Annotated in this window: 43 protein-coding genes and 1 tRNA gene; 11 read left to right on the top strand and 33 right to left on the bottom strand. The window is 35.6% G+C overall.

All coding sequences use genetic code 11. From position 1 onward, the window contains the following. Nucleotides 1-387: 387 nt before the first annotated feature. The 4 genes from E0F91_RS18020 to E0F91_RS15275 form a co-directional block, all read right to left on the bottom strand. Nucleotides 388-1,971, bottom strand: a complete 1,584-nt coding sequence (locus E0F91_RS18020; RefSeq protein ID WP_243698917.1) for a M56 family metallopeptidase — start codon at nt 1,969-1,971, stop codon at nt 388-390. After that, complete coding sequence (locus E0F91_RS15285) at nt 1,968-2,342, bottom strand: BlaI/MecI/CopY family transcriptional regulator (RefSeq protein ID WP_132067310.1); 375 nt, start codon at nt 2,340-2,342, stop codon at nt 1,968-1,970. Before E0F91_RS15285 ends, E0F91_RS18020 begins: the two co-directional genes overlap by 4 nt. A 9-nt stretch (nt 2,343-2,351) precedes the next feature. Continuing rightward, nucleotides 2,352-2,654: a hypothetical protein gene (locus E0F91_RS15280; protein ID WP_132067309.1), complete on the bottom strand. Its 303-nt coding sequence runs from the start codon at nt 2,652-2,654 to the stop codon at nt 2,352-2,354. A 676-nt stretch (nt 2,655-3,330) separates the two neighbouring features. Further along, a complete protein-coding gene (locus E0F91_RS15275; RefSeq protein ID WP_132067308.1) occupies nt 3,331-4,719 on the bottom strand; it encodes a dipeptidase in 1,389 nt (462 codons plus the stop codon). A gap of 108 nt (nt 4,720-4,827) precedes the next feature. On the opposite strand from E0F91_RS15275, the gene E0F91_RS15270 reads away from it, so the two are divergent. Continuing rightward, a tRNA-Leu gene (locus E0F91_RS15270) sits at nt 4,828-4,909 on the top strand. A gap of 536 nt (nt 4,910-5,445) precedes the next feature. Here E0F91_RS15270 and E0F91_RS15265 read toward each other — a convergent pair. Then, nucleotides 5,446-7,164 carry a tetratricopeptide repeat-containing sensor histidine kinase gene (locus E0F91_RS15265; RefSeq protein ID WP_132067307.1) on the bottom strand — a complete coding sequence of 573 codons (1,719 nt, stop codon included), beginning with the start codon at nt 7,162-7,164 and terminating at the stop codon, nt 5,446-5,448. A 46-nt stretch (nt 7,165-7,210) separates the two neighbouring features. Then, on the bottom strand, nt 7,211-7,417 hold the full coding sequence (locus E0F91_RS15260) for a hypothetical protein (RefSeq protein WP_132067306.1): 207 nt from the start codon (nt 7,415-7,417) through the stop codon (nt 7,211-7,213). Between the two features lie 345 nt (nt 7,418-7,762). On the opposite strand from E0F91_RS15260, the gene E0F91_RS15255 reads away from it, so the two are divergent. Continuing rightward, complete coding sequence (locus tag E0F91_RS15255; protein ID WP_132067305.1) at nt 7,763-8,641, top strand: hypothetical protein; 879 nt, start codon at nt 7,763-7,765, stop codon at nt 8,639-8,641. 190 nt (nt 8,642-8,831) lie between these two features. Then, complete coding sequence (locus tag E0F91_RS17795; protein ID WP_165930145.1) at nt 8,832-8,978, top strand: hypothetical protein; 147 nt, start codon at nt 8,832-8,834, stop codon at nt 8,976-8,978. Between the two features lie 137 nt (nt 8,979-9,115). Here E0F91_RS17795 and E0F91_RS15250 read toward each other — a convergent pair whose 3' ends face one another. Next, complete coding sequence (locus tag E0F91_RS15250) at nt 9,116-10,879, bottom strand: DUF885 domain-containing protein (protein ID WP_132067304.1); 1,764 nt, start codon at nt 10,877-10,879, stop codon at nt 9,116-9,118. A 364-nt stretch (nt 10,880-11,243) separates the two neighbouring features. Between E0F91_RS15250 and E0F91_RS15245 the strand changes: the two genes are divergently transcribed. Beyond that, nucleotides 11,244-13,391 (top strand): M3 family metallopeptidase, encoded by a 2,148-nt coding sequence (locus E0F91_RS15245; protein WP_132067303.1) that lies wholly within the window; start codon nt 11,244-11,246, stop codon nt 13,389-13,391. A gap of 81 nt (nt 13,392-13,472) precedes the next feature. On the opposite strand, the gene E0F91_RS15240 is transcribed toward E0F91_RS15245, so the two are convergent. The 6 genes from E0F91_RS15240 to E0F91_RS15215 all read right to left on the bottom strand — a co-directional run bounded on the left by E0F91_RS15240 (nt 13,473) and on the right by E0F91_RS15215 (nt 18,543). Further along, complete coding sequence (locus tag E0F91_RS15240; protein ID WP_132067302.1) at nt 13,473-13,835, bottom strand: nuclear transport factor 2 family protein; 363 nt, start codon at nt 13,833-13,835, stop codon at nt 13,473-13,475. An 83-nt stretch (nt 13,836-13,918) separates the two neighbouring features. After that, nucleotides 13,919-14,827: a pseudouridine synthase gene (locus tag E0F91_RS15235; protein ID WP_132067301.1), complete on the bottom strand. Its 909-nt coding sequence runs from the start codon at nt 14,825-14,827 to the stop codon at nt 13,919-13,921. Between the two features lie 339 nt (nt 14,828-15,166). Then, the gene (locus E0F91_RS15230) at nt 15,167-16,120 is read right to left on the bottom strand and encodes a geranylgeranylglycerol-phosphate geranylgeranyltransferase (RefSeq protein WP_132067300.1); all 954 of its coding nucleotides are present in this window, start codon (nt 16,118-16,120) and stop codon (nt 15,167-15,169) included. Nucleotides 16,121-16,206: 86 nt separating this feature from the next. Then, nucleotides 16,207-17,145 (bottom strand): mevalonate kinase family protein, encoded by a 939-nt coding sequence (locus tag E0F91_RS15225; protein ID WP_132067299.1) that lies wholly within the window; start codon nt 17,143-17,145, stop codon nt 16,207-16,209. A gap of 57 nt (nt 17,146-17,202) precedes the next feature. Beyond that, nucleotides 17,203-17,397, bottom strand: coding sequence for a hypothetical protein (locus E0F91_RS15220; protein WP_132067298.1), 195 nt, complete (start codon nt 17,395-17,397; stop codon nt 17,203-17,205). A gap of 42 nt (nt 17,398-17,439) precedes the next feature. Then, nucleotides 17,440-18,543 (bottom strand): diphosphomevalonate decarboxylase, encoded by a 1,104-nt coding sequence (locus E0F91_RS15215; protein WP_132067297.1) that lies wholly within the window; start codon nt 18,541-18,543, stop codon nt 17,440-17,442. 264 nt (nt 18,544-18,807) lie between these two features. On the opposite strand from E0F91_RS15215, the gene E0F91_RS15210 reads away from it, so the two are divergent. After that, nucleotides 18,808-19,284, top strand: coding sequence for a TspO/MBR family protein (locus tag E0F91_RS15210; protein ID WP_132067296.1), 477 nt, complete (start codon nt 18,808-18,810; stop codon nt 19,282-19,284). A gap of 53 nt (nt 19,285-19,337) precedes the next feature. Here the strand turns inward: E0F91_RS15210 and E0F91_RS15205 are convergent, their stop codons facing one another. From E0F91_RS15205 to E0F91_RS15150, 12 genes are all read right to left on the bottom strand, one after another. Beyond that, entirely contained in the window at nt 19,338-20,078 is a 741-nt protein-coding gene (locus E0F91_RS15205) for a hypothetical protein (protein ID WP_132067295.1), read from the bottom strand. Nucleotides 20,079-20,161: 83 nt separating this feature from the next. Next, nucleotides 20,162-21,382 carry a BaiN/RdsA family NAD(P)/FAD-dependent oxidoreductase gene (locus tag E0F91_RS15200; protein ID WP_132067294.1) on the bottom strand — a complete coding sequence of 407 codons (1,221 nt, stop codon included), beginning with the start codon at nt 21,380-21,382 and terminating at the stop codon, nt 20,162-20,164. Between the two features lie 331 nt (nt 21,383-21,713). Continuing rightward, nucleotides 21,714-22,121: a GxxExxY protein gene (locus E0F91_RS15195; RefSeq protein WP_132067293.1), complete on the bottom strand. Its 408-nt coding sequence runs from the start codon at nt 22,119-22,121 to the stop codon at nt 21,714-21,716. Nucleotides 22,122-22,210: 89 nt separating this feature from the next. After that, a complete protein-coding gene (locus tag E0F91_RS15190; RefSeq protein WP_132067292.1) occupies nt 22,211-22,888 on the bottom strand; it encodes a glycerophosphodiester phosphodiesterase in 678 nt (225 codons plus the stop codon). A gap of 116 nt (nt 22,889-23,004) precedes the next feature. Further along, nucleotides 23,005-24,519, bottom strand: a complete 1,515-nt coding sequence (locus E0F91_RS15185; protein WP_132067291.1) for a flotillin family protein — start codon at nt 24,517-24,519, stop codon at nt 23,005-23,007. Between the two features lie 13 nt (nt 24,520-24,532). Next, nucleotides 24,533-25,090, bottom strand: coding sequence for an NfeD family protein (locus E0F91_RS15180; protein ID WP_132067290.1), 558 nt, complete (start codon nt 25,088-25,090; stop codon nt 24,533-24,535). A gap of 194 nt (nt 25,091-25,284) precedes the next feature. Beyond that, nucleotides 25,285-26,943 (bottom strand): alpha-amylase family glycosyl hydrolase, encoded by a 1,659-nt coding sequence (locus E0F91_RS15175; protein WP_132067289.1) that lies wholly within the window; start codon nt 26,941-26,943, stop codon nt 25,285-25,287. A gap of 107 nt (nt 26,944-27,050) precedes the next feature. Continuing rightward, nucleotides 27,051-28,856, bottom strand: a complete 1,806-nt coding sequence (locus E0F91_RS15170; protein WP_243698916.1) for a glycoside hydrolase family 13 protein — start codon at nt 28,854-28,856, stop codon at nt 27,051-27,053. A 399-nt stretch (nt 28,857-29,255) separates the two neighbouring features. Further along, nucleotides 29,256-31,559, bottom strand: coding sequence for a glycoside hydrolase family 65 protein (locus E0F91_RS15165; protein ID WP_132067287.1), 2,304 nt, complete (start codon nt 31,557-31,559; stop codon nt 29,256-29,258). Nucleotides 31,560-31,653: 94 nt separating this feature from the next. Continuing rightward, nucleotides 31,654-32,310 carry a beta-phosphoglucomutase gene (pgmB, locus tag E0F91_RS15160; protein ID WP_132067286.1) on the bottom strand — a complete coding sequence of 219 codons (657 nt, stop codon included), beginning with the start codon at nt 32,308-32,310 and terminating at the stop codon, nt 31,654-31,656. Between the two features lie 2 nt (nt 32,311-32,312). After that, entirely contained in the window at nt 32,313-33,674 is a 1,362-nt protein-coding gene (locus E0F91_RS15155) for an MFS transporter (protein ID WP_132067285.1), read from the bottom strand. 246 nt (nt 33,675-33,920) lie between these two features. Next, nucleotides 33,921-34,943, bottom strand: coding sequence for a LacI family DNA-binding transcriptional regulator (locus tag E0F91_RS15150; RefSeq protein ID WP_073352793.1), 1,023 nt, complete (start codon nt 34,941-34,943; stop codon nt 33,921-33,923). Between the two features lie 234 nt (nt 34,944-35,177). On the opposite strand from E0F91_RS15150, the gene E0F91_RS15145 reads away from it, so the two are divergent. The 4 genes from E0F91_RS15145 to E0F91_RS15130 all read left to right on the top strand — a co-directional run bounded on the left by E0F91_RS15145 (nt 35,178) and on the right by E0F91_RS15130 (nt 43,831). After that, nucleotides 35,178-38,117, top strand: a complete 2,940-nt coding sequence (locus tag E0F91_RS15145) for a SusC/RagA family TonB-linked outer membrane protein (RefSeq protein ID WP_132067284.1) — start codon at nt 35,178-35,180, stop codon at nt 38,115-38,117. Between the two features lie 17 nt (nt 38,118-38,134). Continuing rightward, nucleotides 38,135-39,733 carry a RagB/SusD family nutrient uptake outer membrane protein gene (locus tag E0F91_RS15140; RefSeq protein ID WP_132067283.1) on the top strand — a complete coding sequence of 533 codons (1,599 nt, stop codon included), beginning with the start codon at nt 38,135-38,137 and terminating at the stop codon, nt 39,731-39,733. A gap of 24 nt (nt 39,734-39,757) precedes the next feature. Next, nucleotides 39,758-40,870, top strand: a complete 1,113-nt coding sequence (locus E0F91_RS15135; RefSeq protein ID WP_132067282.1) for a SusE domain-containing protein — start codon at nt 39,758-39,760, stop codon at nt 40,868-40,870. Nucleotides 40,871-40,942: 72 nt separating this feature from the next. Next, nucleotides 40,943-43,831: an alpha-amylase family glycosyl hydrolase gene (locus E0F91_RS15130; RefSeq protein WP_132067281.1), complete on the top strand. Its 2,889-nt coding sequence runs from the start codon at nt 40,943-40,945 to the stop codon at nt 43,829-43,831. 111 nt (nt 43,832-43,942) lie between these two features. Here E0F91_RS15130 and acs read toward each other — a convergent pair whose 3' ends face one another. The 8 genes from acs to E0F91_RS15085 form a co-directional block, all read right to left on the bottom strand. Beyond that, nucleotides 43,943-45,850 (bottom strand): acetate--CoA ligase, encoded by a 1,908-nt coding sequence (gene acs / locus E0F91_RS15125; RefSeq protein WP_132067280.1) that lies wholly within the window; start codon nt 45,848-45,850, stop codon nt 43,943-43,945. 14 nt (nt 45,851-45,864) lie between these two features. Beyond that, nucleotides 45,865-47,763: an acetate--CoA ligase gene (locus E0F91_RS15120; RefSeq protein ID WP_132067279.1), complete on the bottom strand. Its 1,899-nt coding sequence runs from the start codon at nt 47,761-47,763 to the stop codon at nt 45,865-45,867. A 17-nt stretch (nt 47,764-47,780) separates the two neighbouring features. Beyond that, nucleotides 47,781-48,143: a response regulator transcription factor gene (locus tag E0F91_RS15115; protein ID WP_073352786.1), complete on the bottom strand. Its 363-nt coding sequence runs from the start codon at nt 48,141-48,143 to the stop codon at nt 47,781-47,783. A gap of 4 nt (nt 48,144-48,147) precedes the next feature. Further along, complete coding sequence (locus E0F91_RS15110) at nt 48,148-50,853, bottom strand: sensor histidine kinase (protein WP_132067278.1); 2,706 nt, start codon at nt 50,851-50,853, stop codon at nt 48,148-48,150. Nucleotides 50,854-51,180: 327 nt separating this feature from the next. Then, the gene (locus tag E0F91_RS15100) at nt 51,181-51,408 is read right to left on the bottom strand and encodes a DUF6814 family protein (RefSeq protein ID WP_132067277.1); all 228 of its coding nucleotides are present in this window, start codon (nt 51,406-51,408) and stop codon (nt 51,181-51,183) included. Nucleotides 51,409-51,418: 10 nt separating this feature from the next. After that, nucleotides 51,419-52,954: an MFS transporter gene (locus tag E0F91_RS15095; RefSeq protein WP_132067276.1), complete on the bottom strand. Its 1,536-nt coding sequence runs from the start codon at nt 52,952-52,954 to the stop codon at nt 51,419-51,421. Between the two features lie 20 nt (nt 52,955-52,974). Next, a complete protein-coding gene (locus E0F91_RS15090) occupies nt 52,975-54,354 on the bottom strand; it encodes a porin (protein WP_132067275.1) in 1,380 nt (459 codons plus the stop codon). 101 nt (nt 54,355-54,455) lie between these two features. Then, a complete protein-coding gene (locus tag E0F91_RS15085) occupies nt 54,456-54,875 on the bottom strand; it encodes an IS1/IS1595 family N-terminal zinc-binding domain-containing protein (protein WP_132067274.1) in 420 nt (139 codons plus the stop codon). A 597-nt stretch (nt 54,876-55,472) separates the two neighbouring features. Between E0F91_RS15085 and E0F91_RS15080 the strand changes: the two genes are divergently transcribed. Both E0F91_RS15080 and E0F91_RS15075 read left to right on the top strand, forming a co-directional pair. Continuing rightward, the gene (locus E0F91_RS15080; protein ID WP_207919050.1) at nt 55,473-55,823 is read left to right on the top strand and encodes a lipid-binding SYLF domain-containing protein; all 351 of its coding nucleotides are present in this window, start codon (nt 55,473-55,475) and stop codon (nt 55,821-55,823) included. Continuing rightward, nucleotides 55,807-56,172: an ISAon1 family transposase N-terminal region protein gene (locus E0F91_RS15075; protein WP_132067273.1), complete on the top strand. Its 366-nt coding sequence runs from the start codon at nt 55,807-55,809 to the stop codon at nt 56,170-56,172. The genes E0F91_RS15080 and E0F91_RS15075 overlap by 17 nt, the downstream gene beginning before the upstream one ends. The last annotated feature ends 113 nt before the right edge of the window (nt 56,173-56,285 follow it).

The raw sequence follows: 56,285 nt of genomic DNA, 5'->3' as shown, positions 1-56,285 counted from the left end.
AATAAATAGTTTTTCATAACTTTGAATTTAGGATAAACAAAAATGTTGAACTTCTTTAGAGCCTTTATTAGACCTTGATGTCTATCATTCTATTTGAAGCAATTCAACGGGATTCAAGGAGAAGACAGAGGACTAATGCGCTAAATAAGTCACAAACTTGGCGGATTTGATAGTTCACCTCTGTTTTCCTTTGAATAAATTTAATGTTTTTTTGTCAAATACAAAGTAAAGGCAGTTTTGTAAACTGTGCCCACAATAATGAGCAAACAATACAAATAGTACAGCAAATGTCTACAAATTATAAACCCGAGTCCTTGCTAGGGTAGCTGCGAAACTTTAAATTAACAAATCCGCTCCTTTACACTAAGAAGCGGATTTTGTTGTTTTTTAAGACTTGCCAGATTGTATCGTTATTGGTAAACTGTATAACACTCTCACAGGGACACCGTCCATTTTACCGGGTATCCATTTTGGACATATGTTTAAAACACGTACGGCCTCGTCACCAGTTCCATAGCCAATATCGCGAATGTTTTTTACGTTGCTAATACTGCCGTCTTTTTCAACTATAAAAGTGATGTAAACCTTCCCTTTTAAATTAGGTTGTTCTGGAGTTTTAAAATTATTGCCGACAAATTTGTAAAATTCAGTAATTCCTCCCGGAAAATCTGGTTTTTCTGTTACTCCAGCTGTATTGTAAATATCCCCTAATTCATCGCTGGTGATCAATTTTGAAGCTTCGGCCTGATAGTCTTTTTCTAAAACAGTAATTGTTTCATTATTTATTTTTAAGCCTTGGCTGTTTACTCTGGATCCTGACCTGTTGTAGTATTCTCTTTCTTTACCTTTTGTCACATAAAAATGGACGTCATTGTTGATAAAAATATAACCGTCATTTACAGGATTACCTTTACTGTCTACAGATCCTTTATCATTAAAATAAAGACTACCAATTTTGGTATACTCTTCATTCTTAATTTTCACAACCTCCAGTTTTTTTCTTTTTATGGTGTCGCTTTGTTTTTCTGATTTTTCAATTTGTTGCAATGCACTTTTGGCAGTGGCAATCTTTTCATTTAAAATTGGTTGCTGAACAAGGATAGGATCGTTCTTTTCTCTTGCTACTGTTTTAATGCAAAAGGCCATTAAAAGTACCGATAGTACAGGAATAATTGTCATTTTTTTGACAAGTGAAAGCTTTTTTGATGTGGTTTTTGTCATCATGAGTAATCGTTTTTTAGTTATTGAATAATTCAAATTACTGGCCAAGTAAAAAGTTTGGTTCTCGTTTGCTTTCGATAGTAATAAAGATTGATAGAACGGAACATTGTTATAGGAGGTCACTACTTTCTCGTCAGCAAGAAATTCGTGGTTGAGTTGTATGGCTTTTTTATAAAAAATAAAAATGGGGTTGAACCAGAATACTGTTTTCAATAGCTCGATGAATAAAATATCCAGCGTGTGCTTTTGCGTTACATGTGTGAGTTCGTGCAGGTAGAGTTCGGCTTCTATCTCGCGGTTGTTGTATTCGGTTTCGTTGATAAAAATGGTATTCAAGAACGTGTGCGGTAGCGTTTTTTCGGGAACCAAAATCAATTTAGCGTTCTTATAAACGATTGGCGAATTCGACTTCATTTTTGTCGAAATCTGAACCACATTGCTAGTAAAACGAAAAACTAAAATTGAAGTAATAAGCGCGTATAAACTCCATAACCCTATGGCTAGATAGTTGGTTTCTGCCACAGCAATAACATTTCCTTGCATAATTTGAATGTTTCCTACGGCTGCTATTGGTTTTGTTACTTCCTGAATGACTTCAATAGTAATGAACGGAATCACCAATGAAAAAGCCAGGCTAAACAACAAGTAAAACCGATTGAAACGGTGCATTTTTTCTTTTTCAAGAAACAAAAAATACACTGCTAGCAAAGCCACTAAGCTGATGGTTGATTTAATTAGAAAGTCGGTCATTTTTTCTTTTTTAGAATTTCACTGTCTATTATTTTCTTGAGTTCTTCCAGTTCGGTTTGAGACAAATTGGTTTCTTTGGTAAAGAAAGAAGCAAATTGTGATGCCGAATTGTTGAAAAAATTACTGATCAATCCGTTGACGTGTTTGGAGAAATAATCGGTTTTTTTGACCAACGGATAATATTCACGGGAGTTCCCAAATTCGGTGTAAGCCACAAATTGCTTGTCGATCATTCGTTTCAATAAAGTGGCTACGGTTGTGGTAGCCGGTTTTGGCTCGGGGTACGCTTCCAATAAATCTTTCATGAAGGCTTTTTCTAGTTGCCAAAGATGCTCCATGAGTTGTTCTTCGGCGTTCGTTAGTTGTTGCATGGTTATTTTTTATTTGGTGTAAATTTCTTGAACAGGTATTCCTTTTTCATAGATTTTGGTTCCCAGTAAAACCCCTTCAGAGTCATAAAATGTCCATTCTCCTGTGGGCAGCCATTCTATTTTTGAATTTACAATGGCTTTATTGGAAACTCCTATTTGTTGAATTTTTCCAGTATTGTGATACTTGATAATGTGGCAACTGTTTCTTTTATACTTTTCTTTTGTAGTTAATCTATCGCTGATGAACTCTTTCCAAGTTCCAATCTTATCTCCTTTTTTGTATCTTCCTTTTTTGCTGGATTCGATTGTCATGAATTTTTCTGTTTGAATCCATTTGCCGGTTTTTAATCCGTTTTTGGTTTGATTAATTTTACAGCTTGTTAGGCTTATACATATTAAAAGGACGATAATTTTATATTGATTTTGGACTTTCATTTCTACAGATTAAAACATTGCTCTACAAATGTAGAATAAAAAATGAAATAAACAAGTTTTTCGGTAAAAAATAGTTGTTGGTCAGTTGAATAACTGCTAATTGCGTGGTTTTGATGGTGGTGGCAGGTTAGCCATAGATTCACAGATTTCTTATTTGATTCAATAATTGGTGCATTAGTGGCGTAAAAGTGAACACCGCAAATTCGCAAATTTTTTATTTGAGTACTTGGTGTAGTCGTGGTGTAAAAATTTGCCACAGATTCACAGAATTTTCATGGCATTGAATGGCTTGATTTGTGGTGAGAAAAATAACCGCAGATTCGCAGCTTTTCTTAAATTATTGGGCTAGGAAAATTATCGAGGGCTTGCGTTAGGGATTGCAGTGGAAATCCTTTTTGTCCGCCTTTTCGGCGGGTAAAAAGATTGTAACGGAAAGCCCGCCCTTGTTGCTTGGAGGGTTGTGAATCTTGGTAGGGCTTGCTGCAACAAGGGAACGCCCCAAAAAAAAATCCGCACATTGCTGTACGGATATAGGTATTTAGTGTGGGTGAAACTATTTAGAAAGTTCTACGAAATATTTGTAAAACAACGGAATGGTTTCAATTCCTTTGAGGTAATTAAAGATCCCGAAATGTTCGTTTGGTGAGTGAATGGCATCGCTGTCCAGACCAAATCCCATCAAAATAGTTTTGCTTTTCAGTTCTTTTTCGAATAACGCAACAATAGGAATACTTCCTCCTGAACGCACCGGAATTGCGGGAACGCCAAAAGTTTCAGTATACGCCATGTTTGCGGCTTTGTAGCCAATGCTGTCTATTGGGGTTACGTAACCTTGTCCGCCATGATGTGGTTTTACAAGTACAGTTACGCCAGCAGGAGCGATGCTGGTGAAGTGTTTGGTAAACAATTCGGTGATTTGTTCCCAATCTTGATTTGGAACCAAACGCATCGAAATTTTGGCGAAAGCTTTGCTCGCAATCACTGTTTTAGCACCTTCGCCAGTGTAGCCACCCCAAATTCCGTTGACGTCTAGTGTAGGACGAATGGAGTTGCGTTCGTTAGTGACATAGCCTTTTTCGCCATAAACGTCATTTAAGTCCAATGCTTTTTTATAATTGTCTAGATTGAAAGGCGCTTTGGCCATTTCGGCTCTTTCTTCCAAGGATAATTCTTCGACATTATCATAGAAACCAGGAATAGTAATGTGGTTGTTTTCATCATGAAGCGAGGCAATCATTTTGGCCAACACATTGATTGGATTCGCAACGGCTCCACCATACAATCCAGAATGTAAGTCGCGGTTTGGTCCCGTAACTTCTACTTCTACATAGCTTAGTCCACGCAATCCTGTTGTAATTGACGGTTGCTGATTAGAAATCATTCCAGTATCAGAAATTAAAATCACATCATTTTTTAGTTTTTCTTGGTTGCGTTCAACAAACCAGCTCAAACTTTTGGAACCAATTTCCTCTTCGCCTTCAATCATGAATTTCACGTTACACGGCAAAGTATTGGATTGAACCATATATTCCAATGCTTTAACGTGCATGTACATTTGGCCTTTGTCATCACAAGCACCACGGGCAAAAATAGCGCCTTCGGGATGAATTTCGGTTTTCTTGATTACCGGTTCAAAAGGTGGAGAAGTCCATAATTCGACTGGATCTGGTGGTTGTACATCATAATGTCCGTAGACCAAAACGGTAGGCAAGTTGGGATCAATAATTTTCTCGCCATATACGATTGGATAACCAGGAGTGTCGCAAATTTCGACAAAATCACAGCCCGCTTTCTCTAAACTGGCCTTTACGGCATCAGCAGTTTCAAAAACATCATGTGAGTAAGCAGTGTCGGCACTTACGGATGGGATTTTTAATAATTCGATTAACTCATTGATAAAGCGATCTTTGTGTTCTTGAACGTATGCTTTAATATTTTCCATTAGTTGAATTTTGTTTATATTCCAAAAGTACAAAAAAGAGTATGAATATTTTTTGTCTAAATTGTTTTGAAAATTGGAAGTTAAGTGTATCTTTGCACCCACAATTGCGCGGATATGGTGAAATTGGTAGACATGCCAGACTTAGGATCTGGTGCCGCAAGGCGTGTAGGTTCGAGTCCTATTATCCGCACAAATATTAAGACTTAAATAGCTGATTATCAGTTTTTTAAGTCTTTTTTGTTTTGTGTGTTTTCCCAAAAAACAACACTCTTTCCTAAACCTGTGCTTTAGAAAACCTATTTATACTTAAATTATCTTATAAGGGAGAACTATTTGGTTTTATGATTTCAGGCTAATAAAGTTAGATTTCAAAGGACGGGTTTTCAGAACCGACACAACTTTCGATAAAATTAATAGACTTTGTCGTCTGCCGACTTCAATACACAAGTTAAGGAAATTGAACAGGATATGAAGAATAAACGCAGTAAATTAAAAGAAGAATAAAAGAATTTGCAAACGGCAAAAGGTAAATTTGTCAGCTTTTTAAAATCGCAGTTGAAAAGGAGTACCTCGATATGTGCTTTTTTAATTTTTAACAAAGATTCATTACAATATTTTACATATTGAATGTCGGGAACATCGAGTTCTTGGAGTATTTAAGCCGCATCCACATCATTAAAAGCGATTTTATCAGCACTTTAAACTTTTGTGAACCTATTTTTTAAATTATTTAGGAAGTAAAATTTTAGCTTTGAAACCTTTATTGATTTGAGAATCGAACATAAGGGTTCCTTTTACTGCCTGAATGCGGTTTTCTGCATTTTGAAGTCCATTTTTTAAAATTAGTTTTTCCGTGAAGCCCACCCCATTATCTGAATAGTCAATTATCACATTATTCTGATCGCTATCAAACCCAATGATCACAAAATTGGCTTGGCTGTATTTTTTCATATTGACCATGAGCTCTTGCAATACCCTTTGTATTGCGATCTTTTTTTCGTTTTCGATTTTTGACCAATCTATTGAATTTCCATTTTTTATAATAACTTCAACATTGTCATTTTTATAATTACTAAGCATTTGTTTTAGATTGTGTTCAAAACGTTCTCCTGTTTCTATAGTACTATTCTCCTTAGAGAAATCTCGTGTTCTAATGTATATTTTATCAAGATTGTCTAATAGCGTTTCTTTTTTTATTGGGTTTAATAAATCTTGCGTTTCGGCAAAAGTCATCGCATAAAAAACATCATTAGCGAGTTCATCATGGAGTTGTTTTGAAATTCGAGTTTCAGTATTGTAACTTGCTACTAATAGCTCTCGTTTACTCTTATTTCTAAAATAGTGGATAAGAAAACCGATTCCGCCAAGTAGTACAACTAATCCAAAACTGAGCAAGTACTTTTGGTTTTTTTGCGTTTCAAGTTGCAAAAGGGTTTCTGTTCTTTGCTCCTTATATTTTATATTTTTTAAAGTCGCTTCTCTGGAATCATATTTAATTTTTGCAAATTGATTAGTAGCATTGTTGCGTACCTTTTTGATGCTATCATTAAGATTTATGAACAGAGTAGCATAATTATTTACTCCTTTTTCTAAATTGTATGACATTAAGAGTTCTAATGCCTCCAATCGTTCATCGATACTTTGATATTTTGTGGCTACCTTATAAGCCTGTAATGCATTCTCCTTCGATTTTTGATTATCTCGATCTTTATAAAAATCAGCTAAATGCAAATAGCTTTCAATGCTTCCATAAGAATCGTTAATTTTTTTTCTAATTGCTAATCCCTGATTCATTAGAGCCAGTCCTTTTGGTATAGCATTGTCTTTATAATAAGCAAATCCCAGATTGTCAATAATTCTGGCTTTTTTATACGGTAAGGTATCTAAAACATTCGATTTTAAAATTGGCTTTAAAAGAGCAATAGCTTTTCCATACTTTTTTTGCTCCATATAAACAGTAGCGATGTTATTAAAAGCCGTCACTCTGGATATGGAATCGTTTGCTGTTTTTAAAATTGAAGTAAAATAGATGATGGCGTCATCGTAATTCATCAGTTCTTGTGCTGCAATCCCAAATAAATTATTTGAGGCCATTCGGTATTGCAACTCATTATTTATATAGGGTAAAGCCTCAGTCAACGTTTCTTCACTGCTATAATAATCTCCTGAAGTCTGTTGGATGTGAGCCATTGCAATAAGATTATAGGCAATATAAGTATCACTGCCTTCCTCTTTAAATAATACTGTAGATTTTAAATAATAATAGAAAGCACTATCTAATTTATTATTTCCATAAAAGGAATCAGCTAATGTTGAGAATTTTTGGGCTTGTATTTTTTTTGGGCTTACTTGTTTTGTAGAACTAACAGAAACTGTATTTAAAGGCTTTTGACAAGAAAAAATTAAAAGTAAAAACAGTAAAATAAAAATCGGGGAACGCACCATATAAAGTAACTTTCCCCGAAATTAGTATTTAATTAGTAATAGGGACTTATAATTTTGGGTTTTTTGGAGGTGTTATGATAATTATGTCATTACCCGGTCCATTATCACTAGCATTGGTTGAATTGGAATTAGCTAAAGAAATTGTATTATTTTCTTTTGATTGTGGCGTTGAACCCTCAATTGCTTCAGTATCACAGGACACCATTGTTAAACCCGATACTACAACGATAGCTACAAAAAATATTTTTTTCATGATTGTAATTGTTAAAAATTGGACATAGGTTTGGCTGTTCGATAGCTGTAATCGAATAATTAGTAGTGGCCAAACCAGTAAAATGAGAACAGTTTGTTTTGGTTTCGGGAAGTAAAGTGAGCTAGTACAGAACCGTTTAATTATACTTCCCGGAATAAAAATTCTGTTCGGTATAGCGTCACTTTTATAGAAGTAGTTTTGTACATTTGTTCGTATCGCGAAATAGAACAACAACTAATTCTGAGGCAAAGTACTGATGCTTCTGAAGTAAAATTGATACGGAATTCCTATGATTCCCAGTATGACGAAGGATTCCTGATAATTCCTAAAAATTCCTTTAAGCTTATGGTGAAAAATACTTTAGAAGATTATAAAGCAGCTATTCAATTGAAGTATGAGAGAGAAAAAAGGGGAAGTCATTCGAGTTTTTTGCTAAATCCTTCTCGCGCTAAATTGAGGAAATTGTGTGGCGAGATATTTAAAAATGAGGCAAACGCTGACGATTTAAAAAGCTTTTCTGCTTTTTTTCAATTTGATTTTCTTCCAAATTGCTCCAATAAATTAAAAGAGCAAACAGATAGATTCAGGCCAATTGAAACCTTTTTTAAGGGAGAAACGGATTTAACTGATATTGAAGCGGTGAATATTGCAGCAATATTGGTCGATTTTAATCCAAGACCGTATCTTAAATTTTCAAAAACAGAATCGTTAAAAAAAGAGAGTAGTCTTGCTGACAGTAATGAAAATAGTGTTGTGCACCGAGTTACCGTTGAAGATAAAAGGGCAATAATTGACAACCGTGGGGATGAGAGCATAATTCAATCATCGTTTTTGGTGAAAAAGCAAATGCGATTTTTACACACGCCGAAAATTATTCCAGCGATGTTTCTGATTTTAGTCTTAGTTGGTTTCGGGTATTGGTATTTTTCAAAAAAACCGTGTATGCAATGGCAAAAAGACCATTATGAAGTGGTGGAGTGTGAAACTGAAGAAGTCGGGATTGTAAACCTCTATTCCAAACTACCGATAAATCAAAATATGTTAGGTTTTAAAAAAATTGAGGTGTCGGATACAACAACTTTTTTTAAGCATAATAAACCTGTTTTATGGTATTGTAAAAATGGAGATCGTCTTGATTTTTTTAATGGTCCAGGTTTTCATCCTGAAAATGATAAAACGTTAAAACCGATTACCCAATATATGATAGATAAGTATGTCAAGTAAGCCTTGACTGCTGAAACATTCAAACGGTCTCTCTACGGTCGTTATTTTTATCCGACGGAACGAAATTGCTATTTTTTTTATAGCATATCTTTAGCAAAGTAGAATTAGTGGTATTGCAAGTTGGTATTAGGTTTAAAAGTGTTAAAAATCAGCTTTTAAATAAGGTCTCTTTCTTTACTTTATATTAAATATGAAAAATCCCTTTGAAATTATAGTAGAGAAACTAAACAGTATTGAAGAATTTTTCGAAGAAATTCACCAAGATAAACCGATAGCTTCTGGTAATGAACTAATGGATGTAATGGTATATCCAATAAGAGGGGAAATACAGGATTGAGAAAGTGGCTTGAACTTTTTGGATACCTTAACGAAATTATTAAGATCTTTGATCCGCACAAAAAAAATGCCCCAATAAGTATCTAACTTTTTGGGGCATACTCAATGGAGAAGCTTTTTTATACCTACTTTTAATAATTATTTATTCTCAATCCAAGCATTAATTTTCTTTTCTAATAATGCCAATGGCATTACGCCAGACTCTAATACTTTTTCGTGAAATTTCTTAATATCAAATGTAATACCCATCTTAGTTTCCGCTTTTTTGCGCAGCTCCATAATCTTCAACTGGCCAATCTTATACGATAAAGCTTGTCCTGGAATCGCCATGTAGCGTTCGATTTCTGGAATAATACTCGCTTCACTTTCGGCTTCGTTTGCTAACGAATATTTAATGGCTTGCTCTCTGGTCCACCCTTTGGAGTGTAATCCTGTATCTACTACTAAGCGAACTGCTCGGTGCATTTCATTGCCCAACATCCCAAAATACTGGTACGGATCTTGATACAAACCCAATTCTTTTCCTAAACTTTCCGTGTACAAAGCCCAACCTTCGCCATACGCGCCAAACCAATTGAATTTTCTAAAATCAGGAAGACTCTCATTTTCTTGTTGCAAAGAAATTTGGAAATGATGTCCCGGAATTGCTTCATGCAAAAACAAATCTTCATCACCATACATATTATAATTGGCTACATCGGGAATTGGAACATAGAAAATACCGGGACGCGTGCCGTCAGCCGTTCCTTGGTTGTATTCCGCACTAGCCGTTTGCTCTCTAAAAGCTTCGGTGCGTCTGATTTCAAATTTCGTTTTAGGTTGTAAGGCGAATAATTTATCTACATTCGGTTTGATACGGGTGTAAATGCTTTGAAAATTTGCAATAACTTCCTCTGGTTTGGTAAAGGGTTTTAGTTCTTTTTTGTTTCGAACTTCCTCAAAGAATTCCAATAATGTGCCTTTGAAACCGACTTGCGTTTTTACCTTTTCCATTTCGGCAGTCAATCGAGCCACTTCTTTTAGTCCTAATTCATGAATGGCTTCTGGAGTCATATCAGTAGTAGTCCATTGTTTTACGTAAGCGGCATATAACTCTTTTCCAAAAGGCAAACTTCCAATTCCGCTGGTTGCTCTGGAAGCAGGAAGATATTCTTTATTCAAAAAATCAGCCATCTTCTTATACTGCGGAATCAGTTTGGTATTGATTGTCGCTGTATATTTTGCCGTTAAATCTTCTTTGATACTTTCAGGAAACGAAGCTGGCATTAATTTTATAGCCGAGTAGAATAGATTGTCTTCAATATTTGGCGTAGCCATTTCGGCAAATTGTGGAATCAATTTTACCGTTAGTGATTTTGGTAAAACAACTCCTTTGTCTAATCCTTTTTTCATATACACCATCGCTGAATCTATCCAAACAGCGTATTTATCCATTCTTTTTAAAAAGTTTTTATAATCCTCTTCAGTTTTAAAAGGTTGTGCGCTGGTTCCTCCCGCAAACTGTCCCATAGTGAGGTGTGTACCCCAAAATTGATGAACGGGAAGCAAATTGGTAGGTTGTTTTAATAAATCTTTACCAATTTCAACTTCCCATTTGATGATTTCGTAACTGTTTTTTTCTTCCTCGGATAAATTTTCTCTATCAATTTTATTTAAAGCAGTTTGGTATTTGTCAAAAAAAGCTTCTTGCGAGTTTCTAAAACTGTCCGTCATCTCAAATTGCAGCTGATCGTTGTATTGGTTTTGACCACTTTGCGTTGCTCCCAAAGGATCTAAAGCATTTTTGTCGTCAAAATAGTTTTTTGTTAAACTGGTAAAATCTTCTTTTTTATCTTCGGATTTGCAATTAACTAGCAGCAAAGAACCTGTTATTGCAAAGAAAAGAGTGGTTATTTTTCTCATAATGAATGTTTGATTATAGATTTAGCTAATTTATTCTTTTTTTTAATTTCCTATACTAAGTAGTTGGACTTATTTATTGCCGTACTATAAAAGGAGTGAAATACTATTTAACATAAAAAGTCATGTAAGTATTAAATCTTAAATGACCTTATTATTGCTAAAGTTATCATTCTTACACAAATGAAACTTCAATGACTTATATGGTAAAAAAAAATACGTCATTGCTTTATTGTTATTACTTAGATTAGGTAGAGGTTTAGTAAAGTACTATTTCTTTTTTCACAAAATTTAGTTAAGGCGCCGCTGTAGTTCTTGGTTTGAATAGATTTCGGCTAAATTTACGATTCTAATTAATTAAACTCAAATGAGAAAAAAATCCTTTTTCATTTTGTTAGTCATTGGGAATATGCTAACAATTGAAGCACAAGAGAAAAAAGAAAACACCACTATGAATCCATTTTTTCAAGCTTATGACACGCCGTTTAATGTGCCGCCTTTCGACAAAATTAAAAACGAACATTTTAAACCCGCCATTTTAGAAGGAATCAGTAAACATCAAGTGGAGATTAATGCTATTGCAAATAATACGGAGCCTGCCACTTTTGAAAATACGATTCTTGCCATGGAAAACGCAGGGGAATTATTATCGAATGTAAACACGGTTTTTTCTAATCTGAATTCGGCTAATACCAATAAAGAAATTCAGAATATTGCCAAAGAAACGGCGCCAAATCTTTCTGCACACCGAGATAATATTTACTTAAACGAGAAATTATTCGCAAAAGTGAAAACGCTTTGGGACAAAAAAGAAACATTAGGCTTAAATTTAGAACAAGCTAAAATTTTAGATAATGCGTACAAAGATTTCGTTCGAAGTGGTGCTAATTTATCCAATGCGGATAAAGAAATATTGCGTAAAATAAACGGAGATCTTTCGCTGACTAGTTTAAAATACGGACAAAATATTTTGGCGGAGACCAATTCCTACGAGTTGGTTATTGATAATAAAAAAGACTTGGCCGGATTGCCACAGGGATTAATCGATGCTGCCGCTGTTGATGCTAAAGCAAAAGGCAAAGAGGGAAAATGGGTTTTTACCCTTTCTAATTCTAGCGTGATGCCGTTTTTGCAATACAGTTCCAACCGAGAATTGCGTAAGCAAATTTGGAATGCCTACCAAACCAGAGGCAACCACGACGATGCTTTTGATAATAAGAAGAATGCAGTAGATTTAGCGAATCTTCGTGGGCAAAAAGCGAGATTGTTAGGATTTAAATCGCATTCCAATTATGTGTTGGAGGAATCGATGGCTAAAACACCGGAAAATGTAAACAAGCTGTTGAATGATTTGTGGAAACCAGCTTTGGAAATTGCCAAAACAGAAGCCGCCGATATTCAGAAAATGATGGCTAAAGAAGGAATAAAAGGCGCTGTTCAACCCTACGACTGGAGATATTATACAGAGAAAATCAGAAAAGAACGTTTTGATCTTGACGAAGAAGAATTGAAACCGTATTTCAGTTTAGATAATGTTAGAAAAGGTGTTTTTCAGGTAACCGAAAAATTGTACGGAATACAATTCAAAGCGTTGACTAATGTTCCAAAATACCACGAAGACGCAACCGTTTGGGAGGTTTTAGAAAAAGACGGTACGCATCTGGGTGTTTTGTACATGGATTTTCATCCTCGTGAATCGAAACGTGGCGGTGCATGGATGACCTCCTACAGAAGTCAGAAAACGGTGGATGGAAAACGTGTTGCTCCGGTAGTTTCTATCGTTTGTAATTTTACAAAACCTTCAGCAAATGCTCCGGCACTTTTGACTTTTGATGAAGTGACGACTTTCTTCCATGAATTCGGACATTCCTTACACGGATTATTATCGAATGTAACGTACAAAAGTTTAGCAGGAACAAGTGTTCCAAGAGATTTCGTGGAACTTCCTTCCCAAATTATGGAAAACTGGGCGGCTGAACCCGAGGTTTTAAAAATGTATGCAAAGCATTATAAAACAGGCGAAGTGATTCCAGAAGCACTAGTAAATAAATTGAAAAAAGCAGGAACTTTTGATCAAGGTTTTGCCACAACGGAATACCTTGCGGCTTCTTTATTGGATTTAGAATACCATTCTCAAACCAAAGACATTACTGTTGATGCAAACGCTTTCGAAAAAGCAGCAATGACAAAAATTGGTTTGATTTCCTCTATTATTCCAAGGTATAGAAGCACGTATTTCAGCCATATATTCTCTGGAGGATATTCTTCTGGATATTACAGTTACATTTGGTCAGGAGTTTTAGATACCGATGCTTTTGAAGCGTTTAAAACGACTACTTTGTTTAATCCAGAAAAAGCCAAATTATTCCGTGAGAATGTTTTGGAAAAAGGAGGAACCGAAGATCCGATGGTGTTGTACAAACGTTTCCGTGGTGCTGAACCTAGTATTGAGCCGCTGTTGAGAAAACGTGGTCTGGACAAAAAAGAAGAACCCGTTAAAAAAATAAAAGGATAATTATAATTTTCTTCTAAAGCAAAAACCCTACGACATAAATAAATTGTCGTAGGGTTTTTTGTTTCTAATCAAAATCGGTTTTTATCCGTGATACACTCGGGAAGCAATTATTTTGTCTTCTCTAATGTCCAATACTTCCGCTACCAATAAATCTTCTTCACCAATAACTGTTCTGATGTATTCCATGAAAACGCGGTCGCCATTGGCAGTAAGCGATTTTACTTTGTAATTCAAGCTTGGTAAACGCTCAAAAGCATCTTTCCACCATTCTCGCAAGGCTTCTTTACCGGTAACAAAGCCGTTACTTTCCGGTTTGTACATTTTTAGTTTTGGACTAAAATGAACAGCATCTTCGTCATATAAAGACAATAATTTTTCTAATTCTTTATTATTGAAAGTTTCAAACCATTTAAAAGCAATTGATTGTAATTTTTCTGGTGTCATACTTATTTAGGATTGAATTTTTAATTAAAAAAATCCCATTTCGCTATGCGAAAGGGATTTCATTGTATAATTTCAAAGAAATATTAAACGTTCTTCAAATTGATAATTTCTTGTTCAGTAAGCAATCTCCAGTTTCCTCTTGGCAAATTCTTTTTGGTCAATCCAGCAAACGAAACGCGGTCAATACGCAATACATCATAACTGAAATGTTCAAAGATATTACGAACCACTTTTACATTGGATGATCTTAACTGCAATCCAATTTCACTTTTCGCTTCACCTTCAATGTAGCTTACATCTTCCACAAAAACGCGGTGTCCGTCAAGCGTCAAACCTTTATTTATTTTTTCTAAATCCTCAAACTTCAAGTTTTTGTCTAGTGAAACTTGGTAAATTTTAGATGATTTTTGACTTGGTAACGTAAATTTACGAATCATGTCCGTATCATTTGTGAACAATAACAAACCAGTTGTATTCTTGTCCATTCTCCCAACTGCACCAATTTTTGCAGTAGTAGAACCTTTTACCAATTCTAAAACATTACGATATTCCTGACCTTCGTCCATCGCAGTGGTAAAGTTTTTAGGTTTGTTCAGTAAGATGTATACTTTTTTCTCCGGTGTCAAAGTAGACCCGTCAAAATTCACAACATCACCTGGTTTTACCATGTATCCCATTTCGGTAACAGGAATTCCGTTTACTTTTACAGTACCGGATTGAATGTAAATATCCGCATCACGACGCGAGCACGCACCTGAATTAGCAATGTATTTATTCAAACGAATTTCGTCTTTTACTTTCGGTCTCTTTGGTGCTTGATTTGGTTTTTTCTCTACTTTATCAGCAGCGATATCGGCAACTTTAGTAGTAACTTTAACTTTTTTCGGCCCTTGAGCGCGCTTCTGCATGGCAGGTTTTGGCTTATTTGAACTGGGTCTTGAGCTAGCTGCTCTTGGACCACTTTTCTTATTATTGCCTTCCTTGTTATTCATAATATTCCAATAATTTGTGCAAAGATACTATTTATATACTTGACAATCAATAACCACCAATTATAAAAACGCTAACTGTCTAGTTAATAAGCCAATTAATATATTTTAGCGTGATTTTTTGGAGCTATTTAGCTGCGCTGAATCTTCGATGTCCCGCTTTCCACTCTATCTTTTTCTTTTTAAAGGAAAAAGAAAAAGGATGCCGTTGCAAATGAAATTCACTGAACTCCGATGTGAATAAAGACTAGGTTAAGTAATCGGGGCTAAGATAGTCGGGTAATATAGGCGCATTTCGAGAATGTTTTTTTTATCCTTTTTATAATTTGGAAAAAGGCAACATTAAACCATCAACAATCTTTTTCCATGCCATAAAACACTTGGATTAATCAAGACAATGCAAAATACTCCGGCAACAATAAGGAATTTCAATACGTTGTGAAGTAGCAAAAACTGTGGTTTCGCATTGGATTTCCACAAGTAAAGCAAGAAGAAAATTAAGATAATCAGACAAGAATAAAAATAAATATCCATATAGCCCACATCATAAATATCAATCAATGCATAAACGGGTAAAACAGTCAGAATGGTCAATACCGTGATGGTTATTTTTGATATTTCCTCACCATAAACTATTGGAATCGTTTTATAATCATTGACTAAGTCTCCTTTCAGGTTTTCTAGATCTTTGATCATTTCCCGAATCAGTAAAAGTAAAAACAAGAAGGACGCATGTGCGAAAATCAATCCAAGTTGCTGTTTGTAATTTTCAATTTCTTCAAATGGAATCCGAGTGTAAAAATACAGTAGTATCGCAAAAAAAGGTAAAACCGCCAGTAAAGCAGCCATTAGGTTTCCTATTATTGGGTATTTTTTTATTTTATGGGAATAAAACCAAATGAAAAAGATATACGCTGAAAAGAATAAAAATACGCGCCAAGAAACAAACAACGCCATTAAGGCAACAATAAAATTCAACGTAAAATAGACGTTTAGTTTTGTTTTTTGACTCACCAATCGATCCAACATTGATTTGTTTGGACGATTGATTAAATCCTTTTGGCTGTCATAAAAGTTATTGATGATATAACCGGAAGCAATCGTAAGTGAAGAGGCAAAAACCAGAATGAATAGATTGAAATCTAGTAAAACATCCAGCGCTCTTTTTTCTGGAGCCAGAATAAATACTGCCGAAAGGTATTGCGCTAAAATAATTACTGGTATGTTATAGCCTCTTACAACAGAGAACAAACTTGCAATTTTCATTAAAAGAAGTTTGTTTTGCCTGCTTAACATTTTGATTTATTTAAGAATGTGCCTCCAATTAGTAAGGAGGCCATTAGGTTTGCGTCTCCTTATTTTTTGGGTTTGGGAGAGAATATTTAAAACTGGTATACTACTTCTAATTTATAATCTTTCAGCGATGCTTTGGCTTTTTCTAAATCTTCGGTAAAACCTAAAATGTAGCCACCGCCACCAGAACCGCAAAGTTTTAAATAATAATCATTGCTGTCAATGCCTTGTTGCCAAATTCCGTGGAATTGTTCTGGAATCATTGGTTTGAAGTTATTCAAAACCACTTTCGATAATTTTTTAGTATTCATGAACAATGATTTCATGTCTCCACCAAGGAAATTTTCTACGCAAGCATCCGTATATTTTACAAATTGATTTTTCAACATCGCTCTAAAACCTTTGTCTTTCAAGCTTTCCATAAAAATATTGACCATAGGAGCGGTTTCGCCTACAATACCTGAATCTAACAAAAATACAGCGCCTTTTCCGTCAAAACTTTGTGTTGGAATTCCGGTCGCTTCAATATTGTCTTTGGAGTTAATCAAAATTGGAATACTCAAATAACTGTTTAAAGGGTCTAAACCAGAGCTTTTCCCGTGGAAAAAACTCTCCATTTGAGAAAATATATTTTTTAACTGCAATAATTTTTCACGGGTTAAGTTCTCTAAAACCGTGATTTTATTTTGTGCATATTTATCATAAATCGCAGCTACCAATGCGCCACTACTACCTACACCATATCCTTGAGGAATGCTGGAATCAAAATACATTCCACTCTCAACATCGTCTTTTAAAAGTGCTAAATCAAAAGTGACTAATTTAGGTTGTTCGTTTTGCAACGTTTCTAAATACGTTACAAATCGTTTCAAGTGACCATTAGATTTGATCGCTTCATCAGATGGGTTTTCCTCTTTTTTTAGCGCACCATTATAAAAATTATAAGGAATTGAAAGCCCTTTTGAGTCACGAATAATTCCGTATTCTCCAAAGAGTAATATTTTTGAGTAAAACAAAGGTCCTTTCATATAGTGTTGTAAATTAACAATTTGGGGTTGGTAATTAGGTATTTTTAGTATGTAATTTTATAAATCAACTTGATCTCCGCGATTGGCTTCTAGAATGCCTAAATCAATTTCTTCTTGTTGTTCAGGAGATAAATCACTCCAAACGTCTTTTTTTTGTGCTTTGAAAATATTTTTTATGGCCTCGATTACAGCAATGTCATGTGTTTCTAACACCAATTTAATCAGTTCTAATTTCTCCGATTGAATATCCATACCTCAGCTCTTTAAAAAAAATAAAGATAGCTAAAAAATACTTTAAATCAACACAGCACCATTTCCAATTTTGTCACAAATGTACTGACCATTTTGGCAATAGCCAACTAATTCGTTCTGAATAAATTGTAAAACTTTTTCGCTAACGTTTTCGGGATATAAAACGTGTACATTAGCACCAGCATCTAGGGTGAAACAAACCGGTATTTTAGTTTCGTTTCTGAATTTCCAAATCGCATTTATGATCTCTAAAGTGTTTGGTTTCATCAAGATAAAATACGGCATCGAGGTCATCATCATGGCATGCAATGTCAAGGCTTCACTCTCCACAATTTTGATGAATTCATCCAGATTTCCACTTTCGAAAATTGCAATCAGTTGGTTTAAGTTTTCATGCGCTTGTGCAAATCGCCTTTCGGCAAAAGGGTGGTTGTGCATCAAATCATGGCCAAGGGTGCTCGAAACTTGTTTTTCGCCTTTGTCAACCAGTAAAATAGTGTCTTGAAAATTTGTAAAATTAGCATGAATCGCACGCGGAAATTCCACTCCAAATAAATCAGAACTTTCAGAGATATTTGCATGATTGCCCCAAACCACGACTTGTCCTTTTACACTACGGCAAGCACTTCCAGAACCTAAACGCGCTAACAAAGATGCTTTTTGGTAGAAATAATCCTCGGTCATTTCCGGGTTTAATGCCTTTTCTAAACTCATCAAATTCATAGCCAAAGCAGCCATTCCAGAGGCAGAAGATGCAATTCCCGAACTGTGTGGAAAGGTATTTTCGGTATCAATCGTAAAATGATAGTCTTTTAAAAACGGCAAATAGATTTCGATGCGCTCCAGAAATTTTTGAATTTTCGGTTTGAAATCCTCTTTTGGTTGGCCTTCAAAAAGCAAATCAAAAGAGAAATTATTAGCCGTTACATTGAGCGCAGTCGAAATGTTTTTTTTGGCGAAAGCCAATTTGGTAATCGTTTTACAATTATTCAGTGTAAAACTCACCGATGGATTTGCTGGAATCTGATTGTCTTTTTTGCCCCAGTATTTGACAAGGGCAATATTACTGGGTGCGCTCCATTGAAAAAAACCACTTTCAACCGAATGCGTATATTTTGATGGAATAAAATCGTTTGCTGAAATCATGAATGATAAAATTTACGCAAAGATACTTTTTTTTTGGAACCGCTGATTCGCAGATTTTTTTTAAATGATTGGTAATGGTATTCGTTTTTTTTATTCGTTCCTTTAATTGTAGGTCTGGCTGAATGTGATTCTAGCTTGTATTTTTTTAAAATTATACTTGCTGTTTAAAGCTGCGATACTACGGCCGTGTAACGAACCTTTATGTTGTTTACTTGAAATGTGAATAAGATTTCATTAGATTTGTAAATTGTAAAACACATCAAAATGAATAAAATCACCCGAATATTAGCTGTTGTTGTAACGTGTCTTGTTATTGGTTATTTCTCAGGAAACGTAACTCGCTCTGCGATCACTACTTGGTATCCTACGTTGATTAAACCAGGTTTTAATCCGCCCAATTGGGTTTTTGCACCGGTTTGGAGTATGCTTTATGTGATGATGGGTGTTGCGGCAGGTTTGGTTTGGAACCGAATAGAAGCAGAGCGTGAACTGGTAAAAAAAGCATTGATTTTCTTCGCAATTCAATTGGCTTTAAATGCTTTGTGGTCCTATTTATTCTTCGGATTACGAAATCCGATGTTAGCCGGTTTAGAGATTATTGTTTTGTGGTTGATGATTTTTGAAACCTACATTCAGTTTGCCAAAATTAATAAAATTGCGGGTTATTTGTTTATTCCGTATTTGGCTTGGGTAAGTTTTGCTGCGGTTTTGAATGGTAGTATTTGGTGGTTGAATAGGTAATTGCTAGGCTTTATTTCAGTTAGGAGTCTTTTTATGTTAATTCGGCACAAAGTTTAATCGGGTTTGTATTGTAAAATTTTTGTACTCATAAATTCCATTAACATCAGTTCATTTCTTTCGCTAGCTATAAGATCAGCTTTTGGGTCTTTGGCACAAAAAGCCAAAAAATCATCAATTTGTGCTGGCTTTAGCTGTAAGGTTTCGGTAAAAAAATCAGCTTTACATCTCGTTTTTGCAGCGTCAGTAAAAGCTAAAAGTGGGCCTTTGTCAGCAGCTACCTCTTTCTCTTTTTTAAATAGTTTAAAAATCATTCCTCCAATACGCATTAAATCCATGCCGTTCTCAATGGTACCAGTGTAAACGCCGGGATTTTTTAGGGAATTTGCATTTTTTTCAAGAGCGTATTGATCCAGTTTTGCTTGTTCCCATTTCGCATCTTTACTTAATTTGATTGATGGACTGTTTTGCACGACTACTTCTTTTAGTTCCTCTACTTTAGAGGATAATGTGACTGTAAGAGCACCTTGATTTAAGACTGCTACTGAAATTTTTATTTCTTTTATTTCATGATTTTTTGCGACAAAAACCAAAATATCATTAATTTCAATATTAATTGTAAAATTCCCATCAGTATCAGATAAGACAACGGTTTTGGAGGTTGCATTGATTACTTCAACTTTAGTCGCGGCGGTTTTATCAAAGTGTACTTGTCCTTGAATGCGTTCGCTTGCTTGTGCAAAACCACTTTGATAAAGTATAAAAGTACAAATAGAAACGAGTAGTTTTGTTTTCATAAAGATCTGATATTATAGTAGTAAAGTTATCAGAATCTTCTTAAATAAAACTTACTGAAGTTTTAAACTCTTGTTAATTAAATTTATATAGCATTCGCCACAATAAACCCGCTTGTCCACGCATTTTGAAAATTAAATCCACCGGTAATGGCATCAATATTGACGATTTCACCAGCAAAATAAAGATTCTCATGGAGTTTGCTCTCCATAGTTTTGAAGTTAATTTCTTTTAAATCGATACCGCCAGCTGTTACAAATTCTTCTTTAAAGGTACTTTTTCCGTTGACTTGAAAAGTTCCATTCGTTAATTGATTCGCTAGATTTTGCAATTGTATCTTGGACAAATCGGCCCATTTCGTTTCCGCTTCAATTCCTGAAGCGAGGACTAAACTTTCCCATAATCTGTTGGTGATTTCAAATGGTGATTTTTTTGATACTGACTTTTTTGCGTGTTCTTGCTTTAATTCTTTTAGCTTTTTCTCTACATCTTCTTGGTCTGCGTCATTCAACCAATTTACGAAAATGGTAAATTGATAATTTTTATCATGCAAGATTCGGGCGCCCCAAGCGGAGAGTTTCAAAATTGCGGGTCCACTCATTCCCCAATGCGTGATCAATAAAGGTCCTGTGGAAGTAAGTTTGGTATCTTTTACTTTTACGGTTGCTAAAGCGGCAACACCAGGTAATTCTTTTATTCTAGAATCTTTGATATTAAACGTGAATAGGGAAGGGACTGGAGTAATTACTGCATGCCCAAAAGACTGCAGCATTTCCCAGATTTTAGGATTGCTTCCGGTAGCTAGAATCAGTTTTTCGGCAAGATAATTTTCAGTTTGGGTTTCTATTTTCCAAAATTTTTCTCCAGAGACTTCTGGATTGAAAATGGATTGTACGCTTTGTCCTGTAAGTACTGCAATTCCTAGTTTTTGTGTCGCTTTTAGAAAACAATCAATAATGGTTTGCGATGAGTTGGAGACCGGAAACATGCGTCCGTCTGCTTCAATTTTGAGTTCGACACCATGTTTTTCGAACCATTCAATGGTATCGCCAGAGCAAAATTGATGAAATGGACCACGCAATTCTTTCTCGCCACGCGGATAAAATTTTACCAATTCATTGGGTTCAAAACAAGCGTGCGTTACGTTGCAGCGTCCACCGCCTGAGATGCGCACTTTCTGGAGTACCTCTGCACCGCGTTCTAAAATCGCCACTTTTAGTTTTGGATTTTTCTCCACGATGTTAATGGCTGTAAAAAAGCCCGCTGCACCACCGCCTACTATTATTATGTCGAAATTTTGATTCATTTATTATCTATTGCTAGAGTTAGGTCGTTAAGTTTTTATGCAAATGTAGTTCCCTTAATTGTTTTATTATTTTTTTTGAACCATTAAGAGAGTAAAGCTAATTAAGTTTTTAGTGTTACTGTAATTTTCTTAATGATCTCAAATTTCCTTAATTGTTGCATCATTTCTTTTTAACAATTAAGAGATTTAAGTTATTGTTACTGTAAATTTCTTAATGACCTTAATTTCCTTAATTGTTTAATTATTTTTTTTAACAATTAAGAGAGTTAAGAGAGTTAAGAGATTTAAGTTGTTGTTACTGTAAATTTCTTAATCATTCAGCACTTTTAAGTTATTCATCAGATAGTCGTAAAAAATACTCGTTAATTAAAGGCTTACACGATTTTGAAATGTTAATAGTATTGAAATTGATTAGTAATCCTTGTGGCATGCCTAATAATTTCATGTAGGTGAGTAGTTTTGCTTCGTCAATTGGATGAAATTTCTCCACAGTTTTTAACTCAACAATAATTGATTCATTTACCAGCAAGTCCAAACGTAATGGATGTGCGAGTTCTAAATCGTAGTAATCTATTTCAACATTTAATTGTTGTTTTACATTATACCCGTTTTTTTCTAATTCATATTTTAAGCATTCTTCATAAATTTTTTCTAGTAGACCGGGTCCTAGTTTTTTATGAACTTTTATTGCGTAACCAATAATTTCATAAGATAATTGTGTAATCTCTTTTTTTGTCATGAATTGAAACTTTTACCTAGTTACTTAATTGACTTAATTTTCTTAATGGTAGAGAAAAAAACATTTTGTCAAAAATACAATATTCTAGTTCATATTCTATTGGGAAAATCAGTGATGATTCCGTTTACGTTGAAGGTTTTTATTTTTTGAATGTCTTCTAATTCATTAATTGTCCAAGGGAAAACATCGAATCCTTTTACTTGGATTTGTGCCGTATTTACTTTGGTCAATAGATGAAAATTCGGGTGAATGGATCTTGCTCGAATAAATTTGGCGAAAGCCAAAGCCAAGTCTAAATCCGTCTCTGTTAAAACTCCAATAGGGATTTTATCATTTAAAAACGCCACTTGTTGGAGTGCATTCCAATCAAAACTAGATATTAAAAAACGGTCGTATTTCCAACCTTTTTTTGCAACATAAGTTTCAATCAGTGTGACCACTTTCTCTGCTGCTTCATGACTTTTGAGTTCAATATTGATAAAACAGTCTTGGTTTGCCAAATCAAAAACCTCCTTCAGTGTTGGAATTTCGTATTTCTCGTCTATTCGAAAAGCTTTTAATTCGCATAAAGATAATGCATTTACGAACCCTTTTCCATTGGTCGTTCGGTCAATAGTTTCGTCGTGAATAACGATTGTTTCGCCATCAGCACTCAAATGCACGTCGAGTTCAATGCCGTCTACTTGCATATCTAATGCTTTTTGGAACGAAACCAACGTGTTCTCTGGTTCATATCCTTTTGCGCCACGATGTCCAATTTTGAGCATTTTCAGTTATTTTTTTCAAAGGTAGTTAAAATAAAAAAGCACGAACTCTAGGGACGTGCTTTCAATATTAGTAGTACAAATTTGTGAACTGCTTCATAAATTTGTGGTTTTTAAAATTATTTCAGTTCATCAGTTGAGGTGTTTGGTTCTAAATCTTCAGTTTTATCTTCCCCTTTTAAATAGGAGGGTAAATTTAATCCTGCCATATTAAACAGATCATTCAGTGGAGGAACGGTTTTCATCATCCCAGAAACAAAGTTTGCGGTTGAGCCAGCCCCGTTGTCACCATTATTTCCAGAATCCCAAACCGTGATTTTATCAATTTTGATGTTTTTTACTGCTTCAACTTGGGTTTTAACTAACTCTGGTAATTTTTCAATTAACAACAATTGGAAGGCTTTTGTTGGGTCTCCACCTGCGGCACTTACTACTGCACGGTATCCTTCGGCCTGTTTAGTTAAGATTTCATATAAACCCTTCGCTTCTGCTTCCATTTTTGCAAAGATAGCGTCTGCTTCCCCTTTTGCTAATTCTCTTATTTTTTCTGCTTCTGCTTGAGCATCAATAATTGCTTTTTCTTTAGCTATTTGCGCAGGAATAACTACATTGGCATTTTGAGTGGAACGTTCTCTTTCAGCACGAGCCTGCTCTGCTTTTTGTTCAGCCACATAAGACTCCTCTAATGCTCTTGCACTTTGTACTTTTTCTGAGGCTAAAGCAGTTCTCAATGCTTCCGCTTCACGTTCACGTCGCGTAGCTTCGGACTGTGCAATAGCAATTCTCGCTTCATTCTCCCCTTGGATAGCAACAGCATTGGCTTCAGAGGTTTTTACACGCGTATCTCTTTGCGCCTCTGCTTTACCAATACTTTCGTCTTTAAAAGCGGCAGCTATACTAACTTCCCTGTCTTTATTTGTAATGGCAATTTTTACATCGCGATCTCTATGGGTTTCAGCAATTTGAACATCTTTTTCACGGTCAGCCATTGCCTTTCCTGTTTCTCCAATTTTTTCTTGTTGAGCAACGGAAATTTTTGCTTCATTGATCGCTTTCGCAGCCGCTTCTTTTCCTAAAGCTTCAATATATCCGGATTCATCTTTGATATCCGTCACGTTAACGTTAATTAATTTTAAACCAATTTTCTTTAATTCGGAATCAACATTTTTTGAAATGTTATCCAAGAATTTATCTCTATCGGAGTTTATTTCTTCAATTGTCATTGTTGCAATGACTAAACGAAGTTGACCAAATAAAATATCTTTTGCTAACTCTTGAATTTGCTCTGGCTGTAAGCCTAATAAACGTTCAGCAGCTGTATTCATGCTTTCTGTTTCTGTTGAAATAGCTATGGTAAAACGACAAGGAACATCGACACGAATATTTTGGCGCGATAGCGCATTTGTTAAATTCGCATCAATAGAAAGTGGTTTTAAATCTAGGTACTGGAAATCTTGAACAACAGGCCAAATGAAAGCACCGCCACCATGCACACATTTTGCAGATGTTCCACCTGTGCGGCCATAGATAACAAGGATTTTATCCGAAGGACATCTTTTATATCGAGAAATAAGGGTTAAGAAGGTTACAAAAACAACAAATACGGCAACAACAATAATAATAATTTCAGTCATGGTTTATTTTAATTTAATTTTTTTCTACAATCAATAGGTTGTTTTCGATAGCTACGACTTTTACAGAACTATTTGAAGGAATATTTTCCGGTGAAAAAGTCATGGCATCTAATTCATGAAAAGTGCCATTTACACTAATAAGGACCTTGCCTTTGCCTGATTTTGATTCGGGGATGGTTAAGTAGACCTGTGCGGTTTTGTTGAGTGTATATTCTATTTTAAAGCTATTGTTCTCAGACAATTTTAAAATTTGTTTTATTACGAAAAAGAAAAGGGCAACAAAAAAGAAACCTACTAAAACAGAGACAATAATCAAAAGTGTTTTGTTTTGCATGCTATTATAAAATGAAATCCCGGTCCAACTAAATCCTAATAAAAAGTTGATTAAGTTCCGTAAAGTAAAAATTTCAAAAGGTAATTCTCCGTCTCCGGTATCAGAATCAACATCGGTTTCTCCATCGCTTAAACCAATAAAGGTCATAATGGTTTGGAGTCCAAAGAATAAACTTACTGGTAACGCTATGTACCAAAAAGCTTTGAGTAGCGGTTCGTAATTTTCTAAAAAATTCATAGTGATGATTTGGTTGTCTAAAGTAGATGATATTTTTTACAAAAAGTTACAAATGGGAGATAATATTTAATGGAATCGAATTTCTCTTAAAAACTAAAGGCACAGATCGCATTGAATCGGTGCCTTTAGACCTAGCTTATACTTTCCGAAAAGTCCTAAATTAAATTTTTTTAAGTTCTGTAATTTGCTGTTATTTAGTTTTTTAATTCTAATAATACGATATCAAATTCAGAATCGATTGTCACTTTTCCATTCGAAACTGTAGCTTCTTTTCCAGAGTAGGCGTCTTTTAATACTGTGCCGTTTGAATAAATAGAACCTACTGAAAGTTCTTTGGTACCAATCGCTAAATCCAATCCGATCACCACTGCATCTGAATAATTTTCTTTAGAAAAAGTTCTGGAAAAAGCATACGGTTGATCTGAAATTTGTTGGTGTATTCCTGCTCCAACAGATGGATGATTTTTTCTGAATTGACCCAATTTTTGCCAATGCGACAACGTTTTTTGAGTTTCAGGATTGGTTTTGATAGCTTCCCAATTCATAAACGAACGCAAAGTTGCATCACCTTGTGTGCCTTCGATAACCAAGGAACGAGCGCTTTCGTCACCGTAATATACTTGAGAAAGTCCTGGACTCAGTAATAATTTTGTTCCGCTTTCTATAGTTTTGGTTCGATTTCCATCAAATGGTCCGCCGTCATCATGCGAGGATAAATAGTTTAAAACACTGTATCCTTTCAATTCATTTTGAAGCTTGTCAGAATATTTAGAGAATATAAATTCATAGTTTTTTTGAGCGTCCCATTTAAATTCGAAATTGATCATGTTGTCGAAACCATTTTTAAAATAGTTAATTTTTTTGTCTCCAAAATCAAAATCTTGTCCGCCGCTGATGCCATAATTGTATACTTCTCCAATGGTGTAAAATGCATTATTATCTAGCACTTTTGTTGGATTGTTTTTCTTCCAAGTTTCAAAAGCGTAATCGCATTGGGTTTTAAATTCTGCCCAAACCGTTTCATCCGTATGTTTTACAGTGTCGCCTCTGTAGCCGTCAATTCCGTAATCCGCTATATAATCCGTCAACCATTTGATGATGTAATATTTTGGTGCTCTTGGATATCCGGTACGAGCAAAAAACGCGTCCAATTCTTTGATTTCTTGTTCGTAACGTCCTTCTTTTTTCCATTTTTCGATTAAAAAAGGTGGTAAAGCCACTGCTTGATTGCTCTCGGTTTTTACATCCGGAAGATTAGCAACAAGTGTACAAGCGGTTGTCCCATCAAACGATTTGTAATCACAATTGGGTCCCGTTCGTACCCAATCATTTGGCCAAACCGTATCTTCAGCAGTTACGGGTCCAGTATGATTGATGACGCCATCAAGAATGATTCGGATTCCGTGTGCGTGTGCTTTTTGAACTAAGGCAGCTAAATCTTCTTTGGTTCCAAAGTTAGGATCTAAGTTTGTCCAATCTCTGGCCCAATAGCCATGAAAGCCATAACTCAATCCCGTTCCTTCATCTACGGCATCGTGAATTTGTTCTACTATTGGTGTAAACCAAATGGCATTGATTCCTAATTTATCAAAATAACCTTCGTCAATTTTTTGAGAAATCCCTTTGATATCCCCACCTTCAAAACCACGCAATTTTCCCGTAGTTTTGTTTCTGTTGAAGTTCATGTCATTTGAAGTATCGCCGTTGTTAAAACGGTCCGTCATCAGGAAATAAACATTCGCTCCTTCCCAAACGAAAGGGGTTTTCTTACGCTCAGCAAGAGTTTGTGTGCTGGAGCAACTGCTTAAAATTAACATGGTAAATAGTAAAAGTGGGATTGAATATTTTTTCATTTTTGTAGTGTTATAGATTTTTTTTGAACCATATAAGTTATGTAAGGTCATTTAAGTTTAAAGTTTAGATCTGCTGTTTTTTTCTTAAATGACTTATATGGTTTAAATTATTTCAACTCTAAAATCAAAACCGATTTAGGTTCTATTATTATTTCGTTGGTAATGTCAAAGGTTAATTCAGAAATCACATCTTTTCCTGTTTTAAAGTTAGTGCTGTTTTCTTTGAAACGGTCTGTTTTTATCGTTTTGGTTTCATTACTGTTGTTTAGTAATACCATGATGGTTTCATCCGAATTGTATCTAAAATAAACGTAGACATTGTTCTCCGGAATGTAATGTGTCATTTTTCCGGTATGAATTGCCGCTTTTGTTTTTCTCCAGTTGAATAATTTGGAAGTAAAATCAAAATACTCACTTTGTCCCGGAGTTCTTCCTTCTTTAACAAAAGCATTGTTTGGATCGCCTTCCCAACCGCCTGGAAAATCTTGACGGATATCCGCATCACCTTTATTTTTGTCGCCGGCCATTCCTATTTCGCTACCATAATACAATTGTGGAATCCCGCGAACCGTTGCCAAAACGGTCATTGCCATTTTGTATTTTCTAATGTCGTTTCCGTAGGTTTGATTGATGCGATTGGTGTCGTGATTTTCGACAAAAATCAACATATTGTTAGTGTTAGGATACAAGAAATCATTTGAAAAATTGTCGTACAATTTCATGATGCCCTTCTCCCATGATCCTTCATCTTCGCTGAAAACTTTCGTTGCTGCTTCATATAAAGTAAAATCCATTACACTTGGTAAGTACGAATTATAATTTTGAATAGCGGCAATTTTGCTGTCTTTTTGCCAATAGGCCATTTGCGCTTGACTTTGCATCCAAACTTCTCCTACAATATTAAAATTGGGGTATTCATCGGTGATGGATTTGGTCCAAGTTGCAATTCCTTTTGGATCAGAATAATTGTAAGTGTCTACTCTAAAACCATCCAAATCGGCGTATTCAATCCACCAAATCGCATTTTGAATCAGGTATTTTAAAGTCAACGGATTTTTCAAATTTAAATCGGGCATCGATGGAACAAACCAACCGTCTATGGCAATTTTTTTGTCAATTTCAGAGGCGTTGGTGTCGTGAATAACGGTTCTTTTATGATTGGTTTGAGTGTAGTTATCAAATTGATTAATCCATTCTTTTGTTGGTAAATCTTTCATCATCCAATGTTCAATTCCCCAGTGATTCGTCACATAATCCATCACCAGTTTCATGTCTCGTTTGTGCATTTCGGCAGCCAATCGAACATAATCAGCATTGGTTCCATAACGTGGATCTATTTTATAAACGTCAGATTGTCCGTAAGTGTGATAGGAATAAGCAGCATCATTGTCTTCGCAAAGTGGTGTGCTCCAAATTGCTGTTGCGCCTAAGGACGAAATGTAATCCAGGTTTTTTATGATTCCTTCAATATCGCCACCATGTCTTCCGCCTGGTAAATCTCTATTGTATTTTTCTTGGGTTGAATTTTGGCTGTCGTTATTCCTGTTTCCATTTGCAAAGCGGTCTGGCATCAATAAATACATCATATCCGAAGAATCAAAACTTTTGCGTTGCGCAGAATTCTCTCTTCGTTTCTTTAAACTGTATTTTTGTGTAAACGTTACTGCATTTTTACTTTTAAAGGTAAACGCGAAATCAGATGCCGAAACTTTTTTGGTATCTATGGTAACAAAAATGTAGTTGGGATTCTCGGTTCTTTTTACGTTGGTTATTTTTATCCCATTAGAAACCGTGACTTGGTTTTGAGAAATGTCTTTGCCATAAAAAAGGATTTGCAGTTCTGGATTTTGCATTCCTGCATACCAAAAAGGCGGTTCTACTTTGTCGATTTGAGCGTGTAACGTTACAGACATAAAAAAAAGGAATACGGTTATTTTTTTTAAAAAACCCCTATTTTGGAAAGGTAAAGAAATAATTTTATTCATGTTGAAATACATTGATTACATTTAATTTTAATGAGAATTTTATAAAAAAGATTCCTGTGACAAGGAATTAAGTAGTTTGACCTATTTAATATCCTACTATAAATTGACTGAAATAATATTTAACATATAAGTCATATAAGCAATAAACCTTAAATGACTGATATGGTAAAAAAATTGCACCATTGTTTTATTCATATTAATTATATAGTGAATAATTCAAATAAGACTCAGACTTATATAAACAATCCCAAAATGAATTGGGATTGTTGTTATGCTAATAAAAGCGCGGATCTAAACAGAATGAACTGCAAGTTCTATTAATTTATTCTAAACGGTAGCTAAACTTTCTGGTGTTACTATAACCGATTTTCCATTTACTACGATCGCCAAATCGGTATCGCCAACAATAGAGAATGTAGTTTCATTATGATTAATCGCTACTTTCAAAATTTGGTTTCTGAAATTAATTTTAAACGAATAGCCTTCCCATTCTTTTGGAATTTTTGGAGAAAAATGTAGTGTGTTTTCTTTTATTCTCATCCCTCCAAAACCTTCTACGATACTCATCCAGGTTCCAGCCATTGAGGTAATGTGACAACCTTCTTCCACTTCTTTGTTATAATCATCCAAATCTAAGCGGGAAGTTCGAAGATAAAACGTGTATGCCATGTCCATTTTGTCTAATAAAGCGGCTTGAATCGAGTGAACGCAAGGCGAAAGTGAACTTTCATGAACCGTAAAGGATTCGTAAAATTCAAAGTTGTTTTTTAGTTCTTCTTTCGAAAAATGATCTTCGAAGAAATAAAAACACTGTAAAACATCGGCTTGTTTGATATAAGGCGAACGCAAAATGCGATCCCAAGACCATTTTTGATTGATTGGTCTTTGACTTTTGTCCAAATCCACTACGCGAACCAATTCTTTATCCAAGAAACCATCTTGTTGCAAGTATACATTATGTTCCTCTGAAAAAGGGAAATACATAGTATCCGAAACTTTTTTCCAAGATTGTAATTCGGAATCCGAGATTTTTACTTTTTCGGTAATTCTTTTGTGATCAGCAGGATATTCCAGAGACACTTTTTTAATTTGTTCATAGGTATATTCCAAACACCATTTGGCTATGTAATTCGTGTAGAAATTATTGTTTACGTTGTTCTCATATTCATTTGGACCCGTAACACCAAGAATCACATATTGGTTTAAATTAGTCGAAAAATTTGCTCTTTGATGCCAGAAACGAGCAATTGCTATTAGCACTTCCAGACCTTTTTCGGGAATGTAGCTGTAATCGCCTGTGTATCTGTAAAAGTTATAAATGGCAAATGCGATGGCCCCATTTCTATGAATTTCTTCAAAAGTAATTTCCCATTCGTTATGGCATTCTTCACCATTCATGGTTACCATTGGATACAAAGCAGCGCCATTTGTAAAGCCTAATTTGGTTGCATTTTCAATGGCTTTGTCCAATTGATTGTAGCGATAGGTCAATAAGTTTCTAGCTACTTCTTGGTCTTTGGTCGCCATGTAAAACGGAATGCAATACGCTTCGGTATCCCAATACGTTGATCCACCGTATTTTTCTCCTGTGAAACCTTTTGGTCCAATATTCAATCGAGAATCTTTCCCTAAATAGGTTTGGTTCAACTGAAAAATATTGAAACGAATTCCTTGTTGTGCTTTTACATCGCCATCAATAGTGATGTCTGACATTTCCCAAATTTTTGCCCAAGCATCAATTTGGTCCTGCAACATTTGTTCATATCCTAATACCAAAGCGGATTGAATCACTTTTTCGGCAGCAGTAATAGTGTTTTCATGGTTTAAAGAAACCGTGTAGCCACCAATTTTTTGTATCGATGATTTCTGGCCTTGAGCCACAATGACATCATAACTAAATTGAATTTTATCAGCTGTAGCATCAATATTAGATGGAGAAATTCCCGTTTTTTCACCATTTGTCAAAATGGTGTTTTGCATGAAAGTGGTAGCTTTGAAATGAGTTTTGAACGTTTGAGCGGTTACAAAAGCCTCATTTCCAGATTTTTTTACGTCAAGCGGTTCCCAGAATTTTTCTTCCCAGTTCGCATCTTCATTGGTTACACCAGCATCAATATACGGTTTGTAAATTATTTTTGCATCCTTATTCAAAGGTGTGATTTCGTAATTAATAACGCCAACCTCATCCAAGTTCAAGGAAAGAAAACGACGCACATTTACGGAAATTTCAGTACCGTTTTTTAAGGTAGCTTCAAAAGAACGATGGTACCAACCTTCTTTCATATTCAGCTCACGGCGAAAATTTTTAACGTCAGTACACGTATTCAAATCCAGTTTTTCATCGTTGATTTCAATGTCGATTCCAATCCAGTTTGGTGCATTCAACACTTTGGCAAAATATTCCGGATAGCCGTTTTTCCACCAGCCCACTTTAGTTTTATCTGGATAATAAATTCCGGCAATATAACTTCCCTGGAAGGTTTCTCCCGTATAATTTTCTTCAAAATTAGCACGTTGTCCCATGGCGCCGTTACCAATGCTGAACAAACTTTCGGATGATTTTACACACTCGGCATCAAATCCTTCTTCTATAATAGACCAATTATCCGGTTTTATATAATCTTGATTCATTTTTTTCTAATTTAAAAATTCAATGATTTAAAAATTCAAAGATTGTTGTGATCCACATTCAATCTAATCTTTTTTACTTTTTGAATTTGTTTCTTTATCCTTTAATTAATTCTTCTATAAAAGCGGTGTCTATGGCTGTAAAATCCGTAAAGATATATTTTGCCTCATGTAAAGTACTTGCTTCTCCTATTCCTATACTGGTCATGTTTCCAATATTTGCCGCTTGAACTCCCGCCACTGAATCTTCAAAAACGATTGAATCTTCGGGTTTGGTGTTCAATAATTTTGCAGCCATCAGGAAAACTTCGGGATCTGGTTTGGCATTTGTCACATCATTTCCATCTACAACAGCATCAAAATAAGGCAGCAGTCCTGTTTTCTCCAGAATTGGTCTTGCATTTTTACTGGCTGAACCCAAAGCGATGGGTTGGTTGTTTTCTTTTAGAAATTGTAAAATTGTAAAAACTCCCGGAAGAATCTCGCTTTCATCCATATCAACTAAATAGGATAAATAGTCTTCATTTTTTTGAATTAACCATTTTTCTTTGTCTTCTTGCGAAGCGTTCACTTTTCCTAATTCTAATATGATATCCAAAGAGCGCACGCGGCTGACTCCTTTTAATAATTCATTATGTTCGTGTGTAAATTCGATGCCTAACTGGTCTGCAATTTTTTTCCAAGCTAAATAATGGTATTTTGCTGTGTCAACTATTACGCCGTCTAAGTCGAATATGAATGCTTTTGTAGTCATTATTATTGTTTTATTACGTCATCAACATCTTTTACTTTAACAACTAATGCTGCAGCAATCAAGAAGCTGACGCCACTGGTAACTAATGCAAATATGGCATTGTCATTGTATAAATATTTAACTAATGGTCCGCCAATTAAGGCATTGACGATTTGAGGAATTACGATAAAGAAGTTAAAAATACCCATGTAAACTCCCATTTTCATTGGAGAAATTGATCCGGCTAGAATAGCATATGGCATCGACAAGATACTAGCCCAAGCAATACCAACTCCAACCATGGAGAGTATCAACCAGTTTTCATTCGGTACAAAATAGATTGAAATTAATCCGAGTCCACCAATAATTAAGGAGATGGAATGCGTTAATTTTCTTCCGAATTTTTTTGCGATGTAAGGTAAAGCAAAAGCATAGAAAGCAGAAACTAAATTGTAAATACCAAAAAGTACTCCAACCCAATCCCCTGCGTTTTGATAGGCTTCACTCTTGCTGTCCGAAATGGGTAAACCATAAATGTGATGGGCTATGGCAGGAGTGGTAAAAACCCACATTCCAAACAAACCAAACCAAGAGAAAAATTGTACCCAGCTTAATTGTCGCATCGTGGTAGGCATTTTTCTAAAATCATCAAAAATATCCAGTAAACTGGATTCTTTTGGATTCACATCAGCCACTTTAGTTTGTTGATGCGTCATTTCATCTTCAAACTGTGCTAGCTCTTCTGGAGAATATTCTTTGGTAGAAAAAATGGAAACCAGAATAGAAAGTATCAGAATAGCAGCTCCGATGACGAAAGATAAAATCAAGTGCATAGGAACGCCGCCGTCCTCATCTCTATTGGAGACGCCAAACCAATTCGTTAATACATAGGGAAGCCAAGAACCAATAACAGCACCAAAACCAATTAATGCGGTTTGTACACTGAATCCAAGTGTTCTTTGGTCTGTTCTTAAATTATCTCCCACTAAAGCTCTGAAAGGTTCCATGGCGATATTGAAAGACGCATCCATAATCATCAGCATTCCGGCACCAACCCATAAGGCAGGAAGAAAGGCGATGAAAATTTCGGCTTGAGGCATTAATATTAAGCCAATAGAGGCTAGTAAAGCACCGACTAAAAAGAAAGGTTTTCTTCTGCCAAATTTCCCCCACGTTTTGTCACTATAATGTCCTATGATAGGCTGAACAATAAGACCCATTAACGGGGCAATAATCCAAAACCAGGATAGTTCATGTACATCTGCGCCAAAAATCTGGAGAATTCTACTGGCATTAGCATTTTGAAGGGCAAAACCCATCTGTATTCCCAAGAAACCGAAACTCATGTTCCAAATTTCCCAGAAACTTAATCTACGCTTTTCCATTATCGTAATTTAAATATTAATACGATAAGCGCTATGCTTATCAAAACTTGTCTTATTTTCGAAGTAAAAGTTAAAGTTTTGAGGGGTAAATATAAAAATATATTTCAAACTTTTGTTTTATGGAAAGAAATATTAGCGAACTTTTTTTACTACAAGGTTGTAGTACTGAATATAATACAAGCGTTTTATGATTTAGTTGTGGTTTTCAGTCCCAGTTTTCAAAAGGCAACTGAAAACGTATAAAATCTAGTTGGTAGATTCTCTTTCTATCAGATGGGTTTCTATAACTTCCGTTTTATAGTTTTCATCTTCCTCATCTTCTTTCGACTCGAGTCTTTCAATAAGCATTTTTGCGGCCTTGTTTCCCATTTTTATGCCGCTTTGACTCACTGTTGTAATAGTAGGAGTAGAATATTTAGAAATTATGCCATCCGTAAAGGCGATAACAGCTAGATCTTTAGGAACATTGAGTCCTATTTTATTGGCCGTTTTAATAATGGTTACAGCAAATAATTCATTTACAGCAAAAACAGCATCAATGGCTTTGTCTTCTAATAATTTTCCAATGGTAATTTCGCAAGTGTCTACATCTTCGATCTTGATAATTAGATTCTCATTAAAAGGAATGTCGTTGTCTAGCAGTGCTTTAATGTAACCATCCGTTCGGAGTTTACCCACGCTCACGTAATCTACAGTGGTTACTAGTGCGATTTTTTTTCTTCCTTTATCAATCAAGCTTTGAACGGCTTCATACGCTGCAGATTGATCGTCAATTATGACCTTGTCGCACAGAATATCATTGGTAACTCTGTCAAACATGACAACTGGCATGCCTTGATTGATAACTTCGGTAATGTGATGAAAATCGCCTCTAAACTGGGTTTCTTTAGAGAGCGACATGATAAAACCATCGATACTTCCATTGGCAAGCATTTCCATATTAAGCACTTCTTTGTCAAAGGAGTCGTCTGAAAGACAGATGATAACACTATAACCATGTTCGTTGGCTACATGTTCTATTCCATTGATGACCGTAGAGAAAAAATGATGCACAATTTCAGGAATGATGATTCCAATAGTTTTGGTTTTTCTATTTTTTAAGCTAAGCGCAATATTGTTGGGTTTGTAATTGTAGAATTTGGCGAAAGCCTGCACTTTAAGTCTGGTTTCTTCGCCTATTTCGAGACTGTTTCTAAGTGACTTGGAAACTGTTGAAATGGAAACGTCTAATTCTTTTGCAATCTGTTTAAGCGTTATTTTCCTTTTCATAGTAGTTTTTGGTAAAAATTTATTTCGTAATAAAGGTAAAATTTAATTTTACAAATGGTAATTAAAGTGGTAAAAATTTCAATAAATCAGAAAGTTTTCAACACTATTACGTTTTCGTAACTCAATAAAAAATTGCCTTTGTCGAGCGTGACAAAATTTACATAAATTTAACATTCGAAGTATAAGTTAATGTTAAAAACTCAAAAAAAATTTAAATTAAATTAAACAAAAAGTATGAAAACAATTTATAAAAAGTTGTTAATTTTAGTACTGCTACTCCCTTTTAGTGTTCTGGCTCAGAATACTGTTGGCGGAACGGTTCTTGATAAAGCATCAGGGCAACCAATTCCCGGGGTGAACGTTAATGTACAAGGTACCGCTAATGGTGTTTCTACTGATTTTGATGGTAAATATCAGTTGTCAAATGTAAAAAGAGGTGATAAAATCGTTTTTTCTTACATAGGATACAAGAATACTGTTTTGGATTATGTTGCTCAAAATTCATTAAATGTATCTCTAGAAGAAGATGCGAATCAATTAAAAGAAGTTGTAATCCAAGTGGGTTACGGAACGGTTAAGAAGAAAGATGCTACAGGAGCTGTAACAGTTTTGACTTCAAAAGATTTTAATAAAGGGCCAGTAACATCTGCGGATCAAATGATTCAAGGTAAGGTAGCTGGTTTGCAAATCATCAATGGTGGAGGTTCTCCAGGTGAAGGTGCTACAATTAGAATTAGAAGCGGATCTTCATTATCAGCTAATAACGATCCTTTGTATGTAATTGATGGTGTGCCAGTTGCTGCTGGTGGAGTAGAAGGAAGTAGAAACCCGCTGACAACGATCAATCAGAATAACATTGAATCTATTTCGGTTTTAAAAGATGCTTCGGCAACGGCTATTTATGGTTCTCGTGCTTCGAATGGGGTTATTATCATTACTACCAAAAAAGGAAAAGCAGGTGATTTACAAATAAACTACAACGGAAGTTTTCAAGTATCTGAAATTACAAAAAAAGTAGATGCTTTGTCAAGTACTCAATTTAGAGATTTTGTTACTGCTAACGGGAATGCTGCTCAAGTAGCATTGATGGGTGCTGCTGATACGGACTGGCAAGATGAAATATACAGAACCGCTATTGGTACAGATCATAATGTTTCTTTAAGCGGGGGTTCTGATAACATCGTTTATAGAGCATCGGTAGGATATGCTAATTTGAATGGTATCTTGAAAAGAGATAATATGGAGCGTAGTACCATGTCTGCAAATGTAACAGGGAACTTTTTGGAGAATCATTTAAAAGTTGAAGTAAACAACAATACGTCTCTTATTAAAAGTAATTATAGCAATCGTGGCGCTATTGGTTCAGCAATTCGTTTTGATCCAACACAAGTGGTCAGAAATCCTGATGGAACTTTTTTCCAGTGGTATACTTCTCCAACTCAAATAAACCAATTGGCAGGAAGAAACCCTTTGTCTCAAATTGAACAACAAAATAGCTTTGGAACTGCTTATAGAAGTATTGGAAACATCCAAACGGAATATAAAATGCATTTTTTACCAGAATTGAAAGCGGTAGCTAATCTTGGTTACGATCAATTAACAGGAAGATCTTTTGGTAATACTGAAGCTGATTATCTAAATGGGCTTTCTGGTTCTGGGTATAACAATACCTATGAAAGAACACAATCCCGTTTCAATAAATTGATGGATCTGTTTTTGAATTATAATAAGAAATTGGAGTCTATTGATACACAATTGGATGTAACTGCAGGGTATTCGTACCAAGATTTTAGAGAGTCATTTAACTCTTCAAATTTTAATTTCCAAAGTAATAATACTACTGTTGATCCTAACTTTCCGTCTCGTATCAACTTGCAATCTTTTTTCGCAAGAACAAACATCAGTATTGCTGATAAGTACTTATTGACTTTGTCTTACAGACGTGATGGTACTTCAAGGTTTACAGAAGAAAATCGTTGGGCTAATTTCCCGGCAGTTGCTCTAGCTTGGAAGTTAAACGAAGAAAATTTCTTGAAAGACGTTGAAAGTATTTCTACTTTAAAACTTCGTGGAGGTTGGGGTATTACTGGACAGCAAGACATTGGAATTAGCTATCCTTCTATTCCTTTATACTTAGCTTCTAATACAGCTGCGCAATACCAATTTGGAAGTGATTTCTATACTACATACAGACCACAACCGTACAACAGTAATTTGAAGTGGGAACAAACCACGACAGTAAATGCAGGTTTAGATTTTGGATTTGTAAACAACAGAATAAACGGTAGTGTTGATTTGTACAGAAGAACTACTGAGGATTTATTATTGTACACACAAAATCCTTCTTTCTTCGGGTTTTCAAATTTTGACAACTATAACGTAGGAACAATTGAAAATAAGGGTATTGAAATTGCTGGGGAAGTAATTCCAGTACGTACAGAGGATTTCGAATGGAGAATTGGCGGTAATGTAACCTTCCAAGATTCTAAAATCACCAAGTTGACCACTACTTTGCCAAATACACCAGGTATCAATGTAGGAGGTTATGAGGGAGCTACTGGGAATTTTATTCAAAACCACCAAGTAGGTTTTGCACCAAGTTCTTTTTACGTGTACGAGCAAGCGTATGGTGTAAACGGGCAACCTTTAGATGGAGTGTATATTGATAGAAATCAAGATGGGATTATATCTGAGCTGGATAAATACCGTTTCCACAAACCAGCAGCAGACGTTTTCTACGGTTTCAACACTAGCGTAACGTACAAGAACTTTGACATGGGTATGAATTGGAGAGGATCTTGGGGTAATTACAATTACAACAACGTAGATTCAAGCAAAGGTTCTTTCAATAACATTTTGATCAGAAATACAGATTTATCAAATGGTGTTGAAAATCTTTTGGAAACTGGTTTTCAATCGAATGATACCAAGCGTTTCGAATCCGATTACTACATTCAAGATGCGTCTTTCATTAGATTAGACAACGTAAGTGTTGGATATACTTTCAATCAAAAAGAAAATGCTTCTTCATTAGTTAAATTGACATTATCAGCGCAAAATGTATTGTTACTAACTAAATATGAAGGATTAGATCCGGAAATTTCTGGAGGTATAGATGGAAATTTATACCCACGACCAATTACTTTCACGTTAGGTTTAAACGTTAATTTCTAATACAAATAACAAGAAAAATGAAAAAGATACAAATAAAAGTATTGGGTATTTCTTTGTTCCTGATGGTGCTATTGTTCCCATCGTGTACAGATGATTTAAGCCAAGCTCCGGAAAGTAATGTTGCTGTTCCTGGAGAACAATTTTTTAGCACACCAGAATCGTACAAACAAAATTTAGCTAAACTTTATGCAGGATTTGCTACTTCAGGTCAAACGGCAGCAGGTTCTCCTGATATCTCTGGAATTGATGAAGGGGAAAGTCAGTATATTAGAGGTTTCTGGTTGATGCAGGAATTGACAACGGATGAGGCAGTTATTGCTTGGAATGACGGAACGATAAAAGATTTACATTCACAAACATGGACTTCTTTGGACCGTTTTATTACAGCTACATTTGCCCGTTTTTCGTTCCAAATTGTAAACTGTAACGAGTTTTTGAGACAAACTACCGATGAAAAATTAGCTGCAAGAGGTCTTGATGCTGCTTTGATAGCAGAAATTAAAACGTACAGAGCTGAAGCACGTTTCATTAGAGCATTCACCTACTGGCATTTAATCGATATGTTTGGTGGTGGATCTTTGGTTACTGAAAATTCACCAACGACCTTTTACTATCCTGAATATGCTACAAGAGCAGAATTATACAAATTTGTTGATGAGGAGTTAACTGCGATCATTCCAGAATTGAAAGCGCCAAAATCCAATGAAGCATACCGCGTAGATCAAGCAGCTGCTTGGATGTTGCAAGCAAAATTGTACATGAATGCTAAAGTATACATTGGAACTGATAATTATGCTGGAGCATTGCCATTGATCAATAAAGTTATTGCTTCAGGTTATGCATTGCACAACAATTACAACCAATTATTTTTTGCAGATAATGACAAAAACGGAGCACAAAACGAATTTATTTTCACAATTGCTTTTGACGGTCTTAGAACCCAAACGTACGGTGGAACTACTTTCTTGACACATGCCCCAGTGGGTGGAACAATGATAGCTTCTGAATTTGGAATCAATGGTGGTTGGGCTGGAATCAGAACAACATCTGCATTTGTTGACAAGTTTAGTGCAAATACTACTGATGCAAGGGGTCAATTTTACACAGATGGACAAACGAAAGAAATTGTTGATATTAGTAATTTCACGGATGGCTACGCTATTCAAAAATTTAGAAATGTAGATGTAAACGGTGTTCAAGGTTCAGATAAGTCAGGTGATTTCTCTGATTCTGATTTTCCAATGTTCCGTTTAGCCGATGCCTATTTAATGTATGCTGAATGCGCGGTTGTTGGTAAAGTAGGAGATCTTGCAACGGCTAGAGGATATGTGAATGCTTTGAGAACTAGATCAAATGCTTCTACCATCAGTTCTCTTACCGCAGATGCTGCAGGTGCAAACTTAATTCTTGACGAAAGAGCAAAAGAACTACACTGGGAAGGACACAGAAGAACGGATTTAATTCGTTTTGGTAAATTTTCAGGTGGTAGCTACTTATGGCCTTGGAAAGGAAATGTAGCTGGTGGTGCGCCAACTCAAGCGTTTAGAAATTTATTTCCTATTCCTGCTACTGCATTGTCTTCAAATAATAAATTACAACAAAATCCTGGATATTAATAATTATTAAATAAAAAATAAAAAATGAAAAATATAACGAAATCAGTAATTGCTTTATTTGCGGTACTTGCCTTGTCTTGTAGCGTAGAGGATGTAGAAGATAGACCAGTAATTCAGGGAATTGATACTCCTGAATTAGTTGCGCCAGAAAACGATAAAGCGTATGTTTTATTGGAAGAAAATGCAGAAGAAGTTGCAGAGCGTTTTGTATGGACTAAAGCAACCTATGACGGTAATGTTGAAATTGGATACAAACTTTTAATTGATGTTAAAGGGGGCGATTTTACCAATGCAATTGAATTGGGAGGAACTGCTGGTGCAACTCAAATTGAAGTAACTGTAAAAACGTTAAATCAAGCAGTAATTGAATTGGGTGGAATACCTGATGCGTTAGGGTCTTATGATGTAAAAGTGGTTTCTAGTTTAGCTGGAATAGAGAAAATGATATCTGCAACGCCATTGACTATTTTAGTGAATGCATACACAGGGTTAGTGCCATACGCATTTACTGATTGGTATTTAATTGGTGCAGCCGTTGAAGGTGGTTGGGATAATAATGTTGACACAAATCACCAACCTATGTTTAGAGGTGGAGTGAATCCAGACATCTATAAATTTACAGGGTACTTTGCTGCAGGTAATTTTAAGCTAATTTCTGAAAAAGGAAGTTGGGCTTCTCAATTAGGTAATGCAGGAAATAACACCATTGAAATTAAAGATAATGCAGGTGAATTTATAATTTCAGCTTCAGGATACTACACTTTTACATTTAATGTCGAAACGTTAGCGTACACTTTAGTTCCTTATAATGCTACTGCGGCTTCAGTTTATTCAAGAATTGGTTTCTTAGGTTCATCTAGAACGGGTTCTGAAGCAGGTTGGGCTGGAGATGATTCGGAAATGACTGTTTCTACATTTAGTCCTCATGTTTGGTCACTTACTATTTCTTTATTTGATGGTAAAGGGAAATTTAGAGCTAATAATGCTTGGGATACTAACTGGGGAGGAGATACGGAATTTTCTGGGTTTACTGGTAATGGTGCTAGCGGAGGAGATATTCCAGTAGCTAAATCAAAATACAAAATCTATTTCAATGATTTAGATGGTAGTTATTTGATGTTGCCAAATCAAGAATAATTTATTTCAAAAAATTTAAGGGCTATCTGTGGGTAGCCCTTTTTTAGTTTTTAATTTAATTAACGCTAAACCATGAAAAAAACTATACTTTATATATTATTTTTCCTCTCAATTGTTGCAACTGCGCAACAACAGTCTGTTGCTTATTCTATTAGTCCAGCAACCTTTGAAGAAACAACATCCATAACAATCACAATTGATGGGAATGCTATAAATGAAGCTGCTTGGGGAGTTACCGGAAACGCTATTTATATGTGGACTTGGTCTTTTGACATCAATGATGCAAATAGTATCGACTGTCCTACTAATGGTACTTGGACTTCCTCAAATGAAGTCAATCGTTTTAACTATAATTCAAGTACGAATACCTATACCAAAACATTTACACCAAATGTTTTCTATAACAGAAACGGAATTGGTAGAATTGGATTTCTTGTAAAAGCGAAGGATGGAACTGGAGATAAAAAATCGCAGGATAACTTTGTTGAGGTTGGTGCCTATCAAGTTTCATTGAATGCTCCTGCTGAAAATAGTTCAACAATTATTGCTTCAGGTGGAAGTTTGAATATTGCAGCTACTAATACCGGTGGAAATGCCAGTTATGTTTTAAAAGCAAACGGTACAACTTTAAATACAAATGCTGCAACTTCCAGTTATTCTTTTAATCATTCTGCTATTACTGGAAATCAGAATTACGAATTACAAGTTACACAAGGAACCACTGTAATCACTAAAAAGTTTAGTGCCATAGTGAATCCAAATGCAGTTAGTGAGGCAATGCCTGCTGGCTTACTGGACGGAATCAATTACAATACTTCCGATGCTACAAAAGCAACTTTAGTTTTGGACGCTCCGTTCAAAGATTTCATATACGTAGCGGGAAGTTTCAATAATTGGCAACCTACAGGTTCATTTGCGATGAAAAAAGATCCGGCTTCGGGTAAGTTTTGGTTGGAACTAACAGGATTAATTTCAGGGACAAATTATTCGTACCAATATTGGTTAGTAGATGCAACTCCTATTGCTGGAACGCCTGCTTTGGTAAAAACAGCTGATCCGTATTCTACTTTGGTTTTATCTCCATTTGATGATGGCGGGATTTCTGCTTCAAAATATCCAAACATGCCGGTTTATCCAGTTGGTCAAGAAAGAGAAGTAACCGTTTTACAAACAGGTAAAACACCTTATGCATGGAGTAGTGCTACCACAAATTTTGTTAAACCAGAGAAAGAAAAATTGGTGGTTTACGAATTGTTAGTGCGTGATTTTGATGCTAACAGAAGTTATCAGGACCTGATTAATAAAATGGATTATTTCAAAAATTTGAAAATAAATGCGATTGAGTTAATGCCTGTAATGGAATATGAAGGCAATGAAAGCTGGGGATACAATACCTCTTTTCACATGGCTTTGGATAAATTCTACGGTACTTCTGATAAGTTAAAAGAGTTTGTGGATTTGTGCCATCAAAACGGAATTGCCGTTATTCTTGATGTTGCATTAAATCATGCTTTTGGAAGAAATCCAATGCTTCGCATGTGGATGAATGATCCTGATGGCGATGGTTGGGGTTCTCCATCCACTGAAAATCCTTATTTTAATACGACAGCGATGCACAGTTACAATGTTGGGGAAGATTTTAATCATCAACAGCCTAGAACTCAAAACTATGTGCAACGTGTCATTAAACAATGGGTTGAAGAATATAAAATTGACGGATTTCGTTGGGATTTAACCAAAGGTTTTACGCAAAATTGTCCTTCGAATGTAGCTGGTGGTCAAGAAAATTGTACCGGTAACAGACAACAAGATAGAATAGATGTATTGAAAAAATATGCTGATTATTCTTGGAATTTAGATCCCAATCACTACGTTATTTTCGAACATTTAGGAGGAAATGATGAAGAACAACAATGGGCTAATTACAGATTGAATGAAACGCCAAGTAAAGGAATTATGATGTGGGGGATTATGACTCATGATTATAACAACTTGACAAAAGGGTTTGCAGGTAATATTTCTAGAATGACTTCCTCAAGCCGAGGATTTACTGCACACCGATTGATGGGTTATGCCGAGAGTCACGATGAAGAGCGCTTAATGTACAATAATTTACAATCTGGAAATAATACAGTTGCCGACCATAATGTGAGAACATTAAATGTGGCATTGTCAAGAATGTCTGCTTTGGGTGCTGTATCTTTGTTGGTTCCAGGACCAAAAATGATTTGGCAGTTTGGAGAATTGGGTTGGGATTCCTCTATATTCACTTGTAATAATGGCAGTGTAAATTCACCGTCAGATGCAACATCAGGGGATTGTAAATTAGATACTAAGCCACAACCGCAATGGGCGACGAATTGGCTAGGGGATACCAACAGAAGTAAAATTTACGATGATTGGGCGAAAATGATTACTATGAAAACCATAGAACCAGTATTTTCAGGTACTGTAACAATCAACAATTCTAGCTCCTTATTTCCAAATATCAAAATTACAAACAGTGCCTTAGCTTCAACCCAACTGAAAGATGTGTTGATTGTTGCAAATTTTAATGTGATTGCTCAAAACGTTCCTTCGGGATTTCCATATACGGGAACGTGGTACAATTTGATGGATAATACAACCATCAATGTGATTAGTACATCAGCAACCATCACGTTGCAACCGGGAGAATTCAAAATTTACGGGAACAAAACAGCCTCCTTGGCAATAGCAGATTACGAAAAATCACCAACGATTGTGTTGTATCCAAATCCTGCATCGGATTATTTTACATTGAATGAAACAACTTCTAAAGTGCAGATTTTTTCTATCACGGGACAACTGGTAAAAAGTTTTGATGCCAATAAAACGGCAGGTTCTCAATTTTCAGTTAGTGATTTGAATCAAGGACTTTACATCGTAAAAACATTTGATGAAAATAATGGAATGAAAGTTTTGAAACTGTTGAAAAATTAAGAATATGTTGAATTAGTGAAAAACGGCTGTCCCTAAAAAGACAGCCGTTTTTGTATAAAAAAAACTGCTCCATAAATGAAGCAGTTCTTAACTACAATTAAAACTAAAAAACTAAATTTTACCTTCCTTGATTTCATCTACAATTTCAGGATTCAGTAACGTTGAGGTATCACCAAAATTAGAATAATCACCTTCAGCAATCTTACGCAGAATCCTACGCATGATTTTTCCAGAACGCGTTTTTGGCAAACCAGAAACAAATTGGATTTTATCTAATTTGGCAATGGGTCCAATGTGATCAGATATGTGTTGGTTGATCTCCTTACTCAGGTTTTCTCTATCACGATATTCTCCGGTTTCTTTAAGAATTACAAAACCGTACAACGCATTTCCTTTGATGTCATGTGGGAAACCAACAATAGCTGATTCCGCAACTGCCGGATGTTCATTGATAGCATCTTCAATAGGAGCAGTTCCCAGATTGTGTCCAGAAACAATAACGACGTCATCTACGCGACCTGTTATTCTATAATACCCTACTTCGTCACGCAAAGCGCCGTCACCAGTAAAATATTTACCTGGAAAGGTAGAAAAATAGGTTTCTTTGTATCTTTGGTGATCGCCCCAAATCGTTCTGGCAATTCCTGGCCAAGGGAATTTAATACACAAACTTCCTGTCACCTGATTGCCTTCAATTTCGTTGCGTTTTTCATCCATCAAAACAGGTTGGATTCCTGGTAATGGCAATGAAGCGTAAGTAGGTTTTGTTGGCGTTACAAATGCAATTGGCGAAATCATAATTCCTCCGGTTTCGGTTTGCCACCAAGTATCCACCACAGGGCATTTTTTATCCCCTACATGGTTATTGTACCAGTGCCAAGCTTCCTCATTAATAGGTTCTCCCACGGATCCAATTACTTTTAAAGAGGTCAATTGGTACCTTTGTACGTATTCGATACTTTCTTTTGCCAAAGCTCTAATGGCTGTTGGTGCCGTGTAAAACTGGGTAACTTTATGCTTTTCGATAGTTTGCCAAAAGCGACTAAAATCTGGATAAGACGGAACACCTTCGAAAATTACCGTCGTAGCTCCGTTCAATAACGGTCCGTAAAGAATATAAGAATGTCCGGTAATCCAGCCAATGTCAGCAGTACACCAGAAAATATCATTGTCTTCATAATTAAAAACGTTCTTAAAGGTATACGCGGAATACACCATATAACCCGCTGTGGTATGTACCATTCCTTTTGGTTTTCCTGTTGAACCAGAAGTATAAAGGATAAATAAAGGATCTTCAGCGTCCATTATTTCAGCCACATTATTGTCCGAAGCTTGATCCAAAAGAGGCTGCAACCATTGGTCGCGACCTTCTTTCATGTTAATGTTTGAGTTGATTCTTTTAGCCACTAAAACGTTCTCTACACAAGGACAATTCAATAAGGCTTCGTCAACAATACTTTTTAAATCGATGGTTTTGTTGCCACGATATCCACCATCTGAAGTGATGACCATTTTGCATTCGCTGTCATTGATTCTTGCTGCAACTGCCGAAGCAGAAAATCCTGCAAAAACAACCGAGTGAATGGCTCCAATTCTAGCGCAAGCCAAAGTGGTAATGGCTAATTCAGGGATCATTGGCAGGTAAATACAAACGCGATCTCCTTTTTGGATGCCTTGTTCTTTTAACACATTTGCCATTTTACACACACGCTCGTACAGTTCATTATACGAAATATGCAAAGCTTCTTCATTTGGATCATTTGGTTCAAAAATGATAGCTGTTTTGTCTCCTTTTTTAGCAAGATGCCTGTCGATACAGTTTTTTACAATGTTTACTTTAGCATTGGTAAACCATTTTATATCGGCTTCCGCCATATTAAAGTCAACCACTTTATCCCATTCTTGGTACCAAGTAAAATTTTCAGATGCGACTTTGTCCCAGAATTTTTTGGGTTCACGAACTGATTTTTTGTAATGTTTAAAGTACTCTTCTAAATTATTAATTTTATAGTAACTCATGATTTTGGTAAATTTTAAATATTATAAACGCCTATTTTATACTTTTTTAATGTGGTCTCGATTTCTTCTACAATGGATTCATCATCTATGGTGGACGGAATTTGGAATTCCTCGCCATCGGTAATGCTGCGCATCAGTTTTCGAAGGATTTTCCCTGACCGTGTTTTGGGCAATCGTTGTACAATCATTACATTTCTCAACGAAGCAACAGCTCCAATTTGCTGACGAACCAGTTTAATGATTTCTTGTTCCAATTGATAATGTTCGATTTCATCTCCTGATTTGGTTACCACCAAAGCCAAAGGAATTTGTCCTTTTAACTCATCGTGAATTCCAATGACGGCACATTCAGCCACGGAATGATGGGAAGCAACAACTTCTTCCATTTCTGCTGTTGATAATCGATGCCCTGCTACATTTATCACATCATCCGTTCTTCCGGTGATGAAAATATAACCGTCTTCATCTTTGTAACCACCATCGCCAGACAAATAATAACCGTCAAATTTGCTGAAATATCCAGCTTTGAAACGTGCTTCGTTTTCCCAAATGCCTAACATATTCCCCGGTGGTAAAGGCAATTTTACAACAACCAAACCTTCTTCATTGGCGCTTAATTCGTCGCCGTTTTCATTAAAAATCCGAATGTCATACCCACAAACGGCTTTTGTAGCTGAACCAGATTTGACCGGCATTTTTTCAATTCCAAGAGAATTGGCAATCATGGGCCAGCCGGACTCAGTTTGCCACCAATGGTCAATTACAGGGATAGGAATGTGTTCTTGATACCATTCTAAAGTAGCATTATCACAGCGTTCTCCTGCTAAGAATTGATTTTTAAGACAACTCAAATCGTATTGTTTGATGAACTCTCCGTCGGGATCTTCTTTTTTGATGGCTCTAATAGCGGTTGGAGCCGTAAACATGGTGCCCACTTTATGCTCTGAAATGATTCTCCAAAACGTACTCGCATCTGGAGTTTTTATGGGTTTTCCTTCAAAAATTATGGTTGTATTTCGGTTCAATAACGGTCCGTATAAAATATAGCTGTGCCCAACTGCCCAACCCATATCCGATGCTGCCCAAAAAGTCTCATCTTCCTTTACATTGTAAATGTATTTCATCGAAAATTTCAATGCCACGGCATATCCACCAGTATCTCTTACAATTCCTTTTGGTTTTCCTGTAGTTCCGGATGTGTATAAAATATACAGCGGATGATTCGAATTAACAGGAACACAAGGCGTTTCTTCGGAACCGTAAACCAATGCATCATAATCCACATCGTATTTTTTAAACGGAATTCGGGCACCTAATTTTCTATTGAAAACGATTACTTTTTTTGGTCGGTGTGAAGCAAGTACAATGGCTTCATCCACTAAAGGTTTGTACGCAATTAAACGATCTACTTCAATTCCGGATGAAGCGGTAATAATCGCTCTGGGTTTGCAATCATCAATTCTGATGGCCAATTCATGTGGTGCAAAACCTCCAAAAACAACCGAATGGATTACGCCAATTCTGGCACAAGCCAACATCGCAAAAGCGGTTTGAGGAATCATGGGCATGTAAATTATAGCGGTATCGCCTTTTTTTAGCCCCAAGGACTGCATGCCTCCTGCGAGTTTTGCGACTTCGGTTTTTACTTCCGAAAAAGTATATTTTTTTACGGTTTGTGTGACGGGCGAATCATAAATAAAAGCGACCTGATCGCCATAGCCATCCTGAATGTGCTTGTCTAAAGCCAGATAACAAATATTCAATTCGCCATCTTGGTACCAAAGCGGATATCCATTTTCATCTTTCGACAAAATCGTATCCGGTTTATTGTACCACTCAATTGCATCAGCTTGTTCTGCCCAGAATTTTTCCGGTTTGTCAATGCTGTCCTCATAAATTTCCTTGTATGTCATTGTGTTGAATTTGTTTCTTATTGAATTAATTCATGAACTTGATCGACTAGTTTTTTGATTGAAAAAGGCTTAGTCACGTATAAATTTGCCCCTAGTGAAAGCCCTTTTTCAATATCCTTTTCTTTATTTTTTGCCGATAGAAAAATCACTTTGCAATGCCGCAGGCGTTCGTCTTTTTTTATTTGTTCTAATGTGGCGAAACCGTCTACCATAGGCATCATCACGTCTAAAATAATTACGTCTGGAAGTTGTTTTTTTAAAATATCCAAAGCTTCTTGACCATCTCGTGCTATGAAAACTTCAAAATTATTTTTCTTAAACGTATATTCCAGTGACATTACTATATTGGGTTCGTCATCTACAATTAAAATCTTCTTCATCTTGTTAACTATTTTCTGCTGTGTTATAATTGGGTAAAGTAAATACGAAAGTGGCACCTTCCACGACATTATCCTCGGCCCAGATCTTGCCTTTGTGATGTTCAATAATTTGTTTACAAATGGCTAAACCCAAACCGCTTCCTATTGGTTTTTTGACATTCTGGTTCCGAGATTGATAGAATTTATCAAAAATGGCTTCAAAGTCTTCTTTCTTAATTCCCTTGCCGTTATTATGAATTTTGACTTCAATATTATTTTTATTCTCATCAACCGAAATCACTATTTTTCCATCGGTATCGGCACTAAATTTTATAGCATTCGACAGTAAGTTATGAATGACCTGAATGATTCGTTCTTCGTCATAAAAGGCTTTTATTTCCTGTGAGGCACTACTGAATTCAACACTAATCTTTTTATTTTTTATCAATTGTTGGAGAGAACCTAATGTATTTTTGATCGTTTTTGTAATGTTGTTTTTAGACAAGTAAATCTTTTGTTTTCCGGTTTCAAATTTTTCTAAATCCAAAATTTTATCAATCAGGCGATTCAATCGGTCCGACTCCGAAATGATGTTTTGCAAAAACTGCTTTCTCAACTCTTCGGGAATGTCATCATCATCATGAAGGATTTCGCTTGCTGCTCGAATGGCGGTTATTGGTGTTCTTAATTCATGGGTAACGGTGTCCAGAAATTCATCTTTTTGAATGTCTTTATTGACTAATTCCTGATTTGCATTTTTTAGTTGTTCCGATATTTTTTTTAATTCATTAGAAGTGTCTGTCAGTTTTTTATTAATGATAAGGTTTTCTTTTGATTCTTCTAAAATGCGCAACACCTCAGGCAGGCTAATTTTGTCTTCCTTAATAACACTCGATATTAATATTTTGGCGGAAGCCGTACCGATATGGCCCGTCAATAAATTTTCGGCAAATTTTATAAAGCGAGCATCCGCTGTTGTGATGTCTTTATCAACATTGTATTTTAAATTGAAAATAGTCAAGGCTCTTTTAGTCCTTTCTTCGCCTAAGAAACGCTGTAACACTTTTTGAATATCCGAGATGTAAGCCGTTCCTTTCCATACAAAAGCATTTTCGTGATTGGTGATGTATTTGTCTATATCTACAAACATTTCGGCATAATTACGTTCTCTGTAATTTCCCTGAAAACTCACTGATACCGCTGCATAACTCAAGATATTAATTAGTAAGCTCCAAAAAACAGCATGTGGTATGGGTTCTAAATAATCTAAACCAAAAAGCTGAAACGGTTTTAATAGTGCTATGCTCCAAGGTCCTTCCTGAATGAAAAGACTGGTAGATTTTGTAAGCCCCATCGCATACGGGATTAAAAGGGTGTAAAAGCAGATGAAAAAACCAAGAATTATTCCTGTAATCGCACCGTTTTTAGAGCCTCTTTTCCAGAATATAGCGCCAAAAAAGGAGGGTGCTAATTGTGCTATAACTACAAAAGCTACAAGACCAATGGAAACCAATGAATAATCTAAAATGAATATGCGGTAGATGGCATAAGCTAAAATTATAAGTGAAAATATTCCTATTTTACGGCTGTTTACAATGCGCTTATTGTTCTTTTTCTGTGATGAGTTTTCCAAAGATCCAATAAATCCATACGGAATCAGTAGGTTGTTGCTCAACATCGTAGCAAGAGCAATAGATGACACAATTATCATCGAAATCGCTGCTGAAAATCCCCCTAGAAATACCAAAACGGTCAAGGTATTATTATCAAAAAACTGTGGAATTAGCAGGGAATACGTATCTGAATTGTGGCCTTTTCCGTCAAAAAGAATGTTTCCGCCCCAGGCTATTGGAAAAACAAAAAGGTTAAATAGCAACAGATACAACGGAAATAGCCAGATGGCTGTTCGAATGTGAGTTTCTTTATTATTTTCCACAATTGCAGTGTGGAATTGTCTTGGTAATAAGAAAATAGCAAACATCGATAATATACAAAGAAAAAACCAGTTGATGCCATTTGTTATGCCACCGATTGAATTTTTTTTGTCAAAATCTTTAAGCACTGAAGCTTTTTGGTAAATGTCATCAAATCCGTCAAATACGAAATAGGTTACATAAATACCCACGATTAAAAAGAAAACGAGTTTCAAGATGGATTCCATAGCTACAGCGGTAACAATGCCGCGTCTTTTTTCCGAAGCATCTACGTATTTTGTGCCATAGTAAGATGCAAACAAAGCTAAAGTTAAACAAACATAGGTCGTAGTATCAGTAAAAATATTATCGCTTGCCTTGGTTTTTGTAACAATATGAAAAGTGTCTGAAATTGATTTCAGTTGTAAAGAGATATAAGGTAATATGCCAATAATACAAATTATGGTCACCAATGCTCCAAGAAATCTACTATTTCCGTATCGTAAAGAAATAAAATCTGCAATGCTGGAAATTTTATTTACTCTCGAAATTCTAATGATTCTCTTGAGAATTACCATCCATGTAGGGACGATAAGTATTGGGCCTAAGTATATAGGCAAATAACTTAAACCGGATTCTGCGGCCACACCAATACTTCCGTAATAGGTCCAAGCAGTGCAATAAACGGCTAAGGAAAAGGAATAGACGTAGGGATTATTAGTCCATTTAGAGTGGCTTCTTTTTTCAGACCAATAGGCAATGTAAAAAAGAATCGACAAGTAAAGCACCAATATCAGTAAAAGTCCAATGCTATTCATAATATCTTTTTATAATTAAGTACGAGATAGCAATTGAAAACAGCCAAGCCGAGAAGATATAAATGTAAATTATTGGAAACCCAAAAAGGGGTTTTGAACTGTCAAATAGTAGCAAAAGGGGCACGTTCAAAGCCAATAGCATTAGCATTGAAAGAATAACCAACTTTTGTTCATGTCTCTTTTTCATAAGAAGATGCGGTTTGCTTTTCAGCAGAATGTTCTTTCGCCTTTTTTTAGAATTCTGTTTTAGAATCTAAGGCTTGATTAAAAAAAATAAACAACCTCTGCAAATTAATGCAGAGACTGTCTATTGTGTTAATGGTTTGGTTAATTCTCTTTTTCGTCATAATCTCCCATTAAGGCAAAGTACCCAAAGGCTCCCAATCCTAAAACAATTAATGGAGTTAGTATAAAGAGTATAATGATTCCGAAAACTAAGTCTTCTTGTTTTCCGGACATCAATTTTGGTAATCCAAAAGTGAAGATGCAAAAATAGGCTGCTGCAGCTGCTAATGCAATCCAAACTAGTCCTAAAATTCTTTTTAATTGATTCATAGCTGTGTTTTTATTCGTGAGCGTTTTTATCTTTATTTTTAATATAAACCATTCCTACTACAAAACTGATTGCAGCAATAACAATTGGATACCAGAGTCCTTCAAGATAAAATTCCGGATGGCCTAGGTCTTTCGCATTGGTAACAAAATAGGTTGAAATAGCAGGAAGTAAACCCCCGAATATTCCATTTCCTACGTGGTATGGCAATGACATGGATGTGTATCTGATTTTTACAGGGAACATTTCAACTAAGAATGCGGCAATAGGACCGTAAACCATAGTTACGAAGATCACTTGTACGAATACTAAAAATATTAAAGCCCAATTGTCACTAGAATTAATTTTTACAGTTGTTTTAGTATCAACTCTAGCTTTACCATCCACTACGATTGCTACACCGTTTTCTAAATGTACGGTTTTTATTTCTTGAAAAGTAGTTCCATCTACATACTCTTTGTTAGTAGTGTAGATTGAATCCATAGTCTGTTTTTTGGTTTCCTTTAATTCAGCGAGTACAGTTGTTTTTTCCACCATTTCAGTTTTGTTTTTTACTGATGTGGTTTCGTACATTTGTTTGTAGATAGGTCTGTATAATAAGATAGCCAATAACATTCCTCCCATCATAATGTATTTTCTACCTACTTTATCACTCAACCAACCAAAAAACACGAAAAATGGGGTTCCAATAATTAAAGCAACTCCTAATAAAGTATCTACTTGAGAGGAATCAATAGACATTACTGTTTTCATGAAATTCATTGCATAAAATTGACCAGTATACCAAACAACACCTTGTCCCATTGTAGCTCCAAATAAAGCCAATAATACAAATTTCATGTTGTAACGATTTCCAAAACTTTCTTTCAAAGGATTTGTACTTGTTTTTCCTTCACTTTTAGCTTTGGCGAAAACAGGTGATTCATCCATGTTTTTTCTAATCAAATACGACACCCCAACCATAACTATGGATAACCAAAACGGAACTCTCCATCCCCATTCGTCAAATTGTTCTGGTGTTAAGATATTTCTTGTAGCAAGAATTACCATTAAAGAGATGAACAAACCAACAGTTGCAGTAGTCTGAATCCAAGAAGTCCAATATCCTCTTTGTCCTACTGGCGCATGTTCAGCCACGTAAGTCGCTGCTCCACCATATTCACCACCCAGTGCAAGACCTTGTAATAAACGAAGAATTAATACTAATAAAGGTGCCATAAACCCAATAGTTTCATAACTCGGTATACAACCTATTAAAAAGGTAGCTCCTCCCATTAAAAGCAAAGTCACCATAAAAGTGTATTTTCTTCCAATTAAATCTCCTAATCTACCGAAGAAAAGAGCTCCAAAAGGACGCACTACGAATCCAGCGGCAAATGTTGCTAGAGTAGATAAGAATGCTGCTGTTGGATTATCCGAAGGGAAAAATTTTGTTGAAATTACAACGGCTAAACTTCCAAAGATATAAAAGTCATACCATTCGATCATGGTACCCATTGAGGATGCGGAAATGACTTTCCAAATTCCTTTTGTTGATTTAGTGCTCATAAATTATTTTTTTTAGTTAGTTATAGATAAATTTGAAGTTGTACTACGAAGTCTCCTAATGATCCTGAGCGGTTTGTTAGAGAGGTGTATACGGGTCTAGTTGAATATTGCGCCGTTATTTTGGCATGGTGTCCATCTAAGAAAAAGTTAGATCCTACATCGAACTGTGTGCTTGATTGTTCCAAAGCATCAAAATTTTTATAGGTAACAGCACCAAAAGGCTGGATGCGAATTTTAGGTTTCGCTTCTTTACAGGGCAATAAAACCCCCGCTTGTGTATACCAAATATTTCCAGATCCAATTGTTGGCTGTGCATTTCCAGCTCCCGCTATAGCTCTACTTCCTGTGAAATTTGGATCTACTGAGCCAATATTCATAATCCCAACATTACGCAAATAATTAGGACCAAAATCATAATCATACAGCACACTATAACCTGTAATGGCCATTTTGTTTTCTTTTTTTCCAATAGGCATATCAAGAAAAACATCGGCAGAGAAAAGTTTGATGTCATGTTTGTTGATAGTGCTATTTACAGAAGTTTTTGTGGCATCAGGCGCCGTGTAAAAACCAGCACCAATGTTGAATACTTTTTTAGTTCCTAAATAGCTACCTACTTTAAAAGGCAATACATTGGCTTCTTGATCTAAAAACTGGTATTCGAAATAACCGGCTTTAGACCATTTTGTCATACCACTATTATCTACAGCTACGGCATTCGATGCATTCGTTGTGTTTGTAGGAGTTAAGTTGGTAGCATAAGGTTTGTTGTAACTCAAGCGGTATTCTAGTTTGCCATATTTCCCTTTAGCAAATAAACCTACTTGTCGGGCAAACTGATCAGAGTTTTCAATTAGTGGCCAGTTAAAAATAGGTGCGTCTATGGTTAAGAAGTTTAGCGTTGAAGCCATTGTTAATCTAGACAATCCCATGTAGTAGTGCAATCCAGCACCAAGGGTGAAACTAAATTTTTTATCTTTTTCTGGCAATACAACTGCATATTCATTCCATGCGTCATGAAAGAATAAACCAGGTTTTTTTCCGGCACCGTAGCCACCAGTACCTGAGGCTCCTGTTGCGCCACCGTTAATAAAAGTTTGGTTGTTGATTCCAAAATGGGTTAAGATCATGTATCTTTTAGATACTTGAGCATAAGCTAGAAAACGCAAACGTCGATTTCCAATGTCGGTTGCAGTTGATGTTGGCTCTCCTCCAATCATGGTTCCAGGATTCATTTCGGAAGAACGCATCCAGATTTGATTCCAAGCAATCACACGCATGAACTTGGAGCCGTCTTCGTTCAGGTTAAATTTTAGTCCTGCACCATAATCTGTTGAGCCTTGAGAAAAACCCTGCAGAGTCAGTAGGAGGACTGAAGCTGTGAAAAATATTTTTTTCATAAATAGAAATTGGTTATTAAATGGTTGGTTAATAAAGTGCCAAATTCAGTTATTTAATTCTAGAAAAAAATTTCACTATATTTTTGTGTAAACTACTATAGTTAATCTTTAAATCGCTCCCATTTTATGAGCATAAACTTATCGCCCAGTTCTGTAATAATCATACCTGCGCCAGAGAGTAATTCCTTGTTTTTTAAATATTCAACCAGTTCTAAGTGACTAAAAATCTTGTAGGTGGGATGGTAGTTGGCGTGAGAGGGCTTTTTGATATTATACGACTTCACCCAATTGCTAACCGTTACATGCGAAACCCCAATTATTCGCTCTATTTCGCGAAAACTTAGACCTTCTAAGTAGAGTTGTAACGCTTTGGTTACGTAGTAATCATCTATCTTTTTGCCAATTTTATTAACCGTAAAAAAATAATTACATTTTTTACACAAGTACCTTTGTTTGCTGTTAATTATACCACTTTTTATGATGTGGTTACTTTGGCATTTTGGACAGGTTAAAATCTCCATATATATAAATTTTGCATAAATATAGTAATTTAGCAACTATATAAAAGAGAATTAGATAATTATATTGTTTTAAATTTACGAAACGTACATTTTTATTGAAAAAATTATGTGGTTTTGATAATAGAATGACCTTTAGTAAAATTTCTTTTGAATAGATTCTACGTTGTTTAGTTTTTATTTGAACCAAGGTCATGCGAACGAAAATCTTTGGTAGTTTTTGGCTGTTTTAAAAAGAACTGTTGGAGTTTGCAACAAGGAGTTGGTTTTTCTTAACCTAAATAGAAAAGAAAGCTATTGCGGTGATTAGTAAAAAATCATTAGTTTATTTTATTAAATGACAATCCCACGTATTTAAATGTTTCCTGTTATAATAGAGTAGGAGGAATATATTTTTGGTTTCTTTTATTTAGTTATATGATTGATAATCAAGATTTGAGTTATCTATTTTAAAAAAATATGGTATATCTGAACACCTATATTTTGCTTTTTGTGTAGCATAAGTAAGGTAGTATAGTTCAATTTTTTAAAACATTTAAATCTAGAGATATGTAAAGTTTAAATAGTATTTGGGTAGTAATGTTGGTTTGTATGCTGTGTATGGCATCCGTTTTTGGGCAATCTAAAGCAAAGAAAAATATAATCATCGCCGATAGTAAGATAGCAAAAGTTGAATTTGTTGAAGCAGACGCGCTAAGGAATGGTCTTTTTGAAGATGCATACGGTTACGTAATTTTTCCCAATGTGGGTAAAGCTGGATTTGGTATAGGAGGTGCAGCGGGTAACGGTGTGGTTTATGAGCGAGGAAAAATAGCAGGGATGGCTAAACTTTCACAAGTAAGCATTGGTTTTCAGGCCGGTGGACAAGGGATCAAGACAAAATGTTGTGGGGAAATATTAAAATCTAGATATTTGTGTTTCCAAATTATACCAAATGCAAGACTCCTATAGCGAACTAATCAAGTTATTATTACCTGAAATTATTGTTGAATATTTTGAATTGACCTCTTACAAGAAAGGAGATGAAGTCTTGCATATATWTCTTAAAGAGATAAATTCGATTCCTAAAGAATACAGRCCGTATAAGTTAAGCTCAAAAGGCTTCTTTGATGARATTACAGTTCAGGATTTTCCTATTCGGGGACATCAGGTATATCTACATATTACTCGCAGACGATGGCTTAACGAAGACACAGGGAAAGTGGTTTTTAGAGATTGGAATTTAGTAGCGGACGGAACTCGTGTAACACAGGAGTTTGCGTCTTTTTTAAAAGAGATCAATAGATTCCAGCCCAAATGACTGTAGTGCTATCGCCTCTTTCTATGGGGTTTCTGGAAGGAATTTGCAATATCAGTACAAAGATTACTTAAGTGATTTTAAAGCATGGAAACAAAAGTCGCATGCTAAACAAT

Source organism: Flavobacterium sandaracinum, assembly GCF_004349135.1.
GTDB classification, from domain to species: Bacteria; Bacteroidota; Bacteroidia; order Flavobacteriales; family Flavobacteriaceae; genus Flavobacterium; species Flavobacterium sandaracinum.
Note: the sequence above shows the minus strand (reverse complement) of the source record. Positions and strands in the feature narration are given on the sequence as shown.

Bases quoted from the DNA above. Each gene is read 5' to 3' on its own strand.
- E0F91_RS18020 (WP_243698917.1), bottom strand. From the start codon at position 1,971: ATGACCGACTTTCTAATTAAATCAACCATCAGCTTAGTGGCTTTGCTA.
- E0F91_RS15285 (WP_132067310.1), bottom strand. From the start codon at position 2,342: ATGCAACAACTAACGAACGCCGAAGAACAACTCATGGAGCATCTTTGG.
- E0F91_RS15280 (WP_132067309.1), bottom strand. From the start codon at position 2,654: ATGACAATCGAATCCAGCAAAAAAGGAAGATACAAAAAAGGAGATAAG.
- E0F91_RS15275 (WP_132067308.1), bottom strand. From the start codon at position 4,719: ATGGAAAATATTAAAGCATACGTTCAAGAACACAAAGATCGCTTTATC.
- E0F91_RS15265 (WP_132067307.1), bottom strand. From the start codon at position 7,164: ATGGTGCGTTCCCCGATTTTTATTTTACTGTTTTTACTTTTAATTTTT.
- E0F91_RS15260 (WP_132067306.1), bottom strand. From the start codon at position 7,417: ATGAAAAAAATATTTTTTGTAGCTATCGTTGTAGTATCGGGTTTAACA.
- E0F91_RS15255 (WP_132067305.1), top strand. From the start codon at position 7,763: ATGGTGAAAAATACTTTAGAAGATTATAAAGCAGCTATTCAATTGAAG.
- E0F91_RS17795 (WP_165930145.1), top strand. From the start codon at position 8,832: ATGAAAAATCCCTTTGAAATTATAGTAGAGAAACTAAACAGTATTGAA.
- E0F91_RS15250 (WP_132067304.1), bottom strand. From the start codon at position 10,879: ATGAGAAAAATAACCACTCTTTTCTTTGCAATAACAGGTTCTTTGCTG.
- E0F91_RS15245 (WP_132067303.1), top strand. From the start codon at position 11,244: ATGAGAAAAAAATCCTTTTTCATTTTGTTAGTCATTGGGAATATGCTA.
- E0F91_RS15240 (WP_132067302.1), bottom strand. From the start codon at position 13,835: ATGACACCAGAAAAATTACAATCAATTGCTTTTAAATGGTTTGAAACT.
- E0F91_RS15235 (WP_132067301.1), bottom strand. From the start codon at position 14,827: ATGAATAACAAGGAAGGCAATAATAAGAAAAGTGGTCCAAGAGCAGCT.
- E0F91_RS15230 (WP_132067300.1), bottom strand. From the start codon at position 16,120: ATGTTAAGCAGGCAAAACAAACTTCTTTTAATGAAAATTGCAAGTTTG.
- E0F91_RS15225 (WP_132067299.1), bottom strand. From the start codon at position 17,145: ATGAAAGGACCTTTGTTTTACTCAAAAATATTACTCTTTGGAGAATAC.
- E0F91_RS15220 (WP_132067298.1), bottom strand. From the start codon at position 17,397: ATGGATATTCAATCGGAGAAATTAGAACTGATTAAATTGGTGTTAGAA.
- E0F91_RS15215 (WP_132067297.1), bottom strand. From the start codon at position 18,543: ATGATTTCAGCAAACGATTTTATTCCATCAAAATATACGCATTCGGTT.
- E0F91_RS15210 (WP_132067296.1), top strand. From the start codon at position 18,808: ATGAATAAAATCACCCGAATATTAGCTGTTGTTGTAACGTGTCTTGTT.
- E0F91_RS15205 (WP_132067295.1), bottom strand. From the start codon at position 20,078: ATGAAAACAAAACTACTCGTTTCTATTTGTACTTTTATACTTTATCAA.
- E0F91_RS15200 (WP_132067294.1), bottom strand. From the start codon at position 21,382: ATGAATCAAAATTTCGACATAATAATAGTAGGCGGTGGTGCAGCGGGC.
- E0F91_RS15195 (WP_132067293.1), bottom strand. From the start codon at position 22,121: ATGACAAAAAAAGAGATTACACAATTATCTTATGAAATTATTGGTTAC.
- E0F91_RS15190 (WP_132067292.1), bottom strand. From the start codon at position 22,888: ATGCTCAAAATTGGACATCGTGGCGCAAAAGGATATGAACCAGAGAAC.
- E0F91_RS15185 (WP_132067291.1), bottom strand. From the start codon at position 24,519: ATGACTGAAATTATTATTATTGTTGTTGCCGTATTTGTTGTTTTTGTA.
- E0F91_RS15180 (WP_132067290.1), bottom strand. From the start codon at position 25,090: ATGAATTTTTTAGAAAATTACGAACCGCTACTCAAAGCTTTTTGGTAC.
- E0F91_RS15175 (WP_132067289.1), bottom strand. From the start codon at position 26,943: ATGAAAAAATATTCAATCCCACTTTTACTATTTACCATGTTAATTTTA.
- E0F91_RS15170 (WP_243698916.1), bottom strand. From the start codon at position 28,856: ATGTCTGTAACGTTACACGCTCAAATCGACAAAGTAGAACCGCCTTTT.
- E0F91_RS15165 (WP_132067287.1), bottom strand. From the start codon at position 31,559: ATGAATCAAGATTATATAAAACCGGATAATTGGTCTATTATAGAAGAA.
- pgmB (WP_132067286.1), bottom strand. From the start codon at position 32,310: ATGACTACAAAAGCATTCATATTCGACTTAGACGGCGTAATAGTTGAC.
- E0F91_RS15155 (WP_132067285.1), bottom strand. From the start codon at position 33,674: ATGGAAAAGCGTAGATTAAGTTTCTGGGAAATTTGGAACATGAGTTTC.
- E0F91_RS15150 (WP_073352793.1), bottom strand. From the start codon at position 34,943: ATGAAAAGGAAAATAACGCTTAAACAGATTGCAAAAGAATTAGACGTT.
- E0F91_RS15145 (WP_132067284.1), top strand. From the start codon at position 35,178: ATGAAAACAATTTATAAAAAGTTGTTAATTTTAGTACTGCTACTCCCT.
- E0F91_RS15140 (WP_132067283.1), top strand. From the start codon at position 38,135: ATGAAAAAGATACAAATAAAAGTATTGGGTATTTCTTTGTTCCTGATG.
- E0F91_RS15135 (WP_132067282.1), top strand. From the start codon at position 39,758: ATGAAAAATATAACGAAATCAGTAATTGCTTTATTTGCGGTACTTGCC.
- E0F91_RS15130 (WP_132067281.1), top strand. From the start codon at position 40,943: ATGAAAAAAACTATACTTTATATATTATTTTTCCTCTCAATTGTTGCA.
- acs (WP_132067280.1), bottom strand. From the start codon at position 45,850: ATGAGTTACTATAAAATTAATAATTTAGAAGAGTACTTTAAACATTAC.
- E0F91_RS15120 (WP_132067279.1), bottom strand. From the start codon at position 47,763: ATGACATACAAGGAAATTTATGAGGACAGCATTGACAAACCGGAAAAA.
- E0F91_RS15115 (WP_073352786.1), bottom strand. From the start codon at position 48,143: ATGAAGAAGATTTTAATTGTAGATGACGAACCCAATATAGTAATGTCA.
- E0F91_RS15110 (WP_132067278.1), bottom strand. From the start codon at position 50,853: ATGAATAGCATTGGACTTTTACTGATATTGGTGCTTTACTTGTCGATT.
- E0F91_RS15100 (WP_132067277.1), bottom strand. From the start codon at position 51,408: ATGAATCAATTAAAAAGAATTTTAGGACTAGTTTGGATTGCATTAGCA.
- E0F91_RS15095 (WP_132067276.1), bottom strand. From the start codon at position 52,954: ATGAGCACTAAATCAACAAAAGGAATTTGGAAAGTCATTTCCGCATCC.
- E0F91_RS15090 (WP_132067275.1), bottom strand. From the start codon at position 54,354: ATGAAAAAAATATTTTTCACAGCTTCAGTCCTCCTACTGACTCTGCAG.
- E0F91_RS15085 (WP_132067274.1), bottom strand. From the start codon at position 54,875: ATGGAGATTTTAACCTGTCCAAAATGCCAAAGTAACCACATCATAAAA.
- E0F91_RS15080 (WP_207919050.1), top strand. From the start codon at position 55,473: ATGGCATCCGTTTTTGGGCAATCTAAAGCAAAGAAAAATATAATCATC.